Source organism: Pedobacter riviphilus, assembly GCF_014692875.1.
GTDB classification, from domain to species: Bacteria; Bacteroidota; Bacteroidia; order Sphingobacteriales; family Sphingobacteriaceae; genus Pedobacter; species Pedobacter riviphilus.
Window position 1 is genome coordinate 1209447 of record NZ_CP061171.1, and the last position, 57671, is coordinate 1267117.

Below are 57671 nucleotides of genomic sequence, written 5' to 3' on the forward strand. Positions count from 1 at the left end.
CATTTGAATTAACAACTAACTTTATTCAAGTTAAATTACCTAATTGATAACGATATGAAAACCACACCAACAAGTAGCAGGATGTATGGCTTTATAGTTCTATACGAAATGCAAACAGATTTTTTGTTAAGGGCTTTAGCTGGCATAGACCAAAAGGACGCCCAAAAAAGATTAGATACTAAAGCAAACCATATTGCATGGATTACAGGTAGTGTTGTACATGGCCGCTATTTTTTAGCTAAATCATTCGGCATCGACCTCCCATCTGTAACCGACGAACTTTTTGCCAGCAACAAAGGTATTATTGATGATGCCACTTACCCGTCTCTTGAAGATTTCATTAAAGATTGGAAAGAAATTTCTCCAAAACTACAGGAAGCTTTGACCCAGGCTACCGACGAGAAACTGGAAGAGAAGCTCAGTATTCCCGGAATGGAAATCACACTGTTTGAAATGATCAGCTTTAGTAGTTACCGGGAAGCCAATTGCATTGGGCAAATTGCCTTGTGGCGCAGATTATTAAACTATCCTGGAATGAATTATATGTAAGCCATGGAGAAAATAATTAGAGAAGCCGATGAGACCTTGTCGGCATTGGAACATGAGTTTTCAAGATTTAATGCCCCACAGATTAATGAGGTGCCTTTTGAAGGGAGCTGGACTGCAGGACAATTGGTTAAGCACTTGGTTTTGTCGAATTCGGGCTTCCTGGAAGTAATTAATGGGCCGGTAACCGAAACGGATAAACCTGCAGATTTAATGGTAAAAGAAATTAGAAAAGATTTTTTGAATTTCGATGTGAAGTATAATTCTCCTAAAGAGATTTACCCTGAAGATGGGGCATATAGCCAGCCTGAATTATTAAAAAAATTAAAGCAGATCAGAGCGGGGATATCAGAAGCGGCAAGGGGCTTAGATTTAACTAAAACATGTACCGCTTATGAGTTACCTGGATATGGCTTTTTAACCCGACTGGAGGCAATTTATTTCGTGATTTACCATACGCAAAGGCATGTACATCAATTGAAAAATATTTACAGCGAACTAGATATCAATTGATTTTAACTAAATTTATGAGAAACAACAGGCTTAATTTATTAAATCCTTATATCGGTAAATGGAAAACAGAAGGTTTAACAAAATCTGGTGATGTAATTACCGGGACTGATACCTACACGTGGGTTGATGGTGGTTTTTTCTTAACACACCAGGTAGATGTTGTGTTCCGCGATAAAGTGGTCAGATCGTTAGAAATTACACATTATGATGATATGGAAGATGTTTTTAGGTCGCAATCTTTCGATAATGAAGGTAATATTTCAATATCTACCCTTAAAATTTATGATGATATCATTTTAATATTTGCCGATAGGGAAAGGTTTAAAGGTAATTTTAAAGCCAATACCATTGAAGGAACATGGGAACAATTTGACGGCAAAAACTGGGTACCATGGATGGATATAAAGTTGACGAAAATGCCTTTGTAACCTCTTGCTGAACTTGTTTCAGCATCTTAGCAGAATAGATCCTGAAACAAGTTCAGGATGACGACCGTACATAACAAGAACATAAAAAACAAATAATAATAAACAGCCCTAAAGGGATAAAAACAACAAAACAATGGCAACACTTAACACTTATTTAAATTTTAACGGTAATACCGAAGAAGCATTTAACTTTTATAAATCTGTTTTTGGGGGCGATTTTGCCGTATTACAACGTTTTAAAGACTCACCTGGGTGTGAAGGTATGGCAGTAGGCGACCAGGAGAAAATTATGCACGTGGCCTTGCCAATCGGTGGCAATGTACTCATGGGAACAGATATTACCGATCCAATGCCTGCATCTACTTTCGGTACCGGAATCTCACTATCGGTTGATGCGGGAAGCGAAGAAGAGGCAAACACACTTTTTAATAATCTTTCTGCTGGTGGAACAGTAACCATGGCTTTAGAAAAAATGTTCTGGGGCGCACTTTTTGGTATGGCTACCGATAAATTCGGCATCCAGTGGATGGTGAATTACGATTATAATAAGAAATAGTTTGGAGCCTGAAGTTCAGCGCCCAAAAGCATGAGTCTTTAGTCAATAGCTCATTGTTTGATGCATTGTTGCAGGATAGAGATGCTATTGCACTAATAACTAATTAAAAACTTTTATTATTTTTAAATATAGAAACTAAAACCAATCTAATATGAAAATTGCAGTTATTATTGTGCGCGTGCTTCTAGCCGCCATGTATCTTTTTGCTTCTGTAAGTTATTTTCTTAATATGATGCCTAAGGCACCGGAAATGACAGCAGCACAAACGAGTTTTATGACAGGTATAATGGCCTCAGTGTACCTCTTTCCCTTAATCAAGATCACTGAATTGATATGTGGTGTGATGTTATTGATCGGTAGAACAGCACCCCTGGCATCAATCATTATTTTCCCTGTTACCTTAAATATTTTTCTATACGGTGTATTTTTGGGGCAGCCAAAAGATATACCAATGGGAGCAGTAATGTTGTTGGTTAATTTGTTCTTACTTTATGCTTACCGTGCAAAGTATCTGCCTATCGTTTCAAAGTAAATTTTGTAATTTTTAAAAAATCTCATACTTTTTGTCTTTATTTAGTGTTTCGATATAAGGTGTAATGATTATCTTTAAAAACTAACTAGAAATAAAAAATATGAGAAAGCTACCATTTTTAATGCTGCTCTTTATAGCGGTATCATTTTCTGCATTTGCACAGAACAAAGATGCTATTGTAGGCAAATGGCTTAATCCATCTGGTGAAGGCCAGATAGAAATTTATAAAAAAGGCGATAAATATTATGGTAAATTAGCGTGGATGAAGGAACCAAACCTAAATGGTAAGCCTAAATTAGATGCTAAAAACCCCGATGCCAATCTACAGAAACGTGCTTTGTTAAATCTCGAAATATTAAAAGATTTTGTTTATGATGATGGCAAGTGGACTGATGGAACGATTTACGATCCCAAAAGTGGTAAAACCTATAGCTGTAACATGACTTTAAAAAGCGCCGATGTGCTAAATGTTCGTGGTTATGTAGGTATTTCACTATTAGGACGATCAGAAACTTTTAGACGGGTAAAATAATCAATTAGATGAAGAAAATTTTATGGTGCCTTTTATTGGCACCTTTTTTTTGCGCTGCGCAATCGTATTCCTTTAAGCCCTTAAATGAGAATACCAAAACCAGTTTACGCGGATTAAGCGTAGTATCAGATCAGGTGAGCTGGGTAAGTGGTAGTAATGGATTGGTAGGTAAAACTACTGATGGTGGTGTAACCTGGAAATGGTTAAAGCCAAAAGGGTACGAAAAAATCGATTTCAGGGATATTGAAGCGTTCGACGACAAACAGGCTATTATTGTGGGTATTGCCTCGCCGGCCTATATCCTGAAAACCATTGATGGGGCGAAACCTGGACAGAAAACTATAAAAATGTAGATTCAGCTATATTTTTAGATGGGCTAAGCTTCTGGGATAAAAATAAAGGACTCATTTTCGGCGATCCCATAAATGATAAAATGCAGTTGCTTAAAACGGTTGATGCAGGTAAGACCTGGCAGGATATATCTGCAAACCTCAAAGCTAAATTAACCAAAGGCGAAGCTAGTTTTGCGGCCAGTGGTACAACCATTAAAACATTACCTGGTGGCAAAACCTGGATTGCATCAGGCGGAACAGTATCTAACATTTACTTTTCTCCGGATTATGGGCAAACCTGGCAGGTATTTAAATGCCCGATTTTGCAAGGCGAGGGGAGTACAGGTCCTTTCTCTATCGATTTTTTGAATGAAAAAAATGGTGTAACTGTTGGCGGAAACTATGTAAAGGATAAAGAAAATACCAATAATATTCTTTTAACCAATGATGGCGGCAAAACCTGGCAAAAGCCAGCTACCCCAGTTTTAGGCTTCCGATCGGGCGTAACCTATATTAACGCTAAAACCTTAATTGCCACGGGTACTTCAGGCACGGATATTTCTACTGATGGCGGACAAAACTGGAAACATATTTCCGATAAAAGTTTTAATGCTGTTCAAAAAGCCAAAAAAGGTAAACAGATTATTCTGGCAGGAGAAAAAGGCAATATTTATCAATTGGAGATTAACAAATAAAATTTCAATCCTATTACGTAGCAGTTTTATTGATTAAGCATCTAATCAATAAAACGATTCAATAAATAAAAAAGATTGAAGTATCGAGATTGATAAAATTTTGTTTCTTTGCTATCAACTAAAACTTTAATTTAAACACACATACTCGCTCGATGGATTTTTTGCACACGATTTTAGGTGACGATATACAGGCCGGATTATTAATTATTTTAAATTTAATTGTGATCGAAAGTTTGCTTTCGGTAGACAATGCTGCTGTTTTGGCAACTATGGTAATGGATCTGCCAAAATCGCAAAGAGAAAAAGCCTTAAAATATGGTATTATTGGTGCCTATATATTTAGAGGGATCTGTTTGTTCCTGGCAGCATGGTTGGTTAAAATCTGGTGGCTAAAACCACTTGGCGGCTTGTATCTGTTATACCTGGCTTTCGATTATTTTAGAAAAAAGAACAGTAAAAAGAACGAGGAAGAAGAGGAAGTAGATAAAAGCAAAAGTTGGATTTACAAATCTACCGTTGGTTTGATAGGTACTTTTTGGGCTACAGTTGCTTTGGTAGAGGTAATGGATTTAGCTTTCTCTATTGATAATGTTTTTGCTGCGGTAGCTTTTACCGATCATATCTGGTTAATCTATATCGGTGTTTTTATCGGGATTTTGGCTATGCGTTTTGTGGCACAGGCCTTTGTAAAACTGATGGAAAAATTTACCTTTTTAGAAACGGTAGCATTCATCGTAATAGGTGTTTTAGGTATTAAACTTACCTCATCGTTAGTCACGCATTTCTATCCTGAATCGCCAATTTCGCATGCTATTGAAGGCGAAAAAACAGATCTCTTTGTTTCAATTTTTACGGTTGCCATTTTCATCATACCAGTATTAACGTCCTTATTGTTTAACTATCCCAAAAAACACAAAAGCGATATCATCATTTCGGACGATGCCGAAAAGGTATTGGATAAATCTTAAACGGGAGCGGATTGTACAGGAATTGCAATATAAAAACGATAAATTAAAGAGTAACGCTGCGGTTTTAAAAACAGCCATTCCGAATGAAGTTGTTAATTTATTGGAAGATAGTTACGGTAAAATATCAGATATCAATTTCCTGAACCACCTCAATAATTTTGATGTTCAATCGAATATTTTGAAGACCATGTTAAAGACGGATTTGTTTTAGGTTGATTTTTTGCCACCTAAGACACCTGAGCGCAGCTAAGAAGTATCGTGCAGATTAATTATCACTGTCGCAAGAAATCGTCATTGCGAGGAGGAACGACGAAGCAATCTTGCAGCTAAGGGTTTATGCAAGGTTAGTTAAGTTTTTTGGAAATCAGTTCCAGTACTTTTCGGTATCGGCAGTCCCGCTTTTTATTCCAAGTCCTCGCTCGTGCCTCGCTGTGGGCTTTACATTACAATCGGGTTTAAGGGGCAGAGTTAGTGGTACTATTAAGAGATTCCAATTCTACCTGCCAACATTGTTAATAAACAGAGCGGAATAGCCCGCAACGCAGTGAGGACTATAAGCGATGGCGGAGCTGCAGCACCTGTGAAACACCGGAAGCAGGCTTTCCAAAACAGAGAAATCGTTTTGCGTAGAGGATGATGGCCTACCCCCGACTTTTCGGGAAAACAATCTTATAACGTTCGTTAACCAGCTTTTCGCATTAAGATTGCTTCGTCGGCTGAAAAAGCCTTCTCGCAATGACGATCTTATAATTGGAAATTGTCATTACCTCGTTAACACCGCCAGTTTTTGTTTAAACAGATCAATTGTTCTGCTCCAGGCCAGTTTTGCTGCGGCTTCGTTATATCTGGTAGGAGACGTATTGTTGTTAAACGCATGGTTTACGCCATCGTAGATATAAATTTTGTAATCAATTTTATTGTCTTTTAAAGCTTGCTCATAGGCAGGAATCCCGGCATTAATGCGTTCGTCCAAGCCCCCGTAATGTAGCATTAAACTTGCTTTAATTTTAGGAACATCGGCCGCATTGGCCTGTGCGCCATAATAAGCCACAGCAGCCTGCAGTTTAGGATCGTTAACCGCTAATTTATTGGCCATTCCACCGCCCCAGCAAAAACCAACACAACCTACTTTACCATTTCCGTCTTTTCTTTTGCGTAAATAATCCAGGCCCTTCAAGTAGTTCTGCAAGTTTTTTTCAGGATCTAATTTGCCAATTAATTCACGCCCTTTATCTTCATCCGCTGGCGTTCCACCAAGTGGCGAGAGAGCATCAACACCCAGAGCCAGGAAACCTTCAGCAGCGATACGTTTGGTTACATCAATAATATGTGGATTTAATCCTCTGTTTTCATGAATAACCAATACACAGCCCAAATTCTTTTTACCTTTTGGTTTGGCCAATACAGCTTTCATTTCACCATCAACACCAGCGTAGGTAATATTTTCAACATCGATATCATCAGTGTTAAAATCTGCTGCAGCGGCATAATTATTCTCCAGCATTGGCAGAATAGTCATGGCCAATGCTGTGCTGCCCGCCAGGATAGCCAGCTTTCGCATAAAATCTTTTCTACTTACCTGGCTGTGGGTATACTCATCGTACAGGTTGATTATTTTCTGATCCATCTTATTGATTTTGAATTACCTTACAAGATAAACAAGGATGTTGAGATTTGAGCTAGCATTGCCTAAAAGTTACAATACATTTCTTCCCATTTTTTAATCAGCGTTACACGGTGTTTTGTATATCGTGGGGTTAAAAAATTATTAGACCAATCATCGTAATTATCATAAAAGAATTTCAGGAAGAAGATGTGAAAGGTGATACCCAGATATGGAATGGCTTTTAATTCATCGTCAGTTAATGGCCTAACTTGCTGATATGCATTTAAAAAGGTGTCGAAATCCTTTTCTGCCTGCTCTTTGGAAATTAGGTTATTCAATTGATGGAAGAAATAATGGTTAAGGAACGACATTAAATCGTTTATCAGGTAACCTTCTCCTGCAAAATCGAAATCAAAGAAGGTAATTTTTCCTTGCTCATCAAAATGGAAATTTTTAGGGAAGAAATCATAGTGGCAATAACCATAACTAAATTTTGATGTGTCGAATTCTTTAAACTTTTTAACTACTTTTTCTGAAATGTTGCTCAAATATTCATATTCTTCTTTCATTTCCGAAAAACGAGGTTCGAGATCTTTTAAGGGCTTAAATAAAGTAGTTTCAAAATCGAATATCGGTCTAGGGTTATTCAGTTTTATTGATGAAGTGGTTTGATGCAATTTAGCTATATCGTATCCTAACTGAATAAGGTGCTGATGCTCGAGGTCTAAAATCACTTTCCCTTCAGCAAAAGAAAACAATACACCATTCCGTAAGCCCTCAATGGCATTAAACTGTTGAATCTGTTTCCCTTCTTTATCAGTTATTGGATAAGAAACCGAATTTCCATTTGTTTTTAAAATGTTAAGTAATTCTACTTCAGCTTCAATTTCGTTGCGTTTACGGTGGGCATTGCGGTAGATTTTGAAGATATATTTCTGACTCGGATTCTCCAGAATATAAGTATCACTAACGTTCCTGATTAATAAACGGCATGTTGTAGATAAGTCTAAATGATAGGTTTCAATTAAATAATCTTTTAAAGCAGCAGCTGATAAAGTGGAGTATTGTGCGGGGAAAATGTTCATTATTGTTGTAAAACAGCTTTTATAGCATTTTTTAATCCAGGAATGGTGATTTGTGAACTACCTGCAATGGCATATCTGATTACATGGTTTTTATCGGTGACAATATATGACGGATAGCTTTTTATTTGATAAGCATTGGCAATAGCACGGCCCGAGCTAATTAATTCTGCATATAGCAAAGGTTTTTCTTTTAATTTAGCTGTAGCAGCTGTCTGATCGTCAGTTGTAATTGCAAGGACTAATAAATCTTTTGTGTTATCTACCTGCTTTAGAAAGGTGCTAATATCTGCAAAGGCTTCTGTGCAAGGAGGACAGTTTGCATACCAGAATATCAAAACAATGGCCTTGTTTTCAATCTTTTCTTTTTCATAAAATGCAGTTAGCGTAGAAATGTCTAATGTTTTGCCTTCAGCGATAGAAGAATTATTAATTTTCATCAACTCTTTTATCATTTCATACCTTTTGAATTGTTCTTCTTGAGATATTTTCTTTAAAAAGGCTTTAGTTGTTGGAAGAGATGGATTTCCGTCATAGTTAATTGAATATTCTCCGGTATTCATCACCTTGCTATACTGATAATAGCGGAGTGCTTTCCCCGTTTCATCATATACAATTCTGTTAGTGTCGAGTTTAGTACGCGACATTGATGTGGATACCCTGACTACTTTTTTTTGAACAGATTTTGACGTGTCTTGGGCAAAAATAATGGAACAAGAAAACATTGATAGTAAGAGCGTAAATAGATATTTCATGAGATTTGAGTTTTGTATGCAATTTAACAATTAGTTTTAAGATTAGCCATTAAATAAGATTACCTTACAGCCCTTAGGCGAGCTGTTTTAAGATTAAATAAATCTGTTGGAAAAAATATTTGATTGCCTTATCGATAGTTTTATCGAGAATAAAGTGGGTATTGCTGAAAATTTTTTAAGTGTTTCTTTGGCGGCGCACCTTAAAGATAACCTGATCGGGTTATTTGAAAATAAAAAACTTTTAAATGCCGGTGTGGGTAACGATACAGTTGTTAATCAAAATAAGTTGATTAGAAGTGACGTGATTTACTGGTTAGACAGAAAGCATAATAACCAGTACGAAAATGATTTCTTCAATCTGATGGACGAATTTGTAGTTTATTTAAATCGCACCTGTTATACGGGTATCACTGGATACGAATTTCATTATACACTTTATGAATCGGGTACGTTTTACAAAAAACATATCGATCAGTTTCAGAACAACGGAAGCAGACAATATTCGATGGTTATGTATTTAAATGCCGATTGGAAAATGGAAGATGGAGGAGAGCTGCGCATTTATCATGTTGATGGGGAACAGAATATCGCTCCAAATAACGGTAAAAGTGTGTTCTTTAGAAGTTCAGATCTGGCGCACGAGGTATTGCTTACCAATAAACAAAGGATGAGCATTACAGGATGGCTTAAAATTGGTTAAACGCTAATCTTCAATATTGAGCAACTGTTTAATTATCCCCTTATAATTTTTACCGATAGGGACCTCCCGGCCGTTCTTGAGTACAATGGTGTTGCCCTCTAAATAATCGACATATTTTTTATTGAGGATATAAGACTTATGAATTCGGATGAAATCTGTTGATAACTGAGCTTCAAAACTACCCAATGTTCGTGGGGTAAGTAAAAAATCGTGGTCTTTCCAAACTTTAACATAATTACCCAGGCTTTCCAGGTATTGTATTTCGTCTGTTTTTATCAGAATGTGTTTCTTGTCTGCCTTAATAGAGATTTGTCCATTGTTCCCAGGCACTGTTTTTTCAATTTCAGTGGGTGCAGCAGTTTGCTTTTTAAGGTTGTACAATTCCAGTGCGCGGTTAACCGCTTTTACAAAACGATCGAGCCTGAAGGGTTTTAACAGGTAATCGCAAACCGCCAGATCAAAACTTTCTAAAGCGTATTCTTCGTATGCCGAGGTAATAATTACAAGCGGTTTATGTGGTAAGGTTCTCAAAAAATCCAGGCCATTTAGCTTTGGCATCCTGATATCTAAGAAAATTAAATCTACCTGTTGTTTGCTCAAAAAATCCAGGGCTTCGGTAGCACGGTAGCAGTGGCCGACGACCGAAATAAAAGGAATATCTTTTGCATACTCGGTAATTACGCCGTGTGCAAGCGGTTCATCATCTACGATTAGGCAACGTAAGCTCATGTTAGCTGGAGTTTGAGTTCTGCCTTAAAGATATTAGCAATGGAGGTAATATCCAACGTATAACGGTTGGGATAGAGTAATTCGAGCCTCTTTTTCAAATTATCAATCCCAATTCCCTTACAATTGGTGTTTTCTTCTGGATCGAAGGAGTTCTCACAGCAGAAAACAACTTCAGTATCGTTAGCGGTTAGAGATAGTTTTAAAAAAGCTTCGTCTTCGGCACGTTCAATACCATGTTTAAATGCATTCTCTACAAATACAATTAGCAGGAGGGGAGGAATATCAATCTGATCGTTTTTAACTTGCTTATCAAATTCAAAATGTAAGGTTTTTTGCAAACGGATTTGCTGTAATTGAATATAATCATTGATATAATCGAGTTCTTGTGAAAGTTTAACTGTTTTTTCCTGCCCTTTGTAAATCGTATAACGCATCAGTTCTGATAATTGCAAAATACTTTCGGGCGTTTTCTCAGATTTTTGCAAACTTAATGCATAAAGGTTGTTAAGCGTATTAAAGAAAAAATGAGGATTAAGCTGTTGTTTTAGCAGGTCGAGTTCATTTTGGGATTTTTCTTTCTCTAACGAGAGGATCTTGTTGTTCTGTTTTCCCCATTGTAGCGCCAAAACTATAGGTAAACTGATCAGCATAATGGCAAAGGCCCCAAATGCATTTTCAAGCTCGAAAGGGTTAGTTACGAATATGCTCCGACCAAAAACCGTGTTAATGGGAAGCGAAATTAATATTTGGGCCAATAGGGGGTAAAGAACTGCGATGGTGGCAGAAAGCGTTAAAAGGTAAATGAGTAGTCCTTTCTCTTTGAGTATTTTAGATACCAGTAAACGGCTATTGATCAGGAAAAGCAGGTATCCGCATAAATACATGATCAAAAATTGTGAAAAGAAGCTTAAAAATGTTCCAAAATTAAACACTAGCATTTTAAAGTTGAATTCGAAACCAACCAAACGGAAGCCCTTTCTTTGGTAAATGGGGTTCTCTAAGCTCGAAACAGCCATTATGGAGATGGTTGCTGCAAGTAAAATGATGGTAATGAGTACGGCGTTCTCCAGACCAATTTTTTTGATCCATTTAATATGCTGCACTTTTTTCTGGTAATACTGATTAGCAATCAACATGATTTCGAGGGCGACTGCCGCCAAAGCTGTTGAAATGAAAACAGCATTGTCAAGCTTCGCAATTTGCAGGTAAAATGCAATGCCAGTAAAAAGCGGAAGCAGGATGAAGAAGCAAGTGCACCAGTAAGCAACATATCGATTTCGACTGAGGACGTTTTTTAGTCTGGTTTTAAGAAAAGAAAAAATAAGTACAGGGAGCAAACAAAAAACCAAAGCCAAAATGCAGCTGGCATAGCTAAGCCAGATATTGGTAGTTAAGTTGTAAGTATTAAATATGGCTATCCACAACAAAAGGCCAACATTTATGAAAAAATCCTGGTATTTATAGTTGTAGCTGAATTTTTTTGTACTGAGCATTTTTTTAAATAGGATAATATGAATTAAAAATGAACGTAGCCGAAGGGCAATCTTTTTTTGAATGATCTGATTATAAAAGGCTCCGACTCCGCTCAGCCCGACAATATCAGGATGATCATCTTGGAAGCCATCTCTAAAGTTATTAAAGTTTAAAGTTTGCGAAAAATTTAGATGATGAAAGGTATGTTTTCGATGATGAAAGGAACATCACGGTTATTATTTCCTTTCATCATCATTTCGGCTTCCTTCGTCACTTAAATTTAACAGATCGGTTTAATCGGTCTAATTTGCATCCATCTTAATTATTTAATATGGTACGGCTTAAAATACAGCAACTTACAAAATCTTATCAAAATGGTGTAAAGGCTCTTGATGATGTTACCCTCAATATCGCAAATGGCATGTTTGGTTTATTAGGACCTAATGGAGCAGGCAAATCTTCGCTTATGCGTACACTTGCTACCTTACAGCTACCAGACGCCGGTCAGGTTCATTTTGATGGAAACGATGTGTTACAAAATCCTCAGGAAATGCGCAACAAGTTGGGTTATTTACCACAGGATTTTGGCGTATATCCTAAAGTTTCAGCTATAGATTTACTCAATCATCTTGCGGTTTTAAAAGGATTACAAAATAAGAATGAACGGAAGGAACAGGTGACTTCACTTCTGCAACAGACCAATTTATTTGAAGTGAGAAAAAGATCTGTCAGCACTTTTTCTGGTGGTATGCGGCAGCGTTTCGGTATTGCACAGGCTTTATTGGGTAATCCGCAGTTAATTATTGTAGATGAGCCCACCGCAGGGCTTGATCCACAGGAAAGAAACCGGTTCCATGATCTGTTGAGTGAAATTGGTGCCAATCGGGTGGTTATCTTGTCTACCCATATTGTAGAAGATGTAAATGACCTTTGTACTGAAATGGCAGTGATGGCAAATGGCAAATTGATTTTACAGGGTAAACCCTCAAGACTGATCGAAAAATTAGATGGAAAAATCTGGAGAAAGGCAATCGATAAGGTAGACCTGGCTCAATATTCATCCATTTTTAATGTAATTTCTACCAAAATTATTTCGGGTAAATGTTATGTATTCGTCTTAGCAGATGAATGCCCGGCACACATTTTCGAACCTGTTTACCCAGGTTTAGAAGAGGTTTATTTTTCTTCCTTATTTGGCGCTGCCAATCAAAATCTGGAGGCTAAGCTATGATTATAGATTTACTAAAATTTGAGCTGAAATATCATTTCGGACAAATATCGTTCAAAGTGGCAGCGCTTTTGTTTTTTATTCTAGGGTATTTCTGCGTGGTACAGGGGGATTTGGTTCTGACGACGTACATAAAAATTCGCCATTTGTTATTACCAACATCATTGCCCTGCTTTCGCTTTTCTCTATCTTTTCGGGTACATTATTTAGTGCTAATGTGGTGCTTAGGGATAGTATGTATAAAATGGAAGCAGTTGTTTTTACTACTTCGATCAAAAAACTCCCTTATTTTGTCATAAGGTTTTTAGGCCTTATCATTTCTGTTTTTAGTTTACTCGTGCTGGTGGCCTTGGGTATTTACGTTGGCACTTTCTTTCTCGATGCCGATCGGTTAGGCAGTTTTCATATCATCTATTTTCTACAGCCACTTTTAGTTTTTGCCCTTCCAAATGTACTGTTCTCTGCCGGTATTTTATTTTGTACTGCCGTATTAACCAAAAATGTAAGGATAATTTATGTGGTAGGTGTGTTGATTTACATTTTGTACATGCTCGCTTCGATATTTGGCAATTCGCCATTGTTGGCCACATCGACAATGAAAGCAGGTAGTCCCGATATTTTACCCCTATTTTTAGATCCTTTTGCACTTGCCTCGTTTTTTGGCGAAACCAGAACATGGACAAGTCTAGAGCGCAATCAACAGTTATTTCCATTCAACGGTACCTTTTTATTCAACAGGTTGCTTTGGCTTGGTTTTACAGCCTTGGTGGTGCTAATTACCTATCGCTTATTCAATTTTCGTTTGCAGCAGCAACAACAGCCAAAAATTAAAGCAGCTAAAGCAGAACAGGTTGAGTTGGTTCCTTATCGTGCTTTCGCAGTTTTTTCAAATGGTTTTCGTTACCATCTGAATACGTTCTTCGCACAGTTTAAACTCGAAATGATATTCTTGTTTAAAAACATCCCCATTATGGTCATGCTATTGTTATGGGTTTTTCTTTTCGGGGTAGAGTTAAAAGACCAGTTGTTCAGTGGTGTTTATGGCATTCATAGTTATCCGGCAACAGGTATTATCATCGAAGAAATACGTTCGATGAAATTCGGTCTGGTCCTGATTATTTTTTACGCGGCAGAAACCATTAGCAGAGAAAAATCAGTAAATATTCATTCCTTGATTTACAGTACACCTGTTCAGAATTCAGTTTTATGGATGGCAAAAACCCTGAGTCTTTTTGCGCTGGTTTTCATTCTCGTCACGCTAAATATTGGGATCGGTATTGTTCTTCAGCTTACACATGGCTATTTCCATATTGAGTTACCTATGTATTTATCCTTGTACTATTATAGCGCATTCCCTTTATTACTTTTTGTAGTACTCATCGTTTTTATCCAGAATTTAAGTACGAACAAGTATCTCGGTATGTTACTGAGCATGATCGTTATTTTTCTGGTTTCGTATGCGGAAAGGTTTGGCTTAGCCCACTATCTTTTCCGATTTGCAACAGTACCTGATTTATTACATTCTTATTTTAACGGTTTTGGGTATTATACCAACGCATTTAACTGGTATATGCTGTATTGGTCGGCTTTTGTAATTGTTATTGCCGTTTTAACCATTGGAATGTGGCAGCGTTTAGTTGAAATTAAGGTTAAAACAAGATTCAGATCGATAGGCTTAACATTGAAGCAACATAAATGGACTACTGTTTTAGCATTATTGATCTGGATTTCTTGTGCTGCATTTATTTATCATCAAACCAATACCATCGGAAAATATAAAAATAAACAGGAGCAATTAAACTGGAGTTTGGCTTACGAACAGAAATATAAAAAGCTGGCAAGCCTGCCCCAACCAGTAATTAAAGCCGTTAAAATGAGTGTAGATTTATATCCTAATGAAGGAAAGTACAGCATTAAAGGTACCTATAACCTAAAAAATGAAACAACTTTGCCCATCACAAAAATATGGATCTATGTTAGTCCCGATATAAATTCTTTTTCTGTGGATGTTGCCGAAAGTAAAAAAAGCGAAAAGGATGAACGGTTTAGCCAGCAGTTTATTACCTTAAAAACACCTTTGCAGCCTAATAAAGAGGTTGTGATGCGTTTTTCTATCGAAGTAATTAAATCGGGATTTACTCCTTTTAATAGTGAAAACTCTATTGTGAAAAATGGAACTTACATTGAAATAGAGAAATTTGTACCTCATTTGGGCTATTGCTATAATTTTGAGTGCGAAGATAAACACGAACGGAAAAAAGCAGGTTTACCCGAAGTTGCAGACAAACCGAATCTTAACAAAATTTATGAGTCGATAAACTTAGAAACAACCATTTCTACAGCCATTGATCAGCGGGTGATCACCGTTGGAGCGTTGCAGACGAGTTGGGTAGCCAATAACCGGCAATATTTTAAGTATAAAACCGATATACCGATTAATTTCATGTTTGCACTGAGCAGTGCACAATACACATTGAAAAAAGAACGCTACAAGGGGATAGATTTAAATATTTATTATCAGCCTGGACAAGAATATAATTTGAAAAGTATGTTTAAGGCTGTTAGAGATGCCTTGGATTACGGTAATACGCATTTTGCGAAATACCCCCTTAAACAATTAACCATCGCCGAAATCCCCCAATATAAAGGTGCTGCAACAGCCTATCCGGGAGTGATTTTTAGTGCAGAGAACATTAATTTTCTAGGGAATTATAGTCAGAAAGGTTCTATCGATCAGAGTTATGCTATTGCCGCACACGAAACTGCGCACCAATGGTGGGCAAATATATTGGCTCCGGCAGATGGTACAGGTTATGCCATGCTCACCGAATCGTTAGCTAAATACACCGAAAATGTGCTGATTGAAAAGACTTTTGGCAAAATGTATTTAAGAAAATATTTGGCTTACGATAATAACCTATACTTTTTAAACCGGAATAATAATGAAGAGGAGCTACCCTTGGCCAAAACCTTGGATCAACCTTATGTACATTACCAAAAAGGAGGATTAACGATGTATGCGGTGAAAGAATTGATTGGAGAGCAGAAATTTAATACAATATTGAGTCAGCTTATTATCGATCATGAAAATCCGAAGCCTAAAGCCACAGCGGCCGATTTGGTAAACGCAATTTTAAAGGAAGCTTTGCCTAAACATAAAAAGTTTATCAACGATTGTTTTAACGGGGTAGTTACTTATGATTTGGGCATTAAAGTGATCAATTGTAAAAAACTGAGTAGCGGAAAATTTAAAATTGACCTGGAAATTGATGCAGAAAGGTTAAGTAATGGCGATAAACAATTACCGGATCTTGAAGTGGATCTTGCCTGTTTTGACCAGTTGGAAATGGATTGGGAACCTGATACTAAACCTATATATGCCCAAAAGTTTCAAATAAACCAGCGTAAAACCAAACTTTCCATTATTGTTGGGCATAAACCAAAAACGGTGGCTATTGATCCTTATGGATATGTATTAGATGCTGATAAAAGCGATCATTTAGCTGTGGTGGATTAAAAAAGAATTACTAATACAGGAGATTCTCAATCAAAGGTGTGTCCTGCTGAACTTGTTTCAGCATCTATTTTTGAAAATCGTTATGGATAAGACCCTGAAACAAGTTCAGGGTGACGACCCTCTCCTTAGATTCCAGGTTTCGTTGCACTTAGTTCGAAATGACGGATGACTACATGATGAAATAAAAAAGCGCCGTTTCCTCATTTCAGGATTGGCGCTTCACTTGTTAAACGACTAGGTTTAATACTATTCTTATCAATTTGCCCTAAAACCTTTTGGTGTACATTGCATCTGACGTTTAAAAAATATGTTAAAATTAGCGGGGTATTCAAAACCCAAACAATAAGCAATTTGTGCGATATTCCATTCAGTATGTTTCAGCAAGGCTACCGCTTCGGTTGCTATCCTTCTCGAAATGTGCTCAGAAGTAGTTTTTCCCGTTACTTCCTTTACAGCATGGTTTAAATGATTTACATGCACCAGTAAACGGAAAGCAAAATCGTGGGCTGTTTTTAACTCTAAAATATGCTCGGTAGAACCGATTGGGAACTGTCTTTCCAACAATTCGAGAAACAACGCGGTTAAACGTGCCGATGCATTGTTCTGTTTAAATAAAATATCTTGTGGTTTTACCTTTAATGCTTCATGAACAATCAGTTGCACATAATTCCTTAACAGATCGTATTTATGGATGTAATCGCCATCCATTTCTTTCATCATTTTACAGAAAATATCCCTTAACGTTACTTCCTGTTCTTCATCAATATGAATTACCGGACTATCATTTATGCGCCACAATAACGAATCGCGAAGGGTTTCGTTGCGGTTATGGATAAAATTCTCGGTAAAGAGGCAGAAAAAACCTGCAGGTTTGGGCGAGGTACTTTCCCAGGAATATGGAATATTCGGGTTGGTAAACAGTAGCGCCCGACCTTTAATTTCTATGTCAGCATCCGCATAATGCAAAATGCCATTGCCAATAATCAACGAAATTTTATAAAAATCCCTGCGGCTAAAAGCAGAGGGGATGTTGGTGCAAACCACACTTCTATTAAAAACATTAAAGTGCCCGATATCATTAATCATCCCCAAGCTTGGCGTAGGGATCTCTGGCCGGGTAATTTTCAGCCTATTATAAAAATCCTCTAAAGTTTCCTTTTTTTGAAGCGTAGAAAGCTCTTGATTTTTTGATAACATAATTAATCCTTAGTCATGTAAAGTTATGGTTTAATCACCATTCCTTCATGCATTTCCTCTGTAGGTTCTGCCACTAATTTGTCACCTTCTGCCAGCTCACCAAAAACTTCGACTTTATCTTCAGTTTCCCTGCCTTTTTTTACAGCCACTTTAACCGCTTTGTTATCCGCTACTTTTAATACAAATAATCCTTCGCTGGTATCTAATAATGCCTTTTTAGAGATGATAAAAGTGCTGGCATTGGCCGGAAGCGGGATATCCAGCTCAGCTACCATACCAGGTAATAAAACCTTTGAAGCATTTGGAACATCCATCTCCACACGCTCTGAACGTAAACGGACATCTAAAGCACCGGATAAACGTTTCACTTTAGCTTTAAAGGTCTGATTAGGCAAAGATTTTACAGTGAAACTAATTTCATCGCCCGCTTTTAAATAACCCGTATAAACCTCCGGAATGGAAACGGCCAAACGCAGGTTTTTCTGATCCTGCAAAGTAAACAAAGGCAGATCAGAGCCTTTACCCGTAGGACCAACATAAGCACCTAAATTCACATTTCTGGCCGAGATAATGCCGCTAAAAGGTGCCCTGATGGTTAAATAATCCTGAACTGAACTTACTTCTTTGTAGGCCGCTTTTGCTGCTTCGAGCTGTGCTAAATCCGAGTTCTTTTTTGCCATCGCCTGGTCCAGGTCGTTTGTAGAAATCGTTCCAGGCGTTTTGCTGGTTTCGTACAAACGGTTGTAATTCGCTTTGCTCGCCGTATAAATTGCTTCTTGTGCTTTTATCCGCGATTGTGTTGCGGCCAGTTGTGAACTCATTTCGGGTGCTTCCAACGTCATCAATAACTGCCCTTTGCTTACTTCTGAGCCGATATCAACTTTTAAGGTTTTTACAAAACTGCTTACTTTAGCATATAAATCAACTTGTTGCAAAGCAATTAATTCGCCCGGTAAACTCAGTTTGGTTGATAATTTCTCTTTTTTAAGGTCGAATGTAGCTATCGTTGCTTCTTTTTCTTTCTTGGGTGTTACTTTCGATTCGGAGTGCCCACAGCCATATATAGCCGTTAGTACTAAAAATCCTGTACTCCATAATCCTGTTGAAAATATCTTTGTATTCATTTGTAATGATGATTTATTCGTTTTCTTGTAAACCTTTAATGTAATGGATGCTTTCTTCATCTTCCGGATCAAGCGATATCGAATCGGTAGTCTGTTTGCCCTGAACCCATGCAAATACCAATGGCAATATAATGAGTACGGCAAATGTTGAGGCCAATAAACCACCAATAACCGCTCTGCCCAATGGTGAAACAGCGCCACCGCTTTCACCATGACCAATGGCCATTGGCAACATACCCGCAATCATTGCAATACTCGTCATAATAATTGGACGTAAACGTAATGCAGCAGCTTCGCGTGCCGATTCGAGTGCATTGCCATTGTGCTTTCTTAATTGCTCTGCATTGGTAATGAGTAATACAGCATTGGCAATAGAAACTCCAACTGACATGATAATCCCCATATACGATTGCAGGTTTAAGGTTGATCCGGTGATGGTTAATAATAGTAATGAGCCTAAAATAACCGCTGGTACAGTGGCTAAAATAACCAATGGTACTTTAAAAGACTGGAAATTGGCCGCCAGCATTAAGAAAATTACCACAATGGCCACAAATAAGCCCGATTGTAAGCTGTCTAAAGTATCAGTTAGCACCTTACTTAGGCCTATAGCGGTAACATTTAATCCGCGCGGCAGTTCGCCAACGTTTTTAATGGCTTTTTCTACGTCTTTAGATGCGGTCCCCAAATCGGTATGGTAAAGGTTTGCTGTTACCGATAGGAAGGGCATGGCACCAATGTTATCGTTTTCTCCAGCCGTGGTATCAGGAGTAATTTTTGCAACATCGCTCAATACTGGTCGTGCCGAGTTTTTCAATAAAGGAATTTCTCCAATATCATCTTTACTGGTCATTTGGTTCAGTGGTACCTGAACCTGAACACTGTAAGGCAAAGCTGCCTTTTCATCTAACCAGATATTTTTATCGGTATAACGTGATGATGAAGTTGAAGCAATTAATGACCTTGAAATATCGGCCATATCTACCCCAATCTGCGCTGCACGTGTTCTGTCGATATCGATATTTAATGATGGATATTTAATGGGCTGTGCCAGCTGAACATCTCTCATGTACGGGATTTCCTTCAATTCTGCGAGGATTTTATTGGCATATTTTTCATTCAATTTTTTGCTTTTGCCTGCAATACGTACTTCGATGGGGGTAGGAGAGCCTTGGCTCAATACCTTATCTGTTAGTTCTATCGGCTCGAATGAAAGTTTAACATCAGGCAATACTTTTTTGATTCGTTCCCTGAACTGATCTTTAAAATCGTCCATATCTTCTTCAAAATCTTTTAAGCTTACCTGAAAAACAGCTTCATGCGGACCAGCCATAAACTGGTAGATTGGGTTTACCGAAAACTGAGCAGGGTGCTGACCAACATACACGGAGGAAATGCCCACGTGTTCTTCGCCAACCATTTTTTTCAGCTCAGCCAAAACCACATTTGCTTTTTCTTCGGTCCGTTCTAAGCGTGTCCCATCAGGTGCACGTAAACGCAATTGAAACTGACTCGAATTCACCCGTGGTAAAACATCGCGACCGATATTAGCCAATAGCAACGCTGCCAGGCCGATAATTATGACCAAATAAATCAAAACAACAGACTTTCGATAAGGCAATATCCGATCAAGGAAACGCATAAAACGGTTTCTGAATCTATCGAAAAAACCAATTTTACCATTGCCACTAAAATCTTCGCGTTCAACCAGCACCCTTTTTTGGTTCAGGGTGTCTTTTTCCGATTCGAGTGTAATGCCGGTGGCAGCAAAATCGGCCTCGTCTTGTGTAATGCCTGGGTGATGATTACTGCCTTTTTTAGGATGTGCAATCATCAGCCAGTTGGCCATAATCGGTACGAAAGTTTGCGATAACAAGAATGAAACCACCATCGAAAAGCCAATTGCCAATGCCAGCGGTAGGAATAGTGCTCCAGGTATACCAGTCATGGTAAAGGCTGGTGCAAATACAGCAAGGATACAAAACAGGATTAGCAGTTTAGGAAAAGCGATTTCCTTACAGGCATCCCAAATAGCCAGGGCCTTGGGTTTACCCATATCAAAATGCTGGTGAATGTTTTCTATCGTTACAGTTGATTCATCTACCAGAATACCAATGGCTAGTGCCAATCCGCTCAGTGTCATGATGTTGATTGTTTGCCCAAACAACTTTAGGAACAGCACCCCGGCAATAATAGAGGTGGGAATGGTCAGGATTACAATCAATGCGGCTCGTTTATCACCAAGGAAAAGCAATACCATCAAACCTGTTAATATTGCACCAATGGCACCTTCGCTGATCAGACTTTTTACGGCGTTGATTACATAAACCGATTGGTCGAACTCATAAGAGAGCTTAACATCTTCTGGTAAGGTATTTTGGATGTTAGGCAGGTTTTTCTTTAAGTTTTTAACCACTTCCCAGGTAGAGGCATCTCCAGATTTGGCTATACTTAAATATACAGAGCGTTTACCATTAATTAAGGCATAACCAGCTACTAAATCGGCTCCGTCTTTAACAGTAGCCACATCTCGGAGCTGTAAATTTTGTACACTACCTTTAAATAGGGGAATGTTTTCGAAATCTTTTACCTTTTTAATGGTATAATTGGTTGGTGTGATATAGTTTTTATCGCCTATCCTCACATTTCCCGAAGGAGCGGTTTGGTTATTTAGCCTAATGGCTTCAACCACTTGGTCTACCGTTAGGTTATGGGAACGCAGAAGTGACGGGTTTACGTTAATTTCTATTGTTCTTGGGCTACCACCAAAAGGGGCGGGAGAAAGCAAGCCAGGTATAGCCGAAAAACTAGGACGTACATAAGTATTGGCCAAATCTTGCAATTCGTTGTTGGTACGGATAGGACTGCTCAGTACCAGCTGCCCTACGGGAAGCGACGAAGCGTCGAAACGGATAACGAATGGCGGTTGCGAACCTGGCGGGAAAATGGCTTGCGCCCTTGTAGATAATGCGCTTAATTCTGCTGCTGCCTGGGCCATATTGGTGCCTTCGTAATAGGTAAGCTTCATGAGCATTAAACCCTGCGTATTTTTGGTTTCGATGCTTTTAATGCCGTTTGCAAAAAGCAGGATGTTAACATATTGTTTACCAAAATAAGCCTCCATTTGGTCGGGTGTGTAACCACCAAAGGGGTGCGCAATATAAATTACCGGAAGGTTCATCTGCGGAAGGATATCAACCTTGATCTGGTTGATGGCCCCTATACCGAAAAAGAACAAGCCAGCCACTAAAACGATGATGGATATGGGTTTGCGGAGTGCGAAACGTATTAAATTCATTTATATAGCCAGATTAAAATTCGTTGATAAATATGTCGTAATTGCCCAATGCAGCCGATTTGAGCAATAAGGCCTGCCAAACATTGGTAAAGGCAATATCCCGGTCGGTTTCTGCACGGTTTAAGGTAAAAAGCGCCTGCGTAAGATCTACCAATGTAGTGAGCCCGTTTCTGTACAGTGTGCTTTTTTGTAGATAAGCATCCGATGCTGCCTTTACCTGGATAGGCGCTTCCCTGTAATTGGCCAAAGCGTTGGCTAATTTAGTTTCTGCAAGTGTTAATTGTGCTTTAAGTTGCTGATCAACAAGGTTGTATTCTTCCTTTAAGCCTTGGCTAATGTATTCCTGTGCACGAACTTGCGGACGGTTTTTTAGCAATGTAGATAGATTCCAGGTCATTCCTATGCCAATCAAATAGTTTCCGCGCGTGGGGTTTATTCCATCGGCATAACTGGTAGAATAAGCAGTTTGATCTAAGGCATAACCAGAACTAAAACCCGAACCTTTACCCTGCATTACCCCAAAAAAGGTAAACGTTGGGTAATATAATTTTTTGAAATAATTAACCTGTTGCTGGCTAACATCAACACGGTTTTGATAAAACTTTAACAGTGGATGTGAGCTTTTGATCACCGTATCTTCGAGCAGATTGCCAGGGATACGGGTAATTGAGGTGGTATCTAGCTCGTAAGAGGTTGCGGTTAATCCCATTAAAACGCCCAAACGGTTGGCTTGTTCCTGTTCCAGGTCTTTGGCTTTTGTTAGTGCGATTTTAGCATTAGAAACTTCGGCTTTTGCTAATGACGAATCTACCCCGGCAATTAATCCGTTTTTGGCTCTGATGACGGCCGTATTTTTAAAAGTAACAGCGCGATCGAGATTTTTCTGTTGCGATTTGCTTAACCTTTGTGCAGCCAGCAAATTTAAATATGCTGCAGAAACACGGATTTCCTGCTGGAATTTTTCCTGTTCCAGGTCGTTTTTATCTCTTTGGTAAGTAGCATCAGCAATTTTAATGCGCTCTTTGATTTTTCCAAAAGTGAAGAAATCCCAGTTTACATTAGCCAGATAGAGTCCGCCAAAGGCGGCATTCCAGTTTTGTTTGCCTAAAGCAGGACCAGAGGAAGCCGTTCCCAAACCACCAAGTCCATATTGTGGTCCGTTTTGGCCGTTAATGGTACCATAATCTTGTTGGGCACTTAAACTGAAGTTTGGTAGATACTCTCTTTTAGCCTGTTGGATAGATAATTTTGATGCATTGGCGTAATCATCTTTGGCCTTAATAGTGCCATAATTGTTTAATGCAGTATTAACAGCTTGCTTAAGGCTAAGCGTTTGTGCACTTACGCCGATGGATAGACTGATAAATAATAGTAACGAAAAATAAAATAAAGATATACGAGACATAGTGTATAATTTACACGGCAAATGTAAATTATGGTCGCAATATCAAAGTATTCAGTTCAAATCAAAAATTATGCGAATCAAATAATAATCGAATTGTTACTTAAGGCATAAAAAGAGGGCAATTCCTGATACTAAAAAATAATAAAGGCTGTATCACAAAAATGAAATTGTCATCCTGGGCCTGTCGAAGGACGGATGGAATTACAAATATGATGCAACCTGTTATTAACAAGGTGTTTATGATTCCTCTGTATAACTTTTAAAATTATCCAGAATGGCCTGCCATCCACCACGTTGCATTTCGATTGGGTTGGTCGATTCTGCATCGAAAGTTTCAGTTATCCTGGTTTGTTCGCTCAGTGCATCAAAAATAATGCTTACTGTTCTGCCATCGTCCATGGTATATTCGATTTTTTTATGCTGATCAACCGTGGTATAGGTTCCGCCGAAATCAAAACTCATACTGCCATCTTTTGCAGCCATGGTGCTTTTAAATTTACCACCAACTTTTAAATCGTTTTCTGAATAAGGGGTATGCCAATCTGGTGAGGCAAATGCCCATTTTGTAATATGGTCTGGGTTATTCCAAAATTCCCAAACTTTTTCTATTGGTGCATTTACTGTTGTTTCTACGGTGATTGATGTTTTATTTTCCATGTTTTAAAGTGTTTAATTTTTTAATAAAGTTATAGGAACTTTAACAACTCAGAAAGAGTAAATACGACAAAATAGGGGGTAGAATACCCTTAATTGATTGTAGGCAGGCAATTTTAGCATGTAGTTTGTTTTTCTTTTATATGAAGAGGTTGTCAGGTTTTCAGTGTAGTCATTTAAGAGATATAGGTTTAGTGATGAAATAAGATCAATCCCTTTTCTTTTTTAAGTCACTCCATTCTCCAATCTCATCTTTTTCAGGTGGTCTTACAAAATCTAAAACCCTGCTCTCTTTAGCCCCAAAAGACTTAAAATTCACTTTTGCTTCTCGCAAAGAGACTGAATTCGGGCCGCCGTCATCATCAATATGCGCCTCTTGATAAAAATCTTTTTGCCAAAAACAAACCGGGCAGATCATTGAAATCGCATCCTTCTCGATTGTATAAAAATCGCAACAAGCACATTTAATTTTATTTTCTGCATTCATTATTATTATCTAAGCCTGCTCAAAGTAGGAAGATAGTAAATTTAGATCAATTAACCTGTCGTTAGTTTTTCTCTATGTGAAGCGCAATTCGGTACTACTATTAAGGTTTCTCCCCGCTTTCTGTTTTACTTCGTGCTCACTGCAATCGGGGCTAGGTGGCTCGGCTTGTAATAAGATTATAGGCTGAAGGCTTAAGCATGATTGAGAAGAGGATTAGAGTTTTTGCAGCAATCTTTGTTCAATAAACCCGGTAGCAACGGTTCCGATCCTTCATCGGAATTAGCGGATAACGGGTCTGCTGTTACCGGAGAGCTGCTGAACGATCGTTTTCAAAAAAAACAAAAGAACCAGCTTTTGCTTACTTATTAACCTTTTCCTTTTACATGAAGATTACAAGCTAGATACTGTAAAAAACTGAACGATCGTTTTAAAGTTTTTCAGCTGTTTAATGAATAGATGAACAGGGTGTCATTATTTTTGGTTTCAATTCGCAGAAATGGCAAACAATATCCAGTTATTTTATAAATTTAGCACCGTATTATAATAATAATTAAAAACTGCTCATGAAAAATAGCTTTTTAATAACCGCCTGTTTGTTTTTGTTTAGCCATGTTTTAAGCGCTGCTGAAGTAGATACCGCTTTAACCTATAGTAAATCGATGAACAAAAATATTAAAGCAGTGGTAATTAAGCCCGATAGCTATAAAACTGGAAAAACTTTTCCGGTGGTTTACCTACTCCACGGCGCAGGAGGTAACTATGCAGAATGGGCCAGAAAAGTACCGGCGATTAAAAACCTTGTCGATCAATATCAATTTATTGTGGTATGCCCTGATGGTAATGTAACCAGCTGGTATTTCGATAGTCCGGTAGATGCTAAATGGAAATATGAAACCTATGTGGCTAAAGAGTTGGTGAGCTATATTGATGAACATTATAAAACGATTGCTGAAAAAAGGGGGAGAGGTATTACGGGTTTGAGTATGGGCGGCCATGGTGCATTATACCTGGCTATTAAACACCAGGATGTGTATGGGGCTGTAGGCAGCATGAGTGGCGGTGTAGACATTAAACCTTTTCCGAACGGCTGGGATATCTCAAAAAGATTAGGTACACAGGACGAATTTCCGGAGCGCTGGAAACAGAACAGTGTAATTGATATGATTTACCTGATTAAACCCGGATCGCTGGCCATTGCTTTTGAATGTGGCGTAGACGACTTTTTCTATAAAATGAATGTACGCCTGCATGATGAGCTGTTGTATAACAATATTCCGCACGATTTTACCACCAGGCCCGGTGTACACAACTGGGATTATTGGGCGAATGCCATTAAGTTTCAAAGCGTTTTTTTTGATAATTATTTTAACCGTAAACCTTAGAATTGGGTATTGGCTACTGGTTTAAGTAGTTATTCTCTTTTTCTTGTTGATAAACAGTGATTTATAAAACTGACTAAAAATTGAAATTTTGATCTGTGGTCGAAATCATACATTTTGAATTAAAATTGATACGCGATTTACCCTAAAAATTAACTTTTAGATTACATACAAAATAAAGACTTACCATATTTTTGGCCGTTCTCGAAATCTTATTTATAAAACAGGAAACGAAGATTTAAAACCAAAAATGAAATACTTAGTCAAAGAAATCAGTGACGGAAACTGCGATATCACGTTATTGCCAGAAAACCTGAATGATAGGAATCTTTTAGCCGAAACAACGAAAAACCTTCAGCACGATTACCAAGAAACGATCCAATCGCATTACGAACATGCATTGAAAAATGAAGTTCATGGCAATGCTGCATTTGTTTCCTTAAATAAAGAAGAAAGCAATTATCCGAAAAGAGTAAATGTAAATTACCAGATTATGCTAAGTTAAGTAGATCATTTTCTGGCCAAAAAACCGTCTAAAGGGAAAAATAAGCCTGGGCATTGGCTTTAAGAAAATTTATCCACCAGGTTACTCAAATAAAAGGGACTATTCGATTTTTTTCGGGCAGTCTCTTTTTTATTTTACGGCTATTTAGTTTACAAATGATTTGCGTGCGCCGCAAGATAATCTGAAAGGTACTTAAAGCATTTAAGTAAAAATTTTAAACCTAGCATGATTTTACACGTTTTGGGTTAAAATACGGTGATCTTGTGTTAAAATACGAGTGCTTTAATCTAGAGATAGTATATATTTTTAATAAGCGTTGTTTATACGTTTATCAGATGCTTATTGACGCTTAGGTGAGAACAAATATCACTAACCATTAACCAAATAAAACTAATATGAGTAACAGTCGAATCCTCTATAGGCAAACACCTATTTAAAAGTTAGCACTATCATTTTTCAGATAAGGGATATGTTTAAACAGAAATGGTTTAAGATTTCATCTTATGCCATATTTCTTTGCTTATTTTAATAAACGTTGTTTTGACGTTTATGATTAATCTTGAAAAGGAAAGGGAATGTTATGCCCATTTAAAACCATCTAAAAACTATTAAACCAAATATATTATGAGCAACAAACAAGGGTTAAATCCAAAAATTCGTAATCTGCCTGATTTACTGACCGGGTCTCTCAAAATAATGATATCATCAGTTATGAACAGACAGCAAAAAATGAAGAAAATTAAATCCGGTTTTAACAGTAGGGGATTAGCAAAATACATGATGCTTTTTCTCACCTTTTTAAGTATTAATACCATGGCCCAGAATTCAATAACGGTTAAGGGTATTGTTAGAGATACGACAAGCGGACTCCCCGGTGCCGTGATCAAAATTGTAGGGGCTGCGAATCAAGGAATCGCTACAGACAATTTTGGCCGATTCGAAATTAAGGCTGCGAAGTCGGCTACGCTCGCCATTACCTGTATAGGATTCAAGCCAAGGCAAATTTCACTTGCTTCAAAATCAGTCGATGCAGGCAATGTGATTACTTTGGACATCAAGCTTGAAAGTGCTACCACTGAGTTACAGGAAGTTGCAGTAACCGGATTTGGTAATACCCAAAAAAAAGCGAGTATGGTTAGTTCAATCACAACGGTAAATGTGAAGGATTTAAAAACCCCTTCATCGAACTTGACTAATGCTCTTGCCGGGCGTATTGCCGGCGTGATTGCTTTCCAGAATAGTGGCGAGCCGGGAATGGGCACTGATAACTCGACCTTCTATATCCGGGGTTTATCTACGTTTGGCTCAGGCAAAAGAGATCCGCTCATTTTAATTGATGGGGTGGAATCATCGGCTACCGATATGGCACGCCTACAGCCAGATGATATCTCAGATTTCTCAGTACTGAAAGATGCTGCGGCCTCGTCAGTTTACGGTGCAAGAGGAGCAAATGGGGTTGTCCTTATTAATACCAAATTGGGAATGAACGCAAAGCCCCAGTTTAATTTCAGGGTAGAGAATAGAATATCAAGGAATACCCGGGATTATGAGTTTGCAGACAATATCACCTATATGAAAATGGCAAATGAAGCTTCAATAACACGTACGCCAAATGGAATTGAGCCCTATTCCCAAAATAAAATTAACAGTACAGCAGCCGGTGAAGATCCATATCTGTACCCGAATAATAACTGGTTAGATCAGCTTATCAAAAAGCAAACGGTTAACCAGGGCTACAACTTGAATATATCAGGTGGCACTAACCGTGCCAGGTACTACATTGCTGGTACCTTAAACCAGGATAACGGTAATTTAAGAGTGAACCCGATTAATAATTTTAATAATAATATTCGCCTGAACAACTATTCAATTAGGACGAATATAGATCTTGATCTCACCAAATCAACCGTATTAGTTATTCGTATGTATGGCCAGTTTGATGACTATCAGGGGCCGATCGGTGGGTTTGATGGTTCAAGGCGTATCTCTGGCGGTGAGCAAACTTTTAGAAATGCATTAAACGCAAATCCGGTCATGTTCCCGGCTGTGTATCCATCAGGCAAATTGCCTTTCATTGAGCATCCACTTTTTGGTTCTGCTCAGACACGTAATACCGACCTGAGCCTAAGTTCTACCTTGTATACCAATCCTTATGCGGAGATGGTAAAAGGATATCAGGTTTATAAAACCTCGAACCTACAGCCTCAGCTGGAATTAAAACAGGACTTGGCGGCTTTAACAACGGGCTTAAGTGCACGGGCAATGGGGTATTTACGGAGAACTTCCTTTTACAGGGTAAATAGAAATTACGATCCATTTTTTTATTCTGCAGTGATTAATGCTCAGGATCAATCCTATAATTTAACCGCATTAAACGATGGTGGACAAAATTCGATAGGTACCGTTGGAACAGAAGTACTAAATTTTACCAGAGATGCAAAAGATATTGACTCAAGGATGTGGCTGGAAGGTTCGGTTAATTATAACAGGACTTTTAACAATAAACATGCGGTTGGGGGGATGCTTGTTTCTTATCTTTCAAATTATGAAAATGCCAATGTTGACGAGCTGGTTCAGTCTTTACCTTCGAGAAATGCAGGTATTTCAGGAAGGTTCTCTTATGGGTACGATGATAGATATCTTGCGGAATTTAACTTCGGTTATAATGGATCTGAGCGTTTTGATACGCGTAACCGATGGGGTTTCTTTCCTTCGGTCGGTGTTGGCTACAGGATTTCGAATGAAAAGTTTTTCGCACCGCTGAGGGGTGTGATCTCTAATCTTAAATTTAGGGCTACATATGGTGTTGCAGGAAATGATGCCATTGGAAACGTAAATGACCGTTTCTTTTATATGTCGCGGGTAAGTTTAAACGACAATGGTTATGGCGCCTCTTTTGGCAGAAACGATGGAGCCCCATTATATAGCCGTCCTGGTGTTTCCATCTCCAGATATGCGAATGCTGATATTTCCTGGGAGAGATCGACGCAGTTGAATATTGGAATGGATTTGACCGTAGGAAAAGGAATTGATGTAGTTGTGGATGTTTACAAGCAAAAACGAACTAACATTTTGCAGCCTGTTGCAAATATTGATAATGCAGCAGGCCTGATGGCAACAACTTTTTCTAATTTTGGAGAAGGTACATCAAAAGGTGTAGATATGTCTGGAAGCTATAGGGCAAATATTTCCCGTGATTTTTCGATCAATGCCAGGGGTACTTTTACTTATGCTACAACTAAGATCGGTAAGATTGATGAACTTCCTTACCCCGCATCACTATCTTATTTATCCAGAAAAGGAGCCGCATTTAATCAAGCCTATGGATATATTGCTGAACGGCTGTTTATTGACGATGAAGAAGTCGCTAATTCACCCGTTCAGTTTGGCGATCGTGGTCTCAGGGCAGGTGATATTAAATATAGGGATATAAATGGCGATGGGGTTATCAATACTGATGATCAGGTTGCACTTGGTTACCCTACAGAACCAGAAATTACTTATGGTTTCGGATCAAGTTTTAGGTATAAGAAATTTGATTTTAGTTTTTATTTCCAGGGATCGGCTCGCTTTTCGTTTTTCATAAACTCGAACCAAATTCAGCCATTTTATCAAAATGGTGGTTATCAGACAGGTTTGCTAAAGGCAGTTGCGGATAATTATTGGACGGAGACAAATCCTAATCTTTATGCCTTTTGGCCAAGATTAAGCACCTGGAGGGTGCCGAGCAATAACGTCACATCAACCTGGTGGATGAGGAATGGCAATTTCCTTAGGTTAAAAAATGTGGAATTTGGATATACCTCAGAGATTAAAAAACTGAATGTGAGAAGTATCCGCTTTTATTTGTCGGCAACTAACCTTTTCATATTAAGCAAGTTCAAAATGTGGGATGCAGAAATGCGTGGTAATGGAATGAATTATCCGCTCCAATCGCTTTATAACCTAGGCTTACAGGTGAGTTTATAATATAATATCTAATGGAAATGAATAAGAAAAAAATACTTGCACTAGCTGTCGTTTTCACAGTCTTGTGTAGCATAACATCCTGCAAAAAGTATCTGGACATTGTTCCAGACAACGTTGCTGTGATCGAAAATGCATTCAAACTTCGTATCGAAGCTGAAAAATATCTCTTTACCTGTTATTCTTACTTACCCAAAAATGGAGATGGCTGGTTCAATGCCGGAATGATGTCTGGTGATGAAATCTGGTTGCCTCAAGCAGACCGCGCACATTGGCATCCAGCCTTTCAGATAGCCCAAGGAGAGCAAAATAGAAGCAGGCCCTTATTTAATGAATGGGGTGGAGACTTAAAAGGAGGGGATGGAAGATATAATTACCTCATGATGTTCAGGGCCATTCGCCATTGCAACATCTTTCTTCAAAACATCAAAGACCCAACAAAAGCGCCTGATCTGGGAATAGCTGAACGGGAAAGATGGATAGGAGAAGTAGAGTTTTTGAAAGCCTATTATCACTATTACCTGATGAGGATGTATGGCCCTATACCGCTTATTGATATAAATGCACCAGAATCTTCAGATCCTGAAGGGCTTTATTATAAACGCGCCCCAATAGATGAGACTGTAAATTATCTATCTGCACTTTTAGATGCGGCAACTGAAAAGCTACCACAACGAATTTCTGATGAGAATAAAGAGTTGGGTAGAATAACCAAACCCATTGCTCTTGCTGTTAAGGCAAAACTTCTTTTGATGGCAGCAAGTCCGCTATTTAATGGGAATTCGGATTATGCAGGCTTTAAGGATAAAGATAATACGACATTTTTCAATCCGGTATTCGATCTTAAAAAATGGGAAAAGGCAAGGGATGCAGCCAAAGCAGCAATAGCGTCTGCGGAGCTAAATGGCAGTGCCCTTTATACTTATACTAATGATTCATATGGCTTAAGCCCAGAAACAAAAACTCAATTGAACATCCGCAATTCGGTAACCACCAGATGGAGTGCTGAGCACGTTTGGGCACTTTCAAACAGTTATTTTGTGAATGAGGCTCTTTGTATGCCACCAATGGCAGGCATCGCAAATGTAGATAGGTTCCAGTTACAAGGTGTTTGGGGAGCTCCGTTGAAAATTGCGAAAATGTTCTACAGCAAAAACGGTGTACCTATTGATGAAGATAAAACGCTGGATTTTGCTAATTATATGCAAACCAGAGTAGCAACTACCGCTGAACGTTTTACAATTGAACCTGGATTTGCAACCGCAAGACTTAATTATGACCGTGAACCAAGGTTTTATGCTGATCTGGGCTTCGATGGAAGCAAATGGTACATGAAGGATGCCACCAGCACAAGTAGCGACATAAACTCGGTATACGTCCAATCAAAAAATGCAGAACGATCTGGATTTGGTCATTTTACCAATTGGAATGAGACTGGTTATTTTATTAAAAAACTCGTTCATTGGGAGTCAACTACGAACACCAACAATGCCCCAAGTTGGAAGACCTATCCTTGGCCGGAAATAAGACTGGCTGATCTCTATTTGATGTACGCTGAGACTTTGAATGAAGTGGAACCCGGTTCAGCTACTGCAATCAGCTATGTGGACCGCGTGAGAACCAGGGCAGGATTAAAAGGTGTCGTAGAATCATGGACAAATTATTCCAAGAGCCCATCTAAGTATACCAGCCAGGCTGGGCTTCGAGAAATTATCCGTAGAGAACGCCTGATCGAACTGGCCTTCGAAGGTCAGCGGTTTTGGGATCTCCGTAGATGGAAACTATCTGGCGAGGAGCTAAATAAAGATATCACCGGACTAAGTGTTTTGGGTAAGACAACTGAGAGTTATAACATCGAACGGACTATTTTCAGCCAAACATTTATAGCGCCCAGGGATTATTTTTGGCCGATTGGAGACAATGAAATCAGAAAGAACCCAAAACTGGTAGAGAACCCTGGATGGTAGTATTTATTTTAAAGATAAAAATCATGAAATCAAAGAAAATAATAAATTACTTATTGCTGTTTACATTGGTATCCGCACTGTTTTCCTGTAAAGAGGAAGAACTTGGTGGGCCCACAACGCATGACGGAGCTGTTCCTCAAATGGTAAGCAACATTCAGGTTGAAAATCTGAGTGGTAAAGCGAGAATTACCTATAAACTGCCAAATGACAAGAATTTATTATATGTCAAAGCAGTTTTTAAGTTAGCCAACGGAACTAATTTTGAAGCCAAATCATCCTTTTATAAAGATACCGTTGTAGTTGAAGGATTTGCTGATACCCTGGAGCATCAGGTCTCACTGTATTCTGTGAGTAGGAGCGAGGTACTTTCGCAACCAACTATCGTAAAAGTAAAACCTCTTGAAGCCCCATTCCGGAAAGTATTTAAGAGCATCCAGGTTATCAATGCCTTTGGTGGATATAATCTGGCGGCTACAAATCCAACACGTGATAATATTTCGATAATGGTAATGAAGAAGAATGTTTTTAAGCAGTTTGAAGTGGACAATTTCAGGAGCATATTTACCCGTACCGACGTAATTTTATCTAAAATTAGAGGGCTTGATACCGCAAGGCAGGAATTGGCAATTTTTGTTAAAGACAAATGGGGGAACAGTTCTGATACACTTTACAAAACAATAAATCCGATATTTGAAGCTAAACTTAATCCTTCACTTTTCCGGGCTTTGGTATTACCTGGCGATGCTCCACAGGTTACTAATGGCGCCGCATTGGTTTATGCCTGGGATGGTAGGCTCGGATGGCCTTATACAAGTTTTACCCATCAGATTAATGGCGGTAACGGGCCACATATGATCAGCTTTGATACTGGTGTTTCGGCAAAATTAAGCCGTGTCTGGATTCGCCCCTTCCCTGAAGGAACAAGGTATTACTACCTCTCTACAATGAAAAGGTTCGAAATATACGGTTCTAGTAATCCAAATCTAAACGGAGCTTTAGACTCAAGCTGGATTCTTTTGGGTAGCTACGAAGTGAAAAAACCTTCTGGACTGCCTTATGGAAATGATAATGCAGAAGATCAGGCCACTGCAGCGGCTGGTTTTAGTTGGGATATTGATCTGACTGCGCCTAAAGTGCGCTATCTAAGGGTCAGATGTCTGGAGAACTGGGCAGGCGGAACCGCACAAAGTATCAATGAAATAGAGGTTTATGGTGCAGTACAATAAACAATTTGATTCATTAATTAGAATTAAGGAGATGAAAAATAAAATAAAGAAAACCATCCTCATGTCTTTCGTGGCAGCACTGCTGTTTGGTTGCTCTAAGTCAGACGATTATAAAAAATATCTGGAAGGAGGGGATATCCTTTACTCGGGTAAGTTGGATTCTGTTAAAATTAACCCGGGCAACAATCGTGTACAGTTAACCGGTCTTTTAAAAGCCGATCCAAAAATCAATAAGATTAAAATCTTTTGGAATGATAAAAAAGATTCAATTGAGTATCCCGTAAATATGAATACAGATCCCAGGAGATTCACCAAAATATTTAATGTGGAAGAAGGGATACGAAGTTTTTTAGTGTATACTTTCGATGTTGATGGAAATCGATCCATTGCTGTTAATGCAGTAGGGAGGGTTTATGGCCCACGTTACGCTGCATCTTTGAACAATCGGGTAATTGGCAGCGCAACCCAAGTTAATGGCGAAACTGTTATCGATTGGCTAACCATTGATCTCTCGGCTGGGCCTTTCGCTACCGAAATCCAGTATATTTCTACAACCGGATTAAAAACGCTAAGAGTGCCAATAGCCACAGAACGCACCAAATTGAACGACCTTGCAAGCACAGCATCTACAATTAGTACCAGGACACTTTATCTGCCTACTAAATCAAGTATAGACACTTTTTACACGGAGTTTGCTCAGGTTGGTGTTTTAAAGGATGTTACTGCTCAATACATGTCAAACACCAACATACCCTTTACAACCAGCGTGAAGGGAGACAGATGGGGGATTCCAACTGGTTGGACAACCAATGATGCTGTGCGGAATTTCAGGCAGGCAGCTGGTGTATTTTACGGTGGGGTAGATGCTTGGTTTGGCGGCCCTCAACTGGCCATGGAAGCAGGATGGTCAGCAGATAATATGGCTACAATTACTGATGGCAAAATTTATCAAAGTCCTATTTTACCTGCTGGGCTATATACCCTCGAAATAGATATCCCTGATTGTACCGCAGGGGGAGACTTCTATACTGTGGCGGCCGAAGGAGATGGCATACCCAATACGGGCAACATCGCATCTTCATTGGCGTATGCCAAGACGAATGCAAAAGGTACACATAAGATTACCTTTACATTGACTACCGAAAAGAAGGTGTCGCTAGGTTTTGTTGGCAATGTTCAAAATAAAGGAGCTGGAGATGGTACATTCTGGAGAATTAGCCAGGTACGACTGAAATATTTGCCCAAAACCAATTAATCTAGTTTTTAATTGAGCGCCAGAATGTGTCTGGCGCTCTTTTTTAGCTTCTTTGATTTTTTTGGTTTATTGGCTCCGTTCAGAAGATGTAAACTAATTCTGATATTGATAACTCAAAAGCAAATAGTCTTCCGGAAACATTGAACACACAAAATGTAACCAGATACTGTTAACGGTTATATCTCTTTCCTTATCAATCGTTTGGTTGCAATAAATTCTATTAACGTCGGACACCTAGATCTGGTTTTAAGTGTTTGCATTCAGGTTTTTATATGCAAAAAAAAAGGAAACAGAACATTTAGTTCGTTTCCTTTAGTACTCGGGGCGGGAATCGAACCCGCACGCCTTTGAAAGCACAGGATTTTAAGTCCTGCGTGTCTACCAGTTCCACCACCCGAGCATTAGCCTGTTCCGAAATCCTTCGGTAGGTTAACTTTAAAATAAATGCCTTCTGGTAGGAAGGCATTTAGAGCGAAAGACGAGATTCGAACTCGCGACCCCGACCTTGGCAAGGTCGTGCTCTACCAACTGAGCTACTTTCGCAAATTAATACATGGTGTTGTATTCCTTTGGGGTTGCAAATATAGAAATATAAATATCACTATCAAAAATAATTTTATTTTTTTGCTTTAAAAAGTGTGTCAATGGGCCTTTTGCGCTGAATAACAAGGAGTAATCAGTATGTTTTTTATGATTGTAATTTAAAAATTGTAACATATTTTTAAATCTGGCCTGCATGGAGATAAACCATTAAGCATATTTCGCCATTCATATTTATTTAAAAGTGCTGCTATAGAAAGTCGGATTTGTACAAAATAAAGTCTGATGGAGACAATCCTAAGGCTATAAATTTATCTATTTTCGAATAATTATGGCCAAAACAGCCTGTGCTGTGGGCCATTGCCGAAAACCTTTTTAACCAAATATAACAGTGGTTGTCATTGTATAACCTGCTAAGTTTCTAAAATCAGATGATGTTCAAACAAAAAATAAAAATTACTGCAACAGGGCTTGTATTAATGTTCATGAGTTATTCTTTAGCTGTAAAGAGCCAGGTGATGGGCGATGCAGAAAGAAAATCGATGGAAAAAGGAGCAATCTACCCATCATTAAAGGGCGGAGGAGAAGGCGTATCGGGGCCAGGTTCCAATCTTTCAGCCGAAAAGATGAAATGGTGGGAAGATCAGAAATTTGGAATGTTCATCCATTGGGTTTATATGCAATCCCGGCAAGTGGGAATGGACCATGTTTAACGAAAAGATACCGGCTGAGGAATATGCTAAACTAGCTACTCAGTTTAATCCGAAGCATTTTAGCGGTGCAACGTGGGCAAAGGTAGCCAAAGAAGCCGGAATGAAATATATGGTTATGGTTGCCAGGCACCATGATGGTTTTGCACTTTGGAATAGCCCTTCGAGTTATAAACACTTTAATAGTTGGGAAACTGCAGCCCATCGCGATTTTGTAAAAGAGTATACCGATGCATGCCGTAAGGCAGGTCTTTATGTAGGCCTTTATTACTCACCACTGGATTGGCGCTTTCCTGGTTATTTTGATCCTAAAGGACTTCCTGAAAATGCGGCGTTGCTTAAGAAACAGACTTATGGACAGGTAGAAGAGCTAATGAAAAACTACGGCAAAATAGATATTCTGTGGTACGATGGAGGCTGGCTGGCCCATAAGGGTAGCGATGCTGACGCCGCTTGGTTTTGGGAACCGTTAAAACTTAATGCTATGGTACGTAGTTATAACCCCGATGTAGTAATCAATCCCAGATCTGGAATGCTTGGAGATTTCCAGACCGACGAAGGTGGAGGAGATGTTAAAGGACCTATTATTCCTTTCCCATGGGAAAAAAACCTGAACCTTAACGAAACAAGCTGGGGATACAACAAAGCGCAGAATCTGATGCCTTTGAAACGGGTTATAGATATGCTGGTGAATACAGTAGACCGTGGCGGAAATATGTTGTTAAATGTTGGACCAGATCCTGATGGTGTTATTCCACCTACCCACGTACAGCGCTTGAAAGAAGTGGGGAATGGTTAGCTAAAAATGGTGAAGGAATATATGGAACGCGTCCTGGGCCTTTTCAACCTGTTGATGGCTTTTATGGTGCTACATATAAAGGCAATAATATATATATCCACCTCCTGAAAGCTCCGGTAGGCACTACTACGATTAAATTACCAGCAATTAAGCAGACCATTACCGCATGTACCATAATACATGGTAAAAATATTAAATTTCAGCAGGATGCAGCAGGTATCACGCTTGATCTGGCTGGGGTACAGTTAGATCCAGTAGTAACTACCTTGGTGTTAAAAACAAAAAACAAGTAGCTGCTATGAATATTTCGAATGGTCGAATTAAAATTCTGCTTATTGCTTTATTGATAGGCTGTTACAATTTATCGTTTTCAAATGGCGTACATCCATTAACTGATACGTTATTTAATGGCAAAAGATTAATTGATACTGATGGAAAGCCAGTTAATGCCCATGGTGCAGGTGTATTGTACCACAAAGGCGTTTATTACCTTTTTGGTGAGGTAAAGAAAGGTAAAACGTGGCTTGTTCCAAAGCAGAATTGGGAAGATTTCCGGGTTCCGGCCGGAGGCGTTTCATGTTATTCTTCTACAGATCTTAAACACTGGAAAAACAGGGGGTGGTTTTAAAGCCTAGCACAAACAATCCTGGTTACGACCTCGATACAGGGAGGGTTATTGAAAGGCCCAAGGTGATTTATAACGAACGCACTAAGAAATTTGTGATGTGGATGCACATCGATAAGAATGACTATAGTTATTCCAGGGGAGGGGTTGCGATAAGCGATAACCCTTTTGGTCCTTATAAATACCTGGGGAGTGTTGCACCTAACAATCAGATGTTAAGAGATATGACTTTGTATAAAGATGATGATGGAAAAGCTTATCTTATTTATTCGTCTGAAAATAACAACACCATGCATGTTTGTTTGCTAAGCGATGATTATTTGACACCAACAAAAACTTATACGCGGATATTGGATGACAAAGGAAGGGAAAGCCCGGCTATTTTTAAAAACAAAGGCAAATATTTTTTAATTACCTCTGGCTGTACCGGTTGGTCGCCTAATGCGGCTTCTTATGCTGTTGCAGATCATATCATGGGGCCATGGGTAGAACGTGAAAATCCATGCAAAGGATTAAACGCCAATGTGTCGTTTTTTTCGCAGGGCGCATTTGTACTGCCAGTAGCTAACAAACCAGGCAAATTTATTTTCATGGCCGATAGGTGGAATAAAACAGACCTGGAGAAATCAACATATTTATGGCTTCCGATTCGTGTCAATAATGATGAAATAGAAATTTATAATCATGATAAGCGATAATTAAAGATCGTTTTTTAGTTAGCAACACCTATTACTACTTTGGTCCATCAATGTAATTTCACTTAATAAACATAGCGCTTTATTTATTTAGCGGATATCGGAAACACATAAGTGTTTCCGATATTGATGCTATTCATTTGTAACCTTTATAGCTGTATCAATGCAAATTCCACTCCCAGATACCAGCCACTCCATTCAAAATTTTTATCCTAACATAACGGCATTTGATATGTAATTGATCTACATGTGGCGATTGAACTTTAATTTCGCTGTGGCCTCCGCTTTTTTGCCACGATTTTCCGTCTATCGATGTTTCAAGCAGGTAGGCATGGCCTGCCGTTGGGCGAACAAAATAAACTTTGCTTAAACTTACAGACTTTATTTTTCCTAAATCTGCCACTATCCAGCCTGCTGAATCTTTCTCTTTTGCCATCCAGCGCGAACCATTGGAGCCATCAAAGGCAAATTTAGGATCGAAAAACTCTTCTCGTTTAAACGATGGGTCTTTAATAGGTTTAATTTTTATCGAATCTGCTATACTTGAGGCATCAGCATTACTGACTTTCAATTGCTTTGGCTGCCTGCTTTTCGCGAGCTCGCCAACGCCGTCGAGGTTTACATCTACAGGATTAATGGTCCCGTCGCTGGCAAATGTTAATGGGCTAACGTAAGTTTGCCGGTTGGTGCTCCCCCTCCCAAACTCTAAAAATGCAATATAGTATTTGTCCGTTCCTTCTAAATTAAAAACAGAACCGTGCCCTGGGCCAAATAGCCCTTTTTCATAATTGGATGTCGTAATGATATCATTTTTTGGAAAGGTATAGGGGCCTAAAGGCGATACTTTACTCATGATATAAGCGTACTGGTATTTCTCATCTCCGCCTATGGTATATAAATAGTAATAAATGCCTTTCCTTTTAAAGAAGATCGGCCCTTCAGAATACTGCGTTCTGGGAGTCGAAATTACCTGTACCGCCGAGTCTACAGTAATCATATCAGGCATCAATTTCGCTGCATGCCTGGTATTCCAGAACACATAGGCCTGTTTATCATCGTCAACAAATATTTCTGCATCAATGCCATTTGGCTTTTTGGTCTGTAATAATGTCGAAGGCGTATAAGGTTTAGACCATTCATCCTTGCCCCGGGCGAGTTTAAAAGGCCCTTCCGGTTTGTCGGCAACTGCAGGGTACATGTAACCATTAACAGTAGGGTAGATATAGAATTTGCCATTTGCCTGAACAACTTTGCTAGGTGCCCAATATAATTCTTTAACAGCTGATGGAAAGTATGTACCTTCAAAGCTCCAATTAACGAAATCGGTTGATTTCCAGAGCACAGGAGGACCTGAAGATTTCAGTCCTCTGCCATAGCCATCTGTAGTGGCATAACAATAAAATACGCCATTGATCTGTTGAATACTTGCGTCTGCAATCATATCGGGAACCAGCGGTTTGCCAAATGGATTTCTATTCTGAGCCTTTATTGAGGCCGATATACTCAATATCAAAAATATGGATAAGAGTGTTTTGTTAATCATTGTATTTATCTAAATATTGTATTATATATGAACAACTGGATTTGCTTCTCGCATTACGTTAAAATCTGTTTTAACTTAATTTAAGATCAATCTGTACTCAAGCTGACACAATTTTAATAGACATATACTCTTTATACTATTAATTTGGCGAATAATACCAAATTATATAACAAGTTCATAAAATTATATAAAGTTCTTACCACAGAAAAACGTTACTTGCGATTATGAAAGTCATTGCCTTTTTTATGGTTATCTGCATGAGCCTGGTTTCAGTTGTCACGGGAACAGTACAGGCTATACAATACGATAAAGAGCCAAAATGCTGTATGCTATCAGGTATGGCTAAGCCATGCAATCCGCATAAAAGTAATAAGGTAACGGGCATGTGTTTGACTAAACTATGCTGCAATGTATCAGGATTCACAATAAACAAAGTGGTTCAAATAGCACAAACGGTTCCAGTAGAAGTTAAAAACTGCTCAGTTAATCCAGTGTGTGAAAACACAATTGATTTTTCATTTTCATTCTGGCACCCGCCGAAGGTAGTGTTGATATAAATAAACTAAAATTAACGCCGGTTTTTTTATCACAATAATAAAAATATTCAAATGAAAAAGTTCCTTATCATCACATCAATGGTGTTGATCAGCCTATCTACATATACATTTGCAGGTAACACGCCATGCTGCAATCGTAAAATGAACAATTGTACCAAATGCTCAAAATCCTGTACAAAAGGTGTATGTGAAGATTATTGCAGTAAACAATGCAAAGATACTGGTGGATGCAAGAAATGTAAATAATAATAAGGCCGGGAACTTTTCCCGGCTTTGCTGTTTGTAACAGCTTGTAGCCAAGTGATATGATCGAATCATTTAGATATGGTAATGCATCTTTCTGGCGAGTTAGTAGTCGCACGTAGGACTTATCTGCTGCAGAATAAATCGGTAGTTAAGAATGGAGGATCAAATCTTTGAAAATATCTTATTAAGCATTAAGTTGTTAACCCACTTATTATGGTGATTTACGTTAGGTAAATAACTAAATTTAAGCACGAGCAGATAAAAAACAGACACATGGAACATACTTATAAAATAACCGGAATGAGCTGTCAGGGCTGCCAAAGCAAAGTTGAAAATGCACTGAATACCATTGATGGCGTTTCTGCAAAGGTATCATTGGAGTCTGCTGAAGCCGTCATAACAATGGAAAAACATGTTCCAACGGAAAAACTGCAGGAGGCTCTGTCTATCGCTGGACATTACAGCATTGAAATGCCTCCCCATGAAAAACATGTTATAAAAGCGACTGAAAATACAGATCATAACCGTCATGAATTATCCCAAGGACAAAATCCAAGCGCTCGAAAGCTTGGTGATAATGAAGCTGGAGGATTATTTTATTGTCCGATGCACTGCGAAGGTGAGCGGACTTATGATAAGCCAGGTCATTGCCCTGTGTGCGGAATGGACCTGATAAAACAGCCCGTACTTAAGCATACGGCAAAATTTACCTGTCCTATGCATCCTGAGATCATCAGCGACAAACCAGGCGCATGCCCAATCTGCGGCATGGATCTGATCTCTACCGGAACGAATCGGGAAGAGGAAGATAAAACTTATGAAACCCTGCTCAAAAAATTCCAGGTAGCTACAATTTTTACTGTTCCCATTTTTGTTATTGCCATGACAGAAATGCTTCCGAATAATCCCTTGTTTGATCTAGTGGAACTTAAATACTGGAACTGGGTTCAGTTTGTGCTTTCTATTCCGGTGGTTTTTTATGCCGCTTGGATGTTTTTTCAGCGGGCATGGCAATCTATAATGACCTGGAAGCTAAATATGTTTACCCTGATAGGAATTGGTGCAGGCGCAGCCTGGATCTTTAGTCTTGTTGCCCTTATTTTTCCTGGTGTTTTTCCAGATCAGTTTAAAACACATCATGGCACCATCTTCGTTTATTTTGAGGCAGCAACAGTGATACTTACATTGGTGCTACTTGGTCAGCTTTTGGAAGCCCGTGCCCATGGTAAAACCAACAGTGCCATTAAGGAACTACTGAAGCTGGCCCCGAATACAGCAACAAAAGTAGTTGGGGATAGGGAAACAACAGTATCTATTGATGACATCCACAAAGGAGACTTGTTGAGGGTAAAGCCTGGTGAAAAAATCCCGGTAGACGGTAGTATTAAAACAGGGGAAGCATTAATTGATGAATCTATGATTTCCGGCGAACCCATTCCTGTGGAAAAAAACACCGGAGACAAGGTGAGTTCGGGCACGATCAATGGAAATAAAACATTTGTCATGCTTGCGGAGAAGGTAGGCTCAGAAACACTTTTGTCACAGATCATCGAAATGGTGAATTCGGCAAGCCGCTCGAAAGCGCCCATCCAAAAAATGGCGGATAAAATCTCGGGTTATTTCGTGCCTGTTGTAGTATTGATTTCCATTGCAACGTTTGTGGTATGGGCAATATATGGCCCCGATCCAGCCTACGTTTATGCTTTTGTAAATGCAATCGCAGTATTGATTATCGCATGTCCATGTGCGCTGGGCCTTGCTACTCCAATGTCGGTAATGGTAGGAGTGGGTAAGGGCGCCCAGTCTGGTATACTGATCAAGAATGCCGAATCTCTTGAAAAAATGAATGCAATTGATATCGTGGTTATCGACAAAACTGGTACGGTAACCGAAGGTAAACCTTCGGTAGAAAAAGTGGTCAGTGTAAATCCTGATTTTACAGAGAAGGATATGCTTGAAAAAATTATGGCTTTGAATAGCAGCAGCGAACATCCATTGGCCCATGCAACTTTACGTTATGGAGAAGAAAACAAAATAGATATTAAACCCATATCAAACTTTGAGGCGATTACAGGAAAGGGGGTAATGGGTAGTTTGGGGCGGAAAAACTAGCTTTTGGGAACCAAAAGTTAATGGAACATGTTAAAGCGACAATTGATCCTAAATTAGATGAACAGGTTAGTACGGCTCAAAAGCAGGGTAAAACAGTTTCTTATCTCGCTGTAGGAAATAAAGCAATTGGATTTGTTGTTATTTCTGATAAGATCAAGCCTTCCAGCGCGGCGGCAATCCGAAAACTCCAAAATAAGGGGATCAAGGTAGTCATGTTTACAGGCGACAATAAGGATACAGCAAGAGCGGTAAGCGAAACCCTAGGTTTGGACGGCTTTAAGGCTCAGATGCTGCCAGAAGATAAGCTCAATGAAATAAAAAAACTACAGGGGGAAGGCAAAAAGGTAGCCATGGCAGGTGATGGCATCAATGATGCACCTGCACTTTCCCAGGCTGATATCGGTATAGCAATGGGCACGGGAACAGATGTAGCGATCCAGAGTGCCGCGATCACATTGGTAAAGGGAGATTTAAATGGGATCGCAAAAGCAAGTTTGTTGAGTCGCAAGGTCATGGCCAATATAAATGGAAACCTGTTTTTTGCCCTTGGATACAATATATTAGGCATTCCGATAGCGGCAGGTATTTTATATCCGTTTTTTGGGATTTTGTTATCTCCAATGATCGCTGCACTCGCGATGAGCTTTAGTTCCGTTTCTGTTATCTTGAATTCCCTGAGATTGAGAAATGCAAAAATTGACTAATATTTTTTAAAATCCTTTAAGGAAAAATTATTCCAGTACCCCAACTTTTCCGCTTGATCCTTGATCGCTACCTTCACACAAATAAAATGAATTCTATAAACAAAAAAACCTTTCATTTCTGAAAGGTTTTTGTTCGATTTTTTGTGTGTACTCGGGGCGGGAATCGAACCCGCACGCCTTTGAAAGCACAGGATTTTAAGTCCTGCGTGTCTACCAGTTCCACCACCCGAGCATTAGCCGCTGCCGATCTCCACCGGCTTGGTTAACTTTAAAATAAATGCCTTCTGGTAGGAAGGCATTTATTTGGAGCGAAAGACGAGATTCGAACTCGCGACCCCGACCTTGGCAAGGTCGTGCTCTACCAACTGAGCTACTTTCGCATTTACAAAACTGATGTTGTTGTTTCGTTTTGGTGATGCAAATATAGGCAGATTTATATTTCTGTCAAGAGATTTCTTGTTAAAAATTTAATATTTAATTTAAATTGCTGGCTTTCAGTACAAGTAAAATTAAATCAGTTTCAAAACCTTTTGCCTGAAGGTAGCTCATCAACTTATTTTTTCTTTTAAACGGATCATTTTCGTTTAAACCTTCTGCTTTTTTTAAAGCTAATTTTTCGATGGTTTGTATATAATCATCATCATCGATGCTATAAATTGCCTTTTGCAAAATTTTATCGGGTACCCCTTTAATTTTAAACCTTGTTTAATTTTAACACGCCCCCAGTGTTTGATGTTAAATTTACCTGATGCATAACTTTTAGCAAACCTTTCTTCATTTAAAAAATTATTCAAAATCAGTTCGCTTATAATTTCTTCCAGTTCATCGCCACGCATTCCCCATTCTACCAGTTTATACCGCACTTCCTTTTGCGAACGCTCCTGGTAAACACAAAAACTTTCGGCTTTTACCAATGCTTGTTTTTTATCTAATAATACTGCTTCTTGTTTACCGCTTTTCATAATTAATTACTGAAATTCGTAAAAATAAAAGCGATTACCGTATTTTTCTGAATATAATAACATGCAAAATCCAATATACACCATCACCAAAATAGCCGAAATTTTAAATGCCGATGCCAAATTAATTGATGGACAGGTAATTATTCAATATTTGGTGGTTGATAGCCGTTCGGTGCTGGTCCCTGAAAACGCTGTGTTTTTTGCCCTGTCTTCGCACCGCAATGGGCATGAGTTTATTAAAGATGCTTACACAAAGGAAATCAGGAATTTTGTAATTACCGAACCTAAATACATTAACGAATATCCTGATTGCAATTTTTTACTGGTTGATGATACTTTGGTGGCGCTACAAAAGCTTGCCATTGAACACCGGAATAAATTTGACCTGAAAACAATCGGCATTACTGGGAGTAATGGAAAAACAATCGTTAAAGAATGGCTTTACCAGCTTTTGGCTGCCGATTTTAATATTGTTAAAAGCCCGAAAAGTTATAATTCACAAATAGGTGTGCCGCTTTCGGTATGGCAGATTGAGGCCGATCATACGCTCGGCATTTTTGAAGCGGGCATCTCTGCAGTTAATGAGATGCAGCACTTAGCAGAAATTATCCGTCCTGAAATCGGAATCTTAACCAATATCGGTGAGGCACATGCAGAAGGATTTGCTTCTAAAAAGGAAAAACTAACCGAGAAACTGAAGCTTTTTGCTACTTCCGAACTATTTATTTATTCGCCTGAATATGTAACCGAAATTACAGCAAAAGAACTTCCTGGTAAAAAACAGTTTAGTTGGAGCAGTAAACAAACAGCAGATCTTCAGGTTATTGCCGTTGAACCCATTGAAGGAAACTGTTATTTACGTGCCATTTATCAAAATAGAGAAATTGAATGCATTTTGCCTTTTAAAGATAAAGCTTCGATAGAAAATGGAATGATCTGCTGGGCAACCTTATTGGCTTTAGGTTATACACCAGAGCAAGCCGATTTACGTTTAGAAAAGCTGAGTCATGTGAGTATGCGTTTAGAGCTGAAAAACGGGATTAACCAATGTTCCATTATCGACGATTCTTACAGTGCCGATATTTCTTCATTGGCCATTGCCCTTGATTTTTTAAATCAACAGAATCAGCACGAAAAGAAAACGGTTATCCTTTCCGAATTATTTGAAACGGGCAGAGATGATTTAGATTTATACACAGAAATAGCCGAACTGCTTTTACAGAAGAAAGTAAACCGACTAATTGGAATTGGGACTCACATTTCGAAGTATGGCAGCCTCTTTAAGTTTGAGACACAGTTTTTCGACGATACGAATGCTTTTATCGATGCTTTTCCTGGTTTACAGTTTAACCACGAAACCATATTGGTAAAAGGAGCCAGGCGGTTCGAATTTGGCCGGATTAGTAAACTCCTTACCCAGAAAATACACGATACGGTTTTAGAAATCGACCTGAATGCCATGGTGAATAACCTGCAGTTTTACCGCTCTAAAATTAAGCCTGGTGTTAAAATAATGGCCATGGTTAAGGCCTTTTCATATGGAAGCGGAAGTTTCGAAATTGCCAATTTACTACAGTTCCATAAAGTGGATTATCTGGCGGTAGCTTATGCCGATGAAGGCATTGCTTTACGTAAAGCGGGTATTACTTTGCCCATTATGGTGATGAGCCCTGAGGAATCTGCTTTCGATGCCCTTATTAAACACAAGCTCGAACCTGAAATTTACAGCATAGAAATTCTGGATAGTTTTTTAAATGCGCTGTCTGATTATGATTTCGATTACCCGATCCACGTTAAAATAGATAGTGGCATGCACCGTTTGGGCTTTGATCAGCCAGAAATTGATGCATTGTGTAATGTGCTGAGAGATTCGGCGAGGGTAAAAGTTCAAAGTATTTTTTCTCACCTGGTGGCAAGCGATGCTGCAGAACACGATGGCTTTACCCAACAACAAATTGAAAGATTTAAAATCATCGCGAATCAGTTGGTCGATGTTTTAGGCTATAAACCGCTGCTGCATATTTCTAATACTTCTGGCATTTCGCGCTGGCCCGAAGGGCAAATGGATATGGTACGTTTGGGCATAGGTTTGTATGGTTTTGATTCTGCTTTAACCAATAACCGGGGTTTGCAGACTGTAATGGTACTAAAAACTACGGTTACCCAAGTGAAAACTCTAGCTCCGGGCGAAACTGTTGGATATAGCAGGAAAGGCGTAATGCCAAATGGCGGAAAAATTGCCACTGTAAAAATTGGCTATGCTGATGGATACACCAGGTATTTTGGTAATGGTGTTGGTAAAATGCTCATTAATGGCCATTTGGTGCCTACAATTGGCTCGATTTGTATGGATATGACCATGTTGGATATTACAGGAATTGATGTGAAACCTGGCGACGAAGCTATTGTTTTTAATAAAGAACATACCATTATGCAGTTAGCAGAAGATATTGGTACTATTCCGTATGAAATTCTGACCAATATCTCGCAAAGAGTTAAAAGGGTTTATTTTTATGAGTAAGAGAATTGTTGTTTTATTGTGGGCAAAAGGGGTAAAAGACTATCATCGGAAAAGAAAAACGGCCTATTGTTAGCCGGATCATCAAACAATATAACAATCCTAACCATTTAACCATATTTTTCCTAAGTTTGCATCATGAACAAAGTCGGGAAAGCTATTTTAAACTATTTAATTAAAGGTTTATTAATTGTTGTACCCATTGCCGTAAGTATTTTTATTGTAGTTTGGGCGGTTACAACTGTTGATAGCTGGTTAAATGTAAACAATATTTTAGGGGTAAACCCTAATACAGGAGAAAGCCGGAATATTCCTGGCTTAGGTTTGTTGACGGTTTTAGCTATTATTTTGCTTGCTGGCATTTTTGTAACCAATCTGGTAACCGAACCTATGTACAATTGGTTCCAGCGGATCATGCAGCGTTTACCTTTACTTAATTTTATCTATTCATCTATAAAAGATTTAACAGAGGCTTTTGTTGGCGATGAAAAGAAATTTAACCACCCCGTGCTGGTTGAGGTAGAGGGAGGCCTAAAAAAGATTGGCTTTTTAACTCAAAACGATCTGCATAAACTCAACCTTCCGGATGAAGTTGCAGTATACTTTCCACTTTCTTACTCTTTTGCAGGCCAGCTTTGCATTGTAAGAAGAGATAAGGTAACTGATTTGCATATGACAGCAGCTGATGCCATGAAACTGGTGGTTAGCGGTGGCGTAAGTGGACTATAACCATTTCTATATGATTACGATTTATCACAATAACCGCTGTACCAAAAGCCGTTGTGCTTTAGAGGAGCTTGAAAAAAGCGGAAAAGATTTCGAAGTGGTTTATTATTTGGAAACCCCGCCCAATAAAAGTGAACTCGAAGAAATTATTCGAAAACTGGGTATTAAACCATTGGAATTGATCCGTAAAGGGGAAAAGGTTTTTATTGAAAATTATAAAGGAAAAACCTTAACCGATGAAGAATGGGTTGAAGCCATGATTACGCATCCAATTTTAATTGAAAGACCGATTATTGTTTCAGGAGATCAGGCAGTTATCGCCAGACCAACCGAAAAAATAAAAGAGATTTTGGGATAAATTCAGCATGACGATCGCGTTTGGAAATGTACTTCGAAGTACAATCTGCAGAATCTAAAAAATATTCTTGAAACTAAACAAAATGCAGATGGCAATGATAAAACCAACAAGCAGCCTCGAATAGTACTCGCGGATAAAAAGCCCGCATAAAATCAGCATATCGTCGTCCACATTGCTATGTAACATGCCATTTCCACTTGAAGCATTGAACAAGATCTGTTTATCCTGATGGTTGTTTAACGACCACCGGCTTAACCAGCTGTTTTGAAAGCTCCAATCAAAAGTATCGCCAGAGGCAAATACAATTTTGGCCTTAAAACGAAGCCAGTCGTAAGTAATTATAGCTAAGATCTCATTCTGATTATTCAGTAATTTAGTTTCAGGTTTAGAATATCCTTCACTTTTTAACAGGTAAATACCGGCCTGGGTAGTGGCTATAGCCGAATTTTTCCACGAACTAAAATTCAGCGAAAATTTTAATAGCCCGTTCTTAAATACCTGATAATTACTATCAAATAAACCTTTTCTCCAATTTAATACCTGTTCCATCTCACAAAAGGATTTAATTTAAAATTAATGATGGCGAAGTGTTGATGTCGAAATAATCGGAACGATACAGGCAATAATTAGAACTGCGCGTTTATGGTACACCTGTTTAATAAATAAACCGGCTATTATTAATAAATTATTATCTGTATCAGAAGATATAGCGCCACTGTTGTTGCCCGATGTGTACATAATGTGCGCATCTTTATAATTGCTTACCGTCCATTGCGATTTCCAGATTCCGGTCGATTTCCACTCGTACTGTTCTCCGGTGTTTAAGCTGATTAGTGCTTTTGATTTCCAGCTGTCGTAAGTGATAACTGCGACCACGCCACCTGTTTTTCTGTCAATTACCTTTGTGCTCGATTGCCAGAAACCTTCGTTTACAAATTGATAGTTTTTATCCTCAAGCATACTTTCGGCATTACTCTTCCAGGTTTCGAATGTGATCATCCCTTTCTGAACACCATCTGCAAAGAGTTGAAAGTTGCCACTAAGCCAATTGCTTTTCCAGTTGATAAATTTCGACATTTTAGATGCTTTTTATTTTAGATACCAGTTAGTTAAAGTTGTTACAATAAAAAAAGTGCTTATTGTTTGTAAGCACTTTTTCAGTATGCAATTTTCAGTTAATAGTTTTCAATTAGCTACAGGCAAGTACCAATGACTAATGAACCATTGAACCAATCTACTAGAAATTCGGTTTAAGTACATATTTATCGTAGAAACGGAAAATGTGCTCTGCAGCTTCTTCGGCGGTATCTACCAACCGGAAAAGATTTAAATCTTCTTCGTGGATATTGTGTTCCTTCTGCAACATCGTTCCTTTAATCCAATCAATTAATCCTCCCCAATAATCAACACCCACCAATACGATTGGGAAACGGGCAATTTTTCCGGTCTGGATTAAGGTTAAAGCTTCAAATAGCTCATCCATGGTGCCAAAACCACCTGGTAACACCACAAAACCCTGGCTATATTTCATGAACATGACTTTGCGCACAAAGAAATAATCAAACTCCAGTAATTTATTATGATCGATATATTTATTGTGGAACTGCTCAAAAGGCAACTCGATGTTTAAACCTACCGATTTACCCCCATTGGTATGGGCACCTTTGTTACCAGCCTCCATAATACCAGGGCCACCGCCAGTAATTACGCCATAACCTCTATCGGTTAATAATTTACCGCACTGCTCTGCCAACTGGTAATATCGGTGTGTTTGGGCAGTACGTGCCGAACCATAAATGGTAACGCACGGACCAATTTTAGCTAGTTTTTCAAAGCCGTCTACAAATTCGGCCATGATTTTAAAAATTTGCCAAGAGTCGGTTACTTTGATTTCTTGCCAGTCTTTGTTTTCGAAAGCACTTCTAATTTTTTCTTCACTCGTCATATACTGTTATTCTAATATTAAAATTTGGTTTGTGCATCCGTTTTTTTGCTGATGAACAACAAACCTATAAATGTGATTAAACCGTTAATTAAAATCAGTTCAACACTAAATACATATCCACCCAATATTGTGGCCGAATTGCTTGCAAGCAAGTAACATAAAAAAGGTGATAATAAGCAAACTATCGGCACTAATTTATCATGAAGTCCGCGTTTTTTTACAAATAATCCAAAACTATATAAACCTAAGAGTGGTCCGTAGGTGTAAGAGGCAATGGTAAAAATCAAACTGACTACTGATGAACTGTTCAGCGCATTGATAACGATGATAACAAGGAACATCAAAATAGAAAAGGCCACGTGCACGGTATGGCGTTTTTTTACAGCATCTTTGGCATTTACATTTTCTGTTTTAGCCATGCCTAAAAAGTCTACACAGAACGATGTGGTTAAGGCTGTAAGTGCCGAGTCGGTTGTGGCAAAGGTTGCTGCCGTTAGGCCCAGCATAAATATAATTGCGGGTACTGCACCCAGATTATTTAAAGCAATTTCGGGGAATAATAAATCTGTTCGCGGTTTTGCAGTAATATGATCTAAAGGAATATCGATACCGTTTTTTGCCGCAAAAATGTATAACAAGGCACCCACACTCAAAAAGAAAACATTTAAAATTACAAATACGCCTGTAAAAGTGAACATGTTTTTCTGTGCCTCTTTGATGGTGCCCATGCTCAGGTTTTTCTGCATCAAATCCTGATCTAAGCCTGTCATTGCGATGGTAACGAAAATACCACCGATAAACTGTTTACTGAAGTAGAATTTATTGGTCAGGAAATCATTTAGAAAGAATATTTTCGAGTAACTGCTGGATTTTATGGTTTCGAATGCCTGTGGAATACTGAAATCGAGACTGTTGCAAATAAAATAAATCGTCAAGAAAACCGAAAGTACCAGGAAAAAAGTTTGCAGTGTATCGGTAATGATAATGGTTTTTAATCCACCCTTAAACGTGTACGACCAGATCAGTGCCAAAGAAATTAAAACCGTTAACCAGAACGGAACGCCATAATTATCGAATATAAAACGCTGTAAAACAATTACTACGAGGTATAATCTGGTAGCTGATCCCAGAGTGCGGCTTAATAAAAATATCGATGCTGCTGTTTTATAGCTATAATGGCCTAATCTTTTTTCGATATAACTGTAAATAGATGTTAAGTTCATCCGGTAGTATAGTGGAAGCAAAACTGTAGCGATGATGATAAAGCCAACTGCATTACCCAATACAAATTGAAAATATTGAAACTGGTTTCCACCGGGTGCGCCAACTTCTCCGGGTACCGAAATAAAAGTAACGCCCGAAAGTGCGGTTCCGATCATTCCAAAGGCAACTAAATACCATTTAGAATTCCGGTTGGCAACAAAGAAAGTAGAATTATCGGATGAATTTTTTGAGGTTACAAATGAGATAATGATCAGTAATAAAAAGTAACCGATCAGGAAACACAGTAGGATGGTTGGAGACATAGTTTCGTATTAAGCTGATAAATGTAAAGAAAAGTATCAAATCAAGCAATATTGTTGGGTCGGAAGTCAAAAGTCCAGTGGGGCATAAAGTAGGAAGTATTCTAATAACCGATTGCAAAGATGTGCACCTTGTACAAATGAACCATTATCAGTTTGTGGTTGAGAATTGACAGTTACCAATGAACAAATGCCTAATGAACTATTGAACTAATTACTTATTTTTGCATTATGAATTTTTCATCCAAACTGCTCGAAGATGCGGTAAACGAATTCTCAAAACTTCCTGGTGTAGGGCAAAAAACGGCTTTACGTTTGGTATTACATCTTTTAAACAAAGAGCAGGAGGAGGTAAACCAGTTTGGCAATACTTTTATAAAACTTAAACAGCAGATTAAACATTGCAGCACTTGCCATAACATTTCCGATTATGCAGTATGTGAGATCTGTACTTCGCCAAAACGTGATAAAGAAACCATTTGTGTGGTAGAAGATACCCGCGATGTGATGGCCATTGAAAATACCGGTCAATATTTTGGGGTTTACCATGTTTTGGGCGGCTTAATTTCTCCAATGGATGGCATTGGTCCTTCCGATCTGTTTATTGATGGATTAATAGTAAGAATGGCGGCAGGAGGGATTAAAGAAGTAATTTTGGCATTGAGTCCGAATATGGAGGGCGATACCACATTGTTTTACCTGTATAAAAGATTAAAGGAGTTTAATGTTCCGGTAACGACCATTGCACGGGGTATTGCTTTTGGCGGCGAGCTGGAATATACAGATGAAATTACACTCGGCAGATCGATTGTAACCCGTGTGCCTTACGAAACTGCAATGATGAAATAGTCATAATACAACCCATAACAAACTACTTCAAAAAATATAATAAAGCAGTATTCAGTCTTGATACTGGATACTCAAATCTTGATACTACACAATGAACCTAAAAAATAAAGTCATCATCATCACCGGGGCATCGAGCGGAATTGGAAAAGCTTGCGCCGAAGAATTTGCAAAACGTGGTGCCAATCTGGTTTTAGCCGCACGTCAATATGTAACCCTTTGCGAAATTACTGCCGATCTGGAAAAAAAATATAATATTAGAGCGGTGGCTGTTCAGGCCGATGTAAGTAAAGAGGCAGATTGCGAACTGATTATCAAACAGGCTTTAGTATCCTTTCAAAAGATTGATATCCTGGTAAATAATGCCGGATTATCCATGCGTGCCCTGTTTAACGATCTGGATTTATCGGTACTTAAAAACCTGATGGATGTAAACTTCTGGGGAACCGTTTATTGTACCAAATATGCTTTGCCAGAGATTTTAAAAACCAAAGGAACCATTGTTGGTGTTTCGTCAATTGCCGGTTTCCGCGGTTTGCCAGGCAGAACGGGTTATTCGGCTTCGAAATTTGCGATGAATGGCTTTATAGAATCATTACGTACCGAACTGTTAAAAACAGGGGTAAATGTGCTTTTGGCCTGTCCTGGTTTTACGGCGTCGAATATCCGTGTTACAGCTTTATCAAAGGATGGGGCTGCACATGGCGAAACGAGTATGGATGAAGGTAAAATGATGTCTTCAGAAGAAGTAGCAAGCATTATTGCTGATGGTATCGAAAAACGAAAACGAACTTTAATCATGACTGGACAGGGGAAATTAGCCGTTTGGATGAATAAACTCTTCCCGGCTTTTGTAGATAAAAAGGTTTTTGATCTGTTTGCGAAGGAAAAAAATCCGTTGATTAAGGGGTAGGGTTTAAGGTTTAGGCGGTTAGGGTTTAGCGTTTAGGTTGCAAGGTTAAGTTAGTGGTTTAAGCTAATTAATTGTCAGTTTGAGCGGAGTCGGACATCCCTCTGAAAGAGGGGAATGCAAATCGCATAGAGATGATGAGGGGCTGAAAGGTGGGGTAGTCATATTTAGCACAGACCAGACTGCCATAAACCCGGTAGTAGCGAGCATCCCGATCCTTCCATCGGGATAAAGCGGATAACGGGACTACCGCAACCGATGAACACCGAAACCTGCTTTTCAAAAAACAAAACAATTTTATAAAAGAGGAAAAAAGATCCTTACACCGTTCGCGTAACCTTTTGATGAGCGTGGGTGATGAGGAGCTACATTTTCGGATCCGATAGCTATCGGATGACAAAGCGCTTTGGGTACTTTGGCACTCCAAAATGCGCCAGCATTCTTGAGCATAAATAAAAATAACATGATCTGCGAAAAACTACCATGCCCCGCGGCAAAGAGCGAAAACAACAACATTTATCTCTAAACTAGCATTTTTAAGCTATCAAAGCTTGTTATTAGCAGGAAAGATGCTGAAATAAATTCAGCATGACGATCGCCCTAAGAATATGTGCTAAAACAAATAGAGGCTCGTGTAGATGTGTTCATATGATAGCTCCTCCAGTGGGATGCCTGAAAGATGGGGTAGTCATATTTAGCACAGACCTGACTGCCATAAACCCGGTAGTAGCGAGCATCCCGATCCTTCCATCGGGATAAAGCGGATAACGGGACTACCGCAACCGATGAACACCGAAACCTGCTTTCCAAAAAAACAAAACAATTTTATAAAAGAGGAAAAAAGATCCTTACACCGTTCGCGTAACCTTATCCAATTTACTATAATCCATTACCATTTTACCTGCATCGTTATGGTAGTACATTTTCTCAAACCTGGCATCCATTTCTATTTCTTCATCCTGATAACTGGTTCTGGTATGAATGGTTTGCGAAAAAGTATCATCAAAGGCTTTAAGCATTACAAAAATTTCAACCTCTGCCTGTTGTAACTCCGTTAACGATTTTTCGTAAAACGGACTTTCCTCGGTAATAGGGTGTACCAAAGTCCAGTTTAAAGACAGGATACCGATTTTATCGCGTTCCAGTGCCAAAGGGTAGAATCTTCTTACATGTTTGCCATCAACCGTTTCGTTGTACGACATTACCATCTGTACTTCAACTTCGATAAGTTGGTTACGGCGGAGGTTAACTAAACGGCACATTAAACCGTGGCCTTTCTCGTAGGGGGCAATCACCATTTTTTTGCTGAAACTTACTTTAGAGGTAGGTCGACTGAAGCGGCCATATAATAAACCCGTAGCCAATGCAAAAGCCAACAGGCCCAGCATACTTTCGAAAGCAGCTAAAATGCTGGTAATAAAACCCTGCGGCGAAATGTGGCCATAACCCACAGTAGAAATGGTTTGGGCGGAAAAGAAAAATGCATCAAAAAACTGGTCGCGGAGTGTTAAACCTTTGGCACCTTCTAAGTTTTCGATCCCAACAACGTTGTATAAAACAGCGAATATGGTATTAACAATGAGGTAGGCTACAAGGATAACAAAGAAAAACCGCGGCCAGCTCATGGTAACCAAACGGGTATAGGTATCATCAAACTTAAACCAGGGCAGGCCTGTCCGTTCGATATTTGCCGAACCATCGGGGTTAAGCATGCGCTGGTTTTTGGTTACCGGATTGGATCCGAAACCTAAATCATCATTAAACTGTACTTTTCTTTTAAAGAAAGCCATATATTTTTAGAAAGATTTTGGAATATTAAAAAACTATGTCAATATTTGCTTTATACAAACATGATAATTAAAAACTTAAATAACAATTGGTGGTGGCATAACGAAATTCGTTAGGCAAATTCTATTGTTATATATTTTAAAATATTTTAAACACAACGAAGAGGATTGCCCAAAAAGCAATCCTTTTTTTATGCAATTTTTTGGAGGATCGTCATGCTGATCCGATAGCGATCGGATTTAGTTCAGCATCTAAATGAAAGATGCTGAATCAACTTCAGAATGACGATAAAGACGATAAGAGGTACACAAAACATGAAAAAAATATTAAACCATTTATTCGAGAACAAGAGTTTTAGCAGGGAAGAAGCAAAGAACATTTTAATTTCCATTTCAGAAGGAGCATTTAACTCTTCGCAGATTGCCGCTTTTATTACTGCTTATGCCATGCGTAATATTACTGTACAGGAGTTACAGGGCTTTCGTGATGCGATGCTCGATATGTGTGTTAAAGTAAATTTATCGGGTTACGACCTGATTGATCTTTGCGGTACCGGAGGTGATGGTAAAGATACTTTCAATATTTCTACCTTATCCTCATTTGTGGTGGCAGGTGCGGGTCATCATGTGGCCAAACATGGTAACTATGGCGTTTCTTCGGGCTGCGGTTCTTCTAACGTAATGGAATATTTAGGTTATACTTTTACCAATGATGAAAACACTTTAAAACGCAACCTGGATAAAGCAGGGATCTGTTTCCTGCATGCCCCTCTGTTTAATCCGGCGATGAAAATTGTAGCACCAATCCGTAAGGAACTGGGCGTGAAAACTTTTTTCAATATGCTGGGGCCAATGGTTAACCCCGGACAGCCGAAATACCAGATGGTAGGCGTTTTTAGTTTGGAACTGGCCCGTTTATATGCTTATTTATACCAGGACACCGATAAAAATTATACCATTGTGCATGCACTGGAAGGTTATGATGAGGTTTCATTAACATGCGATGTAAAAACCTTTTCGAACAAAGGCGAACAGATTTTAACGCTTGCTGATATGGGCTTCGAAAAAGTGGATGTAAATGCGATTAAAGGTGGTGATACCGTAGAATCATCTGCCAAAATATTTATGGATGTATTAAATGGCGAAGCCACAGATATACAGAACAACGTGGTTTTGTGCAATTCGGCACTGGCCATTAAAACCATAAAACCTACGTTATCTTTTGCTGATTGTTTTTACGAAGCAGAAGAATCGTTAATGAGCAAAAAAGCACTTAACAGTTTCAAACAACTATTGGCATGTTAAAGTTAAAAGTTTGCGGAATGCGTTTGGCAGCGAATATTGCTGCGGTTGCTGAACTGCAGCCAGATTACCTGGGTTTTATCTTTTATGAAAAATCGCCAAGGTTGATCAGTGAGGTTTCTGCTGAATTGATCAAATACATTCCCTCGGAGATTAAAACTGTAGGGGTGTTTGTAAATGAAGACATTGAAAAAGTAAAAGATAAAGTAAACACCTTGAAGCTAAAGGCTGTTCAGTTACATGGAAGCGAATCGCCTGAATACTGTGCAGCATTAAAATCAAGCTTTCCTGCTTTAGAAGTGATTAAAGCTTTCGGAATAGATGAAGATTTTGATTTTTCAGGTCTCGAAGCTTATTTAAATGTGGTGGATTATTTCCTGTTCGATACCAAAACCAAAACACATGGCGGATCGGGAAAAACATTCGATTGGTCTGTTTTAGACCGATATACTTACACTAAACCCTACTTTTTAAGTGGTGGCATTGATTTAGAGCATGCACCGGCCATAAAAGAAATAAATGATGAGCGCTTATATGCCCTGGATATCAATAGCAGATTTGAAATTGAGCCAGGTTTGAAAGATGCAGAAAAGATTAAAGAATTTATTAAAGAAATGAATATGAAATAATGTCATCCTGAAAGTGATTGAGTATAAGTTGATCCGTCATTCCCAACTTGATTGGGAATCGTAATGCAATGAGCTTTAAGATTCCCGCCTGCGCGGGAATGACGACTTATCTTTAGTAACCATCAATGTGACAGATTAGTTGATAAAAATATTATGAAATACAAAGTAAACGAAAAAGGATATTATGGAGATTTTGGTGGCGCGTACATCCCCGAAATGCTTTATCCAAACGTAGAAGAATTGCGTCAAAACTATTTAAAGATTATTGATGATGCCGATTTTCAAAAGGAATTTCATCAATTATTGAAAGATTATGTTGGCCGTCCTTCACCTTTATATCTTGCCAAAAGATATTCTGAAAGATATGGTGCCAATATTTTTCTAAAAAGAGAAGATTTAAACCATACCGGTGCCCATAAGATCAACAATACCATCGGACAGATTTTATTGGCCGAAAAACTGGGTAAAAAAAGGATAATTGCCGAAACGGGTGCTGGTCAGCATGGTGTAGCTACTGCAACCGTATGCGCACTGCGTAACCTGGAGTGTGTAATTTACATGGGCGAGGTTGATATCGAGCGCCAGGCACCGAATGTGGCCCGCATGAAAATGTTAGGCGCAAAGGTAGTTCCTGCCAGTTCTGGAAGTAAAACTTTAAAAGATGCCACCAACGAAGCCATGCGCGATTGGATTAATAATCCGGTAGATACGCATTACATCATTGGTTCAGTTGTTGGTCCACACCCTTATCCTGATATGGTGGCCATTTTCCAATCGATTATCTCTGAGGAAACCAAAAAACAGTTATTGGAGCAGACTGGAAGCGATCAACCTGATTATGTTTTAGCCTGCGTAGGTGGTGGCAGTAACGCCATGGGCATGTTCTACCATTTTATGGATGATGAAAATGTTAAACTGATCGCTGTTGAAGCAGCCGGAAAGGGGGTGTCGAGCGGGTTTTCCGCAGCAACCACTTATT

At 38.8% G+C, this 57671-nt stretch carries 52 protein-coding genes and 4 tRNA genes (1 of these 56 only partly in view); 33 read left to right on the forward strand and 23 right to left on the reverse strand.

All coding sequences use genetic code 11. The features are described from left to right. Positions 1 to 54: 54 nt before the first annotated feature. The 10 genes from H9N25_RS05040 (at position 55) to H9N25_RS05080 (ending at position 5313) form a co-directional block, all read left to right on the forward strand. Positions 55 to 549 (forward strand): DinB family protein, encoded by a 495-nt coding sequence (locus tag H9N25_RS05040; RefSeq protein WP_190328151.1) that lies wholly within the window; start codon positions 55 to 57, stop codon positions 547 to 549. A gap of 3 nt (positions 550 to 552) precedes the next feature. Continuing rightward, a complete protein-coding gene (locus H9N25_RS05045; protein ID WP_167293686.1) occupies positions 553 to 1059 on the forward strand; it encodes a DinB family protein in 507 nt (168 codons plus the stop codon). Between the two features lie 14 nt (positions 1060 to 1073). Further along, positions 1074 to 1487, forward strand: a complete 414-nt coding sequence (locus H9N25_RS05050; RefSeq protein ID WP_167293687.1) for a hypothetical protein — start codon at positions 1074 to 1076, stop codon at positions 1485 to 1487. Positions 1488 to 1620: 133 nt separating this feature from the next. Further along, positions 1621 to 2043, forward strand: coding sequence for a VOC family protein (locus H9N25_RS05055; RefSeq protein WP_190328152.1), 423 nt, complete (start codon positions 1621 to 1623; stop codon positions 2041 to 2043). A gap of 151 nt (positions 2044 to 2194) precedes the next feature. After that, on the forward strand, positions 2195 to 2575 hold the full coding sequence (locus tag H9N25_RS05060; protein WP_167293689.1) for a DoxX family membrane protein: 381 nt from the start codon (positions 2195 to 2197) through the stop codon (positions 2573 to 2575). A 100-nt stretch (positions 2576 to 2675) separates the two neighbouring features. Continuing rightward, the gene (locus H9N25_RS05065; RefSeq protein ID WP_167293690.1) at positions 2676 to 3107 is read left to right on the forward strand and encodes a DUF2147 domain-containing protein; all 432 of its coding nucleotides are present in this window, start codon (positions 2676 to 2678) and stop codon (positions 3105 to 3107) included. Between the two features lie 8 nt (positions 3108 to 3115). Further along, complete coding sequence (locus H9N25_RS24355; RefSeq protein ID WP_223833590.1) at positions 3116 to 3460, forward strand: WD40/YVTN/BNR-like repeat-containing protein; 345 nt, start codon at positions 3116 to 3118, stop codon at positions 3458 to 3460. Between the two features lie 80 nt (positions 3461 to 3540). Next, positions 3541 to 4134, forward strand: a complete 594-nt coding sequence (locus tag H9N25_RS24360; protein ID WP_223833591.1) for a WD40/YVTN/BNR-like repeat-containing protein — start codon at positions 3541 to 3543, stop codon at positions 4132 to 4134. Between the two features lie 152 nt (positions 4135 to 4286). After that, positions 4287 to 5102, forward strand: coding sequence for a TerC family protein (locus H9N25_RS05075; RefSeq protein ID WP_167293692.1), 816 nt, complete (start codon positions 4287 to 4289; stop codon positions 5100 to 5102). Beyond that, positions 5074 to 5313, forward strand: a complete 240-nt coding sequence (locus H9N25_RS05080) for a hypothetical protein (RefSeq protein ID WP_190328153.1) — start codon at positions 5074 to 5076, stop codon at positions 5311 to 5313. Before H9N25_RS05075 ends, H9N25_RS05080 begins: the two co-directional genes overlap by 29 nt. A 552-nt stretch (positions 5314 to 5865) precedes the next feature. Here the strand turns inward: H9N25_RS05080 and H9N25_RS05085 are convergent. From H9N25_RS05085 to H9N25_RS05095, 3 genes are all read right to left on the reverse strand, one after another. Further along, complete coding sequence (locus H9N25_RS05085) at positions 5866 to 6729, reverse strand: dienelactone hydrolase family protein (protein ID WP_190328154.1); 864 nt, start codon at positions 6727 to 6729, stop codon at positions 5866 to 5868. A gap of 62 nt (positions 6730 to 6791) precedes the next feature. After that, a complete protein-coding gene (locus H9N25_RS05090; RefSeq protein WP_190328155.1) occupies positions 6792 to 7793 on the reverse strand; it encodes a phosphotransferase in 1002 nt (333 codons plus the stop codon). Next, positions 7793 to 8545, reverse strand: coding sequence for a TlpA family protein disulfide reductase (locus H9N25_RS05095; RefSeq protein ID WP_167293695.1), 753 nt, complete (start codon positions 8543 to 8545; stop codon positions 7793 to 7795). Before H9N25_RS05095 ends, H9N25_RS05090 begins: the two co-directional genes overlap by 1 nt. A gap of 106 nt (positions 8546 to 8651) precedes the next feature. On the opposite strand from H9N25_RS05095, the gene H9N25_RS05100 reads away from it, so the two are divergent. Next, positions 8652 to 9245, forward strand: coding sequence for a 2OG-Fe(II) oxygenase (locus H9N25_RS05100; RefSeq protein WP_167293696.1), 594 nt, complete (start codon positions 8652 to 8654; stop codon positions 9243 to 9245). Between the two features lie 3 nt (positions 9246 to 9248). Here H9N25_RS05100 and H9N25_RS05105 read toward each other — a convergent pair whose 3' ends face one another. Continuing rightward, positions 9249 to 9974: a LytR/AlgR family response regulator transcription factor gene (locus tag H9N25_RS05105; RefSeq protein ID WP_167293697.1), complete on the reverse strand. Its 726-nt coding sequence runs from the start codon at positions 9972 to 9974 to the stop codon at positions 9249 to 9251. After that, complete coding sequence (locus H9N25_RS05110; RefSeq protein WP_190328156.1) at positions 9971 to 11467, reverse strand: sensor histidine kinase; 1497 nt, start codon at positions 11465 to 11467, stop codon at positions 9971 to 9973. Before H9N25_RS05110 ends, H9N25_RS05105 begins: the two co-directional genes overlap by 4 nt. Positions 11468 to 11778: 311 nt before the next feature. Between H9N25_RS05110 and H9N25_RS05115 the strand changes: the two genes are divergently transcribed. After that, entirely contained in the window at positions 11779 to 12678 is a 900-nt protein-coding gene (locus H9N25_RS05115; protein WP_190328157.1) for an ABC transporter ATP-binding protein, read from the forward strand. Positions 12679 to 12919: 241 nt separating this feature from the next. Next, complete coding sequence (locus tag H9N25_RS05120; protein WP_190328158.1) at positions 12920 to 16192, forward strand: M1 family aminopeptidase; 3273 nt, start codon at positions 12920 to 12922, stop codon at positions 16190 to 16192. Between the two features lie 255 nt (positions 16193 to 16447). On the opposite strand, the gene H9N25_RS05125 is transcribed toward H9N25_RS05120, so the two are convergent. From H9N25_RS05125 to H9N25_RS05150, 6 genes are all read right to left on the reverse strand, one after another. Further along, entirely contained in the window at positions 16448 to 17389 is a 942-nt protein-coding gene (locus H9N25_RS05125; protein ID WP_169502053.1) for a helix-turn-helix domain-containing protein, read from the reverse strand. Between the two features lie 23 nt (positions 17390 to 17412). After that, entirely contained in the window at positions 17413 to 18513 is a 1101-nt protein-coding gene (locus H9N25_RS05130; RefSeq protein ID WP_190328159.1) for an efflux RND transporter periplasmic adaptor subunit, read from the reverse strand. 13 nt (positions 18514 to 18526) lie between these two features. Beyond that, positions 18527 to 21811 (reverse strand): efflux RND transporter permease subunit, encoded by a 3285-nt coding sequence (locus tag H9N25_RS05135; protein WP_190328160.1) that lies wholly within the window; start codon positions 21809 to 21811, stop codon positions 18527 to 18529. A gap of 13 nt (positions 21812 to 21824) precedes the next feature. Next, entirely contained in the window at positions 21825 to 23216 is a 1392-nt protein-coding gene (locus tag H9N25_RS05140; protein ID WP_190328161.1) for a TolC family protein, read from the reverse strand. Positions 23217 to 23453: 237 nt separating this feature from the next. Beyond that, the gene (locus H9N25_RS05145) at positions 23454 to 23873 is read right to left on the reverse strand and encodes an SRPBCC family protein (protein ID WP_190328162.1); all 420 of its coding nucleotides are present in this window, start codon (positions 23871 to 23873) and stop codon (positions 23454 to 23456) included. A 205-nt stretch (positions 23874 to 24078) separates the two neighbouring features. Further along, on the reverse strand, positions 24079 to 24357 hold the full coding sequence (locus H9N25_RS05150) for a CPCC family cysteine-rich protein (RefSeq protein ID WP_190328163.1): 279 nt from the start codon (positions 24355 to 24357) through the stop codon (positions 24079 to 24081). A gap of 563 nt (positions 24358 to 24920) precedes the next feature. Between H9N25_RS05150 and H9N25_RS05160 the strand changes: the two genes are divergently transcribed. From H9N25_RS05160 to H9N25_RS05185, 6 genes are all read left to right on the forward strand, one after another. Continuing rightward, complete coding sequence (locus H9N25_RS05160; protein WP_190328165.1) at positions 24921 to 25739, forward strand: alpha/beta hydrolase; 819 nt, start codon at positions 24921 to 24923, stop codon at positions 25737 to 25739. A 247-nt stretch (positions 25740 to 25986) separates the two neighbouring features. Beyond that, complete coding sequence (locus H9N25_RS05165; RefSeq protein WP_167293708.1) at positions 25987 to 26241, forward strand: hypothetical protein; 255 nt, start codon at positions 25987 to 25989, stop codon at positions 26239 to 26241. A 729-nt stretch (positions 26242 to 26970) separates the two neighbouring features. Then, a complete protein-coding gene (locus H9N25_RS05170; protein WP_223833592.1) occupies positions 26971 to 30210 on the forward strand; it encodes a SusC/RagA family TonB-linked outer membrane protein in 3240 nt (1079 codons plus the stop codon). A 17-nt stretch (positions 30211 to 30227) separates the two neighbouring features. Beyond that, entirely contained in the window at positions 30228 to 32174 is a 1947-nt protein-coding gene (locus H9N25_RS05175) for a RagB/SusD family nutrient uptake outer membrane protein (RefSeq protein ID WP_190328166.1), read from the forward strand. A gap of 23 nt (positions 32175 to 32197) precedes the next feature. Then, on the forward strand, positions 32198 to 33400 hold the full coding sequence (locus tag H9N25_RS05180; RefSeq protein ID WP_190328167.1) for a DUF4959 domain-containing protein: 1203 nt from the start codon (positions 32198 to 32200) through the stop codon (positions 33398 to 33400). Between the two features lie 31 nt (positions 33401 to 33431). Then, positions 33432 to 34655 (forward strand): DUF4998 domain-containing protein, encoded by a 1224-nt coding sequence (locus tag H9N25_RS05185; RefSeq protein WP_190328168.1) that lies wholly within the window; start codon positions 33432 to 33434, stop codon positions 34653 to 34655. Between the two features lie 316 nt (positions 34656 to 34971). On the opposite strand, the gene H9N25_RS05190 is transcribed toward H9N25_RS05185, so the two are convergent. Together H9N25_RS05190 and H9N25_RS05195 are read right to left on the reverse strand one after the other, a co-directional pair. After that, positions 34972 to 35055 (reverse strand) — tRNA-Leu (locus tag H9N25_RS05190). Between the two features lie 70 nt (positions 35056 to 35125). Beyond that, positions 35126 to 35198: transfer RNA gene (locus H9N25_RS05195), tRNA-Gly, on the reverse strand. A 428-nt stretch (positions 35199 to 35626) separates the two neighbouring features. Between H9N25_RS05195 and H9N25_RS05200 the strand changes: the two genes are divergently transcribed. The 4 genes from H9N25_RS05200 (at position 35627) to H9N25_RS05210 (ending at position 38027) form a co-directional block, all read left to right on the forward strand. Beyond that, positions 35627 to 35908 carry a hypothetical protein gene (locus H9N25_RS05200; RefSeq protein ID WP_190328169.1) on the forward strand — a complete coding sequence of 94 codons (282 nt, stop codon included), beginning with the start codon at positions 35627 to 35629 and terminating at the stop codon, positions 35906 to 35908. Beyond that, positions 35901 to 36704 carry an alpha-L-fucosidase gene (locus tag H9N25_RS05205; protein ID WP_190328170.1) on the forward strand — a complete coding sequence of 268 codons (804 nt, stop codon included), beginning with the start codon at positions 35901 to 35903 and terminating at the stop codon, positions 36702 to 36704. The genes H9N25_RS05200 and H9N25_RS05205 overlap by 8 nt, the downstream gene beginning before the upstream one ends. 298 nt (positions 36705 to 37002) lie before the next feature. Continuing rightward, positions 37003 to 37332 (forward strand): hypothetical protein, encoded by a 330-nt coding sequence (locus H9N25_RS24365; RefSeq protein ID WP_223833594.1) that lies wholly within the window; start codon positions 37003 to 37005, stop codon positions 37330 to 37332. Beyond that, positions 37323 to 38027, forward strand: coding sequence for a glycoside hydrolase family 43 protein (locus tag H9N25_RS05210; protein ID WP_223833595.1), 705 nt, complete (start codon positions 37323 to 37325; stop codon positions 38025 to 38027). The genes H9N25_RS24365 and H9N25_RS05210 overlap by 10 nt, the downstream gene beginning before the upstream one ends. A gap of 157 nt (positions 38028 to 38184) precedes the next feature. Here the strand turns inward: H9N25_RS05210 and H9N25_RS05215 are convergent, their stop codons facing one another. Continuing rightward, positions 38185 to 39567, reverse strand: coding sequence for a family 43 glycosylhydrolase (locus H9N25_RS05215; protein ID WP_190328171.1), 1383 nt, complete (start codon positions 39565 to 39567; stop codon positions 38185 to 38187). A 1076-nt stretch (positions 39568 to 40643) separates the two neighbouring features. Here H9N25_RS05215 and H9N25_RS05220 point away from each other — a divergent pair. Next, positions 40644 to 42482, forward strand: a complete 1839-nt coding sequence (locus tag H9N25_RS05220; protein ID WP_255524577.1) for a heavy metal translocating P-type ATPase — start codon at positions 40644 to 40646, stop codon at positions 42480 to 42482. Positions 42483 to 42502: 20 nt separating this feature from the next. Continuing rightward, on the forward strand, positions 42503 to 43186 hold the full coding sequence (locus H9N25_RS24925; protein WP_255524578.1) for an HAD-IC family P-type ATPase: 684 nt from the start codon (positions 42503 to 42505) through the stop codon (positions 43184 to 43186). Positions 43187 to 43334: 148 nt separating this feature from the next. Here the strand turns inward: H9N25_RS24925 and H9N25_RS05225 are convergent. The 4 genes from H9N25_RS05225 to H9N25_RS05235 form a co-directional block, all read right to left on the reverse strand. Continuing rightward, positions 43335 to 43418, reverse strand: a tRNA-Leu gene (locus tag H9N25_RS05225). A 72-nt stretch (positions 43419 to 43490) separates the two neighbouring features. Beyond that, positions 43491 to 43566, reverse strand: a tRNA-Gly gene (locus H9N25_RS05230). 94 nt (positions 43567 to 43660) lie between these two features. After that, positions 43661 to 43855 carry a regulatory protein RecX gene (locus H9N25_RS24930; RefSeq protein WP_255524580.1) on the reverse strand — a complete coding sequence of 65 codons (195 nt, stop codon included), beginning with the start codon at positions 43853 to 43855 and terminating at the stop codon, positions 43661 to 43663. Beyond that, positions 43795 to 44148 carry a regulatory protein RecX gene (locus tag H9N25_RS05235; RefSeq protein WP_255524581.1) on the reverse strand — a complete coding sequence of 118 codons (354 nt, stop codon included), beginning with the start codon at positions 44146 to 44148 and terminating at the stop codon, positions 43795 to 43797. The genes H9N25_RS24930 and H9N25_RS05235 overlap by 61 nt, the downstream gene beginning before the upstream one ends. Positions 44149 to 44209: 61 nt before the next feature. On the opposite strand from H9N25_RS05235, the gene H9N25_RS05240 reads away from it, so the two are divergent. The 3 genes from H9N25_RS05240 to arsC all read left to right on the forward strand — a co-directional run bounded on the left by H9N25_RS05240 (position 44210) and on the right by arsC (position 47750). After that, complete coding sequence (locus H9N25_RS05240; protein WP_190328172.1) at positions 44210 to 46669, forward strand: bifunctional UDP-N-acetylmuramoyl-tripeptide:D-alanyl-D-alanine ligase/alanine racemase; 2460 nt, start codon at positions 44210 to 44212, stop codon at positions 46667 to 46669. Between the two features lie 135 nt (positions 46670 to 46804). Beyond that, entirely contained in the window at positions 46805 to 47395 is a 591-nt protein-coding gene (locus H9N25_RS05245) for a DUF502 domain-containing protein (RefSeq protein WP_190328173.1), read from the forward strand. Between the two features lie 10 nt (positions 47396 to 47405). Beyond that, on the forward strand, positions 47406 to 47750 hold the full coding sequence (gene arsC / locus H9N25_RS05250; protein WP_167293725.1) for an arsenate reductase (glutaredoxin): 345 nt from the start codon (positions 47406 to 47408) through the stop codon (positions 47748 to 47750). Between the two features lie 54 nt (positions 47751 to 47804). On the opposite strand, the gene H9N25_RS05255 is transcribed toward arsC, so the two are convergent. The 4 genes from H9N25_RS05255 to H9N25_RS05270 form a co-directional block, all read right to left on the reverse strand. Then, positions 47805 to 48299 (reverse strand): hypothetical protein, encoded by a 495-nt coding sequence (locus tag H9N25_RS05255; RefSeq protein WP_190328174.1) that lies wholly within the window; start codon positions 48297 to 48299, stop codon positions 47805 to 47807. Positions 48300 to 48323: 24 nt separating this feature from the next. Next, positions 48324 to 48827, reverse strand: a complete 504-nt coding sequence (locus H9N25_RS05260; protein WP_190328175.1) for a hypothetical protein — start codon at positions 48825 to 48827, stop codon at positions 48324 to 48326. 160 nt (positions 48828 to 48987) lie between these two features. Then, a complete protein-coding gene (locus H9N25_RS05265; protein ID WP_029278019.1) occupies positions 48988 to 49695 on the reverse strand; it encodes an LOG family protein in 708 nt (235 codons plus the stop codon). Between the two features lie 17 nt (positions 49696 to 49712). Beyond that, positions 49713 to 51221 (reverse strand): sodium:solute symporter, encoded by a 1509-nt coding sequence (locus H9N25_RS05270; protein ID WP_190328176.1) that lies wholly within the window; start codon positions 51219 to 51221, stop codon positions 49713 to 49715. A gap of 228 nt (positions 51222 to 51449) precedes the next feature. On the opposite strand from H9N25_RS05270, the gene recR reads away from it, so the two are divergent. Beyond that, on the forward strand, positions 51450 to 52067 hold the full coding sequence (recR, locus tag H9N25_RS05275; RefSeq protein ID WP_190328177.1) for a recombination mediator RecR: 618 nt from the start codon (positions 51450 to 51452) through the stop codon (positions 52065 to 52067). A gap of 91 nt (positions 52068 to 52158) precedes the next feature. Beyond that, positions 52159 to 52977: an SDR family oxidoreductase gene (locus H9N25_RS05280; protein ID WP_190328178.1), complete on the forward strand. Its 819-nt coding sequence runs from the start codon at positions 52159 to 52161 to the stop codon at positions 52975 to 52977. 845 nt (positions 52978 to 53822) lie between these two features. Here the strand turns inward: H9N25_RS05280 and H9N25_RS05285 are convergent. Next, positions 53823 to 54764 carry an ion channel gene (locus H9N25_RS05285; RefSeq protein WP_190328179.1) on the reverse strand — a complete coding sequence of 314 codons (942 nt, stop codon included), beginning with the start codon at positions 54762 to 54764 and terminating at the stop codon, positions 53823 to 53825. Between the two features lie 312 nt (positions 54765 to 55076). Here H9N25_RS05285 and trpD point away from each other — a divergent pair, with 312 nt between their 5' ends. From trpD to trpB, 3 genes are all read left to right on the forward strand, one after another. Beyond that, positions 55077 to 56066, forward strand: a complete 990-nt coding sequence (gene trpD, locus H9N25_RS05290; protein ID WP_190328180.1) for an anthranilate phosphoribosyltransferase — start codon at positions 55077 to 55079, stop codon at positions 56064 to 56066. Next, positions 56060 to 56692: a phosphoribosylanthranilate isomerase gene (locus H9N25_RS05295; protein WP_223833596.1), complete on the forward strand. Its 633-nt coding sequence runs from the start codon at positions 56060 to 56062 to the stop codon at positions 56690 to 56692. The genes trpD and H9N25_RS05295 overlap by 7 nt, the downstream gene beginning before the upstream one ends. A 153-nt stretch (positions 56693 to 56845) precedes the next feature. Next, positions 56846 to 57671: the 5' portion of a tryptophan synthase subunit beta gene (gene trpB / locus H9N25_RS05300; RefSeq protein WP_190328181.1), read on the forward strand. The gene runs 356 nt beyond the window's last position; only the first 826 of its 1182 coding nucleotides appear in the window; the start codon lies at positions 56846 to 56848; the stop codon falls past the right edge of the window.

What these genes read in the sequence shown, in the direction of transcription:
- H9N25_RS05040 (WP_190328151.1), top strand. Translation starts at nt 55, where the DNA reads ATGAAAACCACACCAACAAGTAGCAGGATGTATGGCTTTATAGTTCTA.
- H9N25_RS05045 (WP_167293686.1), top strand. Translation starts at nt 553, where the DNA reads ATGGAGAAAATAATTAGAGAAGCCGATGAGACCTTGTCGGCATTGGAA.
- H9N25_RS05050 (WP_167293687.1), top strand. Translation starts at nt 1,074, where the DNA reads ATGAGAAACAACAGGCTTAATTTATTAAATCCTTATATCGGTAAATGG.
- H9N25_RS05055 (WP_190328152.1), top strand. Translation starts at nt 1,621, where the DNA reads ATGGCAACACTTAACACTTATTTAAATTTTAACGGTAATACCGAAGAA.
- H9N25_RS05060 (WP_167293689.1), top strand. Translation starts at nt 2,195, where the DNA reads ATGAAAATTGCAGTTATTATTGTGCGCGTGCTTCTAGCCGCCATGTAT.
- H9N25_RS05065 (WP_167293690.1), top strand. Translation starts at nt 2,676, where the DNA reads ATGAGAAAGCTACCATTTTTAATGCTGCTCTTTATAGCGGTATCATTT.
- H9N25_RS24355 (WP_223833590.1), top strand. Translation starts at nt 3,116, where the DNA reads ATGAAGAAAATTTTATGGTGCCTTTTATTGGCACCTTTTTTTTGCGCT.
- H9N25_RS24360 (WP_223833591.1), top strand. Translation starts at nt 3,541, where the DNA reads ATGCAGTTGCTTAAAACGGTTGATGCAGGTAAGACCTGGCAGGATATA.
- H9N25_RS05075 (WP_167293692.1), top strand. Translation starts at nt 4,287, where the DNA reads ATGGATTTTTTGCACACGATTTTAGGTGACGATATACAGGCCGGATTA.
- H9N25_RS05080 (WP_190328153.1), top strand. Translation starts at nt 5,074, where the DNA reads ATGCCGAAAAGGTATTGGATAAATCTTAAACGGGAGCGGATTGTACAG.
- H9N25_RS05085 (WP_190328154.1), bottom strand. Translation starts at nt 6,729, where the DNA reads ATGGATCAGAAAATAATCAACCTGTACGATGAGTATACCCACAGCCAG.
- H9N25_RS05090 (WP_190328155.1), bottom strand. Translation starts at nt 7,793, where the DNA reads ATGAACATTTTCCCCGCACAATACTCCACTTTATCAGCTGCTGCTTTA.
- H9N25_RS05095 (WP_167293695.1), bottom strand. Translation starts at nt 8,545, where the DNA reads ATGAAATATCTATTTACGCTCTTACTATCAATGTTTTCTTGTTCCATT.
- H9N25_RS05105 (WP_167293697.1), bottom strand. Translation starts at nt 9,974, where the DNA reads ATGAGCTTACGTTGCCTAATCGTAGATGATGAACCGCTTGCACACGGC.
- H9N25_RS05110 (WP_190328156.1), bottom strand. Translation starts at nt 11,467, where the DNA reads ATGCTCAGTACAAAAAAATTCAGCTACAACTATAAATACCAGGATTTT.
- H9N25_RS05115 (WP_190328157.1), top strand. Translation starts at nt 11,779, where the DNA reads ATGGTACGGCTTAAAATACAGCAACTTACAAAATCTTATCAAAATGGT.
- H9N25_RS05120 (WP_190328158.1), top strand. Translation starts at nt 12,920, where the DNA reads ATGGAAGCAGTTGTTTTTACTACTTCGATCAAAAAACTCCCTTATTTT.
- H9N25_RS05125 (WP_169502053.1), bottom strand. Translation starts at nt 17,389, where the DNA reads ATGTTATCAAAAAATCAAGAGCTTTCTACGCTTCAAAAAAAGGAAACT.
- H9N25_RS05130 (WP_190328159.1), bottom strand. Translation starts at nt 18,513, where the DNA reads ATGAATACAAAGATATTTTCAACAGGATTATGGAGTACAGGATTTTTA.
- H9N25_RS05135 (WP_190328160.1), bottom strand. Translation starts at nt 21,811, where the DNA reads ATGAATTTAATACGTTTCGCACTCCGCAAACCCATATCCATCATCGTT.
- H9N25_RS05140 (WP_190328161.1), bottom strand. Translation starts at nt 23,216, where the DNA reads ATGTCTCGTATATCTTTATTTTATTTTTCGTTACTATTATTTATCAGT.
- H9N25_RS05145 (WP_190328162.1), bottom strand. Translation starts at nt 23,873, where the DNA reads ATGGAAAATAAAACATCAATCACCGTAGAAACAACAGTAAATGCACCA.
- H9N25_RS05150 (WP_190328163.1), bottom strand. Translation starts at nt 24,357, where the DNA reads ATGAATGCAGAAAATAAAATTAAATGTGCTTGTTGCGATTTTTATACA.
- H9N25_RS05160 (WP_190328165.1), top strand. Translation starts at nt 24,921, where the DNA reads ATGAAAAATAGCTTTTTAATAACCGCCTGTTTGTTTTTGTTTAGCCAT.
- H9N25_RS05165 (WP_167293708.1), top strand. Translation starts at nt 25,987, where the DNA reads ATGAAATACTTAGTCAAAGAAATCAGTGACGGAAACTGCGATATCACG.
- H9N25_RS05170 (WP_223833592.1), top strand. Translation starts at nt 26,971, where the DNA reads ATGAAGAAAATTAAATCCGGTTTTAACAGTAGGGGATTAGCAAAATAC.
- H9N25_RS05175 (WP_190328166.1), top strand. Translation starts at nt 30,228, where the DNA reads ATGAATAAGAAAAAAATACTTGCACTAGCTGTCGTTTTCACAGTCTTG.
- H9N25_RS05180 (WP_190328167.1), top strand. Translation starts at nt 32,198, where the DNA reads ATGAAATCAAAGAAAATAATAAATTACTTATTGCTGTTTACATTGGTA.
- H9N25_RS05185 (WP_190328168.1), top strand. Translation starts at nt 33,432, where the DNA reads ATGAAAAATAAAATAAAGAAAACCATCCTCATGTCTTTCGTGGCAGCA.
- H9N25_RS05200 (WP_190328169.1), top strand. Translation starts at nt 35,627, where the DNA reads ATGATGTTCAAACAAAAAATAAAAATTACTGCAACAGGGCTTGTATTA.
- H9N25_RS05205 (WP_190328170.1), top strand. Translation starts at nt 35,901, where the DNA reads ATGTTTAACGAAAAGATACCGGCTGAGGAATATGCTAAACTAGCTACT.
- H9N25_RS24365 (WP_223833594.1), top strand. Translation starts at nt 37,003, where the DNA reads ATGAATATTTCGAATGGTCGAATTAAAATTCTGCTTATTGCTTTATTG.
- H9N25_RS05215 (WP_190328171.1), bottom strand. Translation starts at nt 39,567, where the DNA reads ATGATTAACAAAACACTCTTATCCATATTTTTGATATTGAGTATATCG.
- H9N25_RS05220 (WP_255524577.1), top strand. Translation starts at nt 40,644, where the DNA reads ATGGAACATACTTATAAAATAACCGGAATGAGCTGTCAGGGCTGCCAA.
- H9N25_RS24925 (WP_255524578.1), top strand. Translation starts at nt 42,503, where the DNA reads ATGGAACATGTTAAAGCGACAATTGATCCTAAATTAGATGAACAGGTT.
- H9N25_RS05235 (WP_255524581.1), bottom strand. Translation starts at nt 44,148, where the DNA reads ATGAAAAGCGGTAAACAAGAAGCAGTATTATTAGATAAAAAACAAGCA.
- H9N25_RS05240 (WP_190328172.1), top strand. Translation starts at nt 44,210, where the DNA reads ATGCAAAATCCAATATACACCATCACCAAAATAGCCGAAATTTTAAAT.
- H9N25_RS05245 (WP_190328173.1), top strand. Translation starts at nt 46,805, where the DNA reads ATGAACAAAGTCGGGAAAGCTATTTTAAACTATTTAATTAAAGGTTTA.
- arsC (WP_167293725.1), top strand. Translation starts at nt 47,406, where the DNA reads ATGATTACGATTTATCACAATAACCGCTGTACCAAAAGCCGTTGTGCT.
- H9N25_RS05255 (WP_190328174.1), bottom strand. Translation starts at nt 48,299, where the DNA reads ATGGAACAGGTATTAAATTGGAGAAAAGGTTTATTTGATAGTAATTAT.
- H9N25_RS05260 (WP_190328175.1), bottom strand. Translation starts at nt 48,827, where the DNA reads ATGTCGAAATTTATCAACTGGAAAAGCAATTGGCTTAGTGGCAACTTT.
- H9N25_RS05265 (WP_029278019.1), bottom strand. Translation starts at nt 49,695, where the DNA reads ATGACGAGTGAAGAAAAAATTAGAAGTGCTTTCGAAAACAAAGACTGG.
- H9N25_RS05270 (WP_190328176.1), bottom strand. Translation starts at nt 51,221, where the DNA reads ATGTCTCCAACCATCCTACTGTGTTTCCTGATCGGTTACTTTTTATTA.
- recR (WP_190328177.1), top strand. Translation starts at nt 51,450, where the DNA reads ATGAATTTTTCATCCAAACTGCTCGAAGATGCGGTAAACGAATTCTCA.
- H9N25_RS05280 (WP_190328178.1), top strand. Translation starts at nt 52,159, where the DNA reads ATGAACCTAAAAAATAAAGTCATCATCATCACCGGGGCATCGAGCGGA.
- H9N25_RS05285 (WP_190328179.1), bottom strand. Translation starts at nt 54,764, where the DNA reads ATGGCTTTCTTTAAAAGAAAAGTACAGTTTAATGATGATTTAGGTTTC.
- trpD (WP_190328180.1), top strand. Translation starts at nt 55,077, where the DNA reads ATGAAAAAAATATTAAACCATTTATTCGAGAACAAGAGTTTTAGCAGG.
- H9N25_RS05295 (WP_223833596.1), top strand. Translation starts at nt 56,060, where the DNA reads ATGTTAAAGTTAAAAGTTTGCGGAATGCGTTTGGCAGCGAATATTGCT.